This is a genomic window from Pseudoalteromonas sp. OFAV1 (assembly GCF_021532595.1).
GTDB lineage: Bacteria > Pseudomonadota > Gammaproteobacteria > Enterobacterales > Alteromonadaceae > Pseudoalteromonas > Pseudoalteromonas lipolytica_C.
Map to the genome: position 1 here is coordinate 1 of NZ_JAKGBG010000013.1, position 57671 is coordinate 57671.

Genomic DNA, 57671 nt, shown 5'->3' on the forward strand with positions numbered 1-57671 from the left:
TTCGCAATGGGACAATTTAATGTGCTTATACCAAATCCTCGTGATTTAGATGCCTTAGTAAAGCAAATAGAACCATTTGAAATTAATTACTTTTCAGGCATTAACACCTTATTTATTGGCTTGTGTATGCATCCTGGTTTTAAAGCCCTGAATTTTTCAAACCTAAAAATGACAGTCTCAGGGGGCGCAGCTCTAACACACGCAGCTGCTGATGCATGGATGAGCACCACAGGTTGCACAATCACAGAAGGCTATGGCTTATCAGAAACCTCGCCAGTTGCGACGTTAAACGACTTTAAAAAAGAAGAGATTGGCAGTATTGGCCGCCCATTATCAAACACCACAGTTGAGATTTGGGATGAAAATGATGAACCTGTTGCTGACGGTGAGTCTGGCGAGATAGTTGTTAAAGGCCCACAGGTGATGATGGGTTACTGGCAACGCCAAGATGAAACCGATAAATGCATGAAACGCGGCTTTTTCAAAACCGGAGATGTAGGCCTAAAACTGCCAAGCGGTAACTACAAAATTGTAGATCGTTTAAAAGACATGATTATTGTCTCTGGCTTTAATGTTTACCCTAACGAAGTTGAAAATGTACTTTGTCAGCACCCTGCTATCTGCGAAGCGGCCGTTATTGGTGCAAAAGATGAAAAAACCGGTGAGCGTGTCTGTGCCTACATTACTTTAAAAGAGCAGATTGATGAGCAACAGGTGAGTGACTATTGCCGCGAAAACTTAAGTGCTTATAAAGTACCTAAATCAATCATTTTTATGGAACAATTGCCTAAATCGACGGTTGGCAAAATTCTACGTCGAGAATTACGCCAATAATAAAGCGATCGTTTTAGCCGCCTAACTGGTATAAAATAACTACGAGTTATTTTATACCAGTTAGGCGGCTTTAAGGTCATTATGGAAAAGTTTATTAATCACATTCAACTTGGTTACTTAGGTTTACTACCGTTTTTAGGCTGCGTAGGCTGGCCACTTATTGCAGGAAGTAATGCCGTCAACTTAGACTTTTTCACTTTTTATAGCATCGCTATTTTAGCCTTTATGGCTGGTAACTTATGGCATGCAGGCCAGCAAACGCATGCTGATGCTATAAAAGCGATTATTCCTATCTTACCTATTGGGTTTTTAAGTTTTCTGCCAACACCATGGGCTTTAGGTTGGTTAGCAGCAAGTTTTTGGCTTGTATTATTATTCGAGAAAACTTCACCGCAGTGGCAAAATTACCATGTTGATTACCAGAAAATGCGATTTGTTTTAACCTCAGTCGTTTTTGTTTGTCACATCTTTGTAATTGGCATCAGCATCTATCCTGAGTAGCCCTTTAGCCCGGTTTGCGGTAACATCCGCGGCTCAGTTTCTTAAGGACTTGCTATGATAGATCAATTGCGCGCCAAACTAGACCTACTCGGCGAAAATTACGTTGAAAAAGGCGCTCACTTTAAAATTAAAGTGATTCCCTTTTTTTGTGCTATCCACATTAAAAAAGATCACAAAAACCAAGGTACTTTAAAGATATATTCTAATCAGTTGATTGAGATATTTTTAGCCACCATGTTTTTGCTTTTCGGTTTAATGCTCTTTGACACCGACGCAGGGTTTACGCACGGTCCTATCCATATCGTTATTGCCGTTTTGATTAGCTTTAACTTGATCTTTAAACAAATTGCCATTGAAGGGCTAAAAACTCGTTTAGCGCTTTGCCCAAAAACTGCAGTTGAAACAGCGCCAGAACAAGGCAAATAACGACATGTTTTTAGACCCAAGTTGGCGCATTTTGACGGTAGGCGATGGTGATTTGTCATTTTCGCACGCCATAGCTCGTCATATAAAACCAACCAAGCTTGTTGCTTCGACTTATGATGATGCAAACACTATTGAGCAAAAATATGCCGACAATGCACTAAGCGCATTGCAACAACTAAATGTAACTACACTCACTGAATTTGATGTAACAAAGCCAGACTCGTGGCTGCGCTTAGTCGATGCACGTTTCGATGTAGTTATTTTTCAATTTCCACTTATACCCGCATTTAAAGGTGAGGCAGCATTTAAAGCAAATACCCAACAAGGTGGTATGAATGTTTTAAACCGTGCCTTGTTGCATCGCTATCTAGACTACGCAAGCCAATTTGCATTAGATAAAAACGGCCCGATGCTGTGTTACATCACCTCTAAAGATGTAAAACCGTATCGCGAATGGAATATTGAAGGCAGCTTAAATCAGGGGCTAAACTGCCATTATTTAGGCCAAATGCCATTCGATATTAATTTATTCCCAGGCTATAAAATTCGCAATGTTGACCGTGATAAACATGTAAAAGACACCAGTGGCATTACCTATGTATTTAGCGAAAAAACTGACAACAACATTACTAATAAGCTGACTTTACCCGCTTATTTAGGTGATAAACACTGTGCATTATGTCGCGTTGGCCCTTATATGGCCCAAGAAGACGAAGACAAACATTTGTTAAGCAAAAAGCACAAACAGATGGAAAAATTTGAACAGGGTTGGCAAGCATGGCTTGCACAAAACAACGAGGAGTAACCATGAACTTTGTGATTGTAGGTACCAATTTTATAAGCGACACGCTTTTGAGCGCAGCCAAACAAATTGAACAATTCTCCTTGTATGGCGTTTGCTCTCGAGAGCAGCAAACAGGCGAGTCTTTCCTTGCAAAGCACGACATGACAGACGCTAAAGTGTTTACCAATATTGAACAAGTATGCCAAGACCCTCTGGTCGATGCCGTCTACATTGCGGCACCAAATAGCTTACACAAAGACTATGCTGTTATGTGTTTAAAAGCGGGGAAACACGTTTTAGGTGAAAAGCCTTCGGCAGCAAACAGCGTAGAGCTTGAGCTGATTATCGAAGCAGCTAAAGAAAATCAACGCTTATATATGGAAGCGATGATGACCACGCATTTACCAAACTTTGCGCGCTTAAAAAATGCCCTTACTAAAATTGGCGTACCTCGCAAATATATTGGTCAATATAGTCAGTACTCATCACGTTACGATAAGTATAAAAATGGTGAGCGCCCAAATACCTTTTTACCGGAATTTGCTAACGGCGCATTAGTCGATTTAGGTATTTATCCGCTGTATATTTTACTCGCTTTATGGGGTGCGCCTCAGAGTGTAAAAGCCAGTGGTGTGTTACTTGAAACCGGTGTTGATGGCGCCGGCGATGTATTATTAAATTATGCCGATAAACAAGCAGTAATAAGCTACTCTAAAATCTCACAAGGCGATAATTTTACTGAAATTCAAGGTGAAAAAGGCCGTATTCGTATCGAAGCTGTCTCTTTATTAAAGCGTATGCAATATATTGGTAACGATGGCACGGTCGAAGAACTCTCTGAGCCATTTGATGAACACTTTATGCGCCATGAAGTAAGCCATTTTATTCAAGCGGCCAATGCAGGACAAATTGAGTCATCAGTTAATACCCATACACTTTCAAAGCAAGTCATGGCAGTGCTTGATGAAGCGCGAAGTCAGCTTGGTGTTGTCTATCCTGCAGATAAAAGCTAATAGCGTTTAAGGGCAACTATTCTAGTTGCCCTAACAAACTCAAAATTCCATTCTTAGTAATATCTCTTGCTTGCATAGCAACACTAACACTCGCTTGCTGAACAATATCTAGAGATACTTTTTCTGCCATTACTTTTGCAAAATCAGTATCTTCAATTCGCTGATTTGCTGAGCTTAGCATCGACGATTGATTAGATTGATTGCGCATAGTTGACTCAATAGCGTTCATTTTTGCACCGATTTCAGCTCTAAATCCCCCGATTCGCGACAATGCAGTGTCAATTCTGGCAATTGCATTTTGAGCCAAGTCTTCGCTGCTTATAGTAATGCCGTCAATCGTTAAAGAGCCAGCACTGGCATCGATATCTTCAAATATAATATAACCATCTTCACCGACCGCTTGGTCTGTTGATGTTACCATCATTGGACCATCACTTGATTCAGCAGATGATGAATTTAAACTCCCCAAAGAATCCCAACTGGCAGTAATTCGAAACATCCCCGAGCCAATCACAGTAAGAAGCAGCGGCTCGGTTACATTATCAATGAATATTTCTTCATTTGAACTTCCTGAGCTTGGGTTACCATTCCCCGAGTAGGTAAAGTTCATTCCGTTAATTGTTTGACTATTTACAGCTGGGAAATTAAAACCTCCCCCCGTAAATAAATTGCCATTGCTATATGTTTCTGTTCCTTGGTAACCATTTGCTGGAGTAAATAGATTTGCTTCAATTCTAGATTGCACAGACGATAAATCTTGCCCCACTAAATGCTCGCCAGTTTGGGTAAATAGATTTAAATCATCATTCGCACCATTATCATTTATTTGAATTCTAACGTTCGTTGAACCTGCAGGTATTAGGCCTAAAGAAACATCCCCTGATCTCATTCCTTGCTGAACATTATTAGAAAACACCTCATTCAATACAGGTACATTATCTAAATTCGTCTCTTGCTCAGGCTTAGACATTAATGGTTTTTTACCAAAAATTTCTGTATTGGCTACAACGCTGTTTATATGATCTCGTAACTGTGAAAACTCTTCATTTAACGCTTCCCTATCGATATCTGTATTTGAGCCATTTGCGGCTTGAAGGGCTAAAGTTCGCATGCGTTGAAGCGAGTCTGTTAGCTCGGATAAGCCAGCATCTGCCACTTGCCCATAGCTGATCCCATCTTGTAAATTTCTAAGCGTTTGCTGCTTTACTGCTATTTGCGTTGTTAATCTATGGCTTATTTGTAGGCCTGCAGCGTCATCTTTAGCAGAGTTTATACGCTTTCCAGAAGCTAACTTCTCATAGGTTGAGGTGATAGATTGCGTATTTTGCAGTAAATTTGGCGTTCGTAGTCGTGGCGAATTGATCGTCAACATTTTGTCTTCCTTGGCAAAAAGGCTAGACACAGCAAAACTCATACCATTTTATTAATAATTAAGACTTTTAACTTTCCTTAAATTAACCTTTTTAATAAATAATCATTTATAACAATATTTTTTGCGGTTGAAGGTTATTGCACTATGTTTAAATCATGCATTATTTAATTTGTGAGAATTAGCCTTGTCTATACGATTTTTATTAAGAGCGGTTTTTGCGGCTACCATTACCCTTGCAACCGGCCTACTCCTCATAATTTTATTTCTACAATCAGGACAAGAAGAAAGTATGGAGTCGGCGCAACAGCGTTATGAGCTAAGCCACCTTGCTAAGTTTTCATCTTCAAATTCGATTCACCTTACAGAACTTGCTCGTCAACATGTTGTAACCTTAGACCCTCGCTATAAAGTGGAATACCAAAATCTTGTTGATCAAATTCAAGGAAAAGCTGCTTGGCTTAATGGCGAAAAGAAAAGTTATGTACAGCGCTTAAGAGCTTTTAATGTGGCTGCTGATGATTTAGCTCTCTTGCAAAAATCCAACGACTTATCACTCAAACTAGTCGAAACAGAAGAACAAGCATTTAGCCTAGTCAGTGATTTGCTTGGTCGTGATACAAATAACTTAACCGTAAGCGAACATAAAAGATGGGTGCAAGCTATCGAGCTTTTAACCAACGCGGCTTACATGGCAGAAGTTGAGAAAATTCAGCAACCCGTGAAAGCATTTTTAAGTTCAATTGAGAAAAAAAGTGCCGCAGAAGTAAAAAGTAATCATGACCGTGTGGTCACCTTAAGTTTAACTAGCACCGTTTTAGTGCTGACCATTATAGCTACCTTGATAGTGTGTTACTGGCAATTAGAGAAAAAAGTGATTAAAGCAACCCATGCCTTAATTGATGAAGCTAAGCGTATATCTGAAGGTGATTTATCTTGTTATATTGACCATAAAGCTGATGACGAAATAGGTCAGCTTGCGAGCACCTTTAACGTTATGGTTGATAAGCTTTCCCAGCTTCTTAAAGAAATTCATGATCATTCAGAGCAGGCCCAAGTAGCAGCAAAAAGCCTCGATGAAATTTCACGACAGGCCAAAACGTTGAATGATATTCAAAGCCAAGCAATTGAAGTGATTTCAAGCTCTGTCTATGAAAACTCAACGGCCGTTAAAGAAGTTTCACAAAACTGTGCAGAAGCAGCAAACAGTGCGACCTCTGCCAATCAAAAAACCAAAGAGGGTTTGCAAGTTGTACAACAAGGAGTGAGCTCTGTTGAGTCAGTGGCCGATACCTTAACCAAATCACTAACAGACCTTAACCAACTGGAAGTCTCAGTGAATGAAGTAACTGCTATTTTAAGTGTTATAAGTAACATTGCTGAACAAACTAATTTACTGGCACTTAATGCCGCAATCGAAGCTGCAAGAGCCGGTGAACAAGGGCGAGGGTTTGCAGTTGTTGCTGATGAAGTAAGAACTTTGGCTAGTCGTACGCAAAGCTCCACTCTTGAGATCCAAGATAAAATTAACTCGTTACAAACGGCAACCAATGCTGTGACGCAAAGGATCCGCGCAAGTGATACGCAAATAAAAGAGGCGGTGGTAAATTCAGAAAAAGTGGGCCATATGCTTGATGAAATTAGCGTGCAAGCAAAAGCTATTTCGGATGCTAATATGACCATTGCTTCTGCATCTGAGCAGCAATCTCAAGTGACCGAAGAAATAGCCCAACGCTTAAACGAAGTACAAGACACCAGCCGAAAATCACAGCAACAAACGCAAAGCATATCGGATTCATCGAGTAAACTGGCTAGCTTGGCAAATAATTTAAACAAGCAGATAAATCGTTTTAAATTGAGCTAATTAAAAGATAAATTATGCTGGCTTTAATTAACTTAAAGGCAGCATAATCCAATCTAATTTAGACTACATTTTCCGCAACTTGACGTGTTCCGTTGCGCACACAACAGCTTTATCGATAATCCATGTCCATTTAACGAAAAACGTTTCTTATAAACTAAAACATCAGTAAAATCGCCGCAAACTTAAGCTCTTAATAATTCATAAGGACAGTGATGCAACGCACCATCCCACCGTTTTTTGTTGCTGTTATTTGCGTACTTCTTGCAATGGTTACCATTCAATCGGGAGCCTCTGTTGCAAAGCAATTATTTCCTATAATAGGCCCTGAGGGAACCACTGCCCTACGCTTGGGTTTTTCAGCTGCCATTTTGTGCCTTGTGTTTAAACCTTGGCGCGCGCTTCCGCCAATGGGTCAACGCATGCCGATTATCATCTATGGTCTGAGCTTAGGTGGTATGAACATTCTATTTTATTACGCAATTGAGCGTATCCCTTTAGGAATAGGTGTTGCGCTGGAGTTTACCGGTCCCCTTGCAGTTGCTTTACTTTCGTCACGTAAAAAGCGCGATTTATTCTGGGTAGCCTGTGCTATTGCAGGCATTATTTTATTATTACCTGATATGAAAGGCGAAGACAGCCTCGACCCCGTCGGTGTGATTCTAGCCCTTGCGGCTGGTGCCTGTTGGGCGTTTTATATTTTGTTCGGCAAAAAAACAGGTAACCAAGGCTCTGGCGGGATGACGGTTGCTATGGGGATGAGCGTTGCCGCGATTGTACTTGTACCTTATGGCGCAGCTTCACAAGGCACAGCACTCTTGAGCTGGGAAGTTCTGCCGCTTGGTATTTTAGTCGCCATCATGTCAAGTGCGCTGCCATACACTTTAGAGATGGTTGCGCTGCGTAATATGCCAGCACAAGGCTTTAGCATCATGATGAGCCTAGAACCTGCCATTGCTGCACTTGCTGGATTTATTATTTTAGCTGAGTTGCTTAGTGTATGGCAGTGGTTAGCGATTTTATTGGTTATCACGGCTTCTGTTGGCAGCTCAATGTCTCACTCATCGGAGGAGGATCAGAAAAGTCAGAAATGTGATTGATTGACTCTAAAAGAGTCAATTTTTAATAGTAAAGGATTAATTTCAAGACTTAAAAACAGCTTTTCTCGGCATTCGTAAAGTTACTGTTCTCACTATAATGCTCATTATTAATACAAGGCTCACCTTTTTGCTTTGTATCCTAATGTACTAACTAGTGGAATATACGTATGTCTAAGAAAAATAACTTGTTATTATCGACCCTTGCTGTTGCTGGTGTTATGACAGCAAGCAATGCAACTGCAAATAGCTGTCAGGGCGAGTTGTTTGCGATGAATTCAGGCCGAGGCGAACTTGGCATTATGTTTAGCCTAGACGAACAAAATAAAACAGCTAAAGCCGATTCAATCGCTAAATTTAGCTCATCGGCTATTGCTTATGATGAAACAACAAACCGAACTTATTATGTTTCATCACCTATTCCACTAGAGTACAAAGTTGATACCTCTCACCTTAATATTAGTGAAGAGCAATCATCACAATTGCCAATCCAAGGCGAAAAGTTTAAATATAGTCGTTTAGCGTATTTAGACCATGCTACAGGTGAGCATGTTTCTGTTGGCAGAACGAGTTCTGTTATTGGTTTAACCTATGATCCTCAAACTGACTCATTAATTGCAGTTAGTTATTCTAAGCTACTAAAAATTGATAAAAATACAGGTAGTACAACTGAGCTTGCAGACTTTAGTGATGTTGAAGGCTTAAGCCGAGCTGATTTAGTTATCAAAAATGGCGAACTTTTCCTGATCACTGCGACATCGGTTTACAGTGTTGATCAAAGCAATTATCAATACACAAAGCTTGCTGAACACAACTTAGTAAATGTTGGTGGTGCAACACTGAGTCAAAAAGGTGACATTATCATCAGTCGCTCAGTTATCAATGACCATGGTGACAAAAACGAATCTAAACTTTATAAATTAAGCCCATACACGGGTAAATCATGTTTTGTTGCAAGTTTGCCTGTACGTATCAATGATTTAACGACTAATACGCAAAATACGACGGAATGTTACACCCAAGCGCCTTGTTTAATCGAGAACGAAGGTATCGCTTATTATTCAGAAAAAGTGATGGACCAACTGGGTGCCAAATGGAAGTCATTCGACTTTGCTGACCAATATTTTACAGCACCGGCTATCTTCACATCGGCGCCTACTAATAATGATCCTAATGGTGGAGCGCTAAGATTAACCAATGTAAGCGACAATAGCTATGCTGTCTCATTTCAAAAATGGCAATACATCAAAGATGCGCATAAAGATGTTGAGTCGTTTGACTTTCTAGCAATGGATGAAGGCCGTTACACTATGAATGATGGCACTATTGTTGAGGTTGGCAGCTTTATGTTAAGTGGCACGAGAGAATATAAAGCTGTTGAGTTCAAAGACTCATTTGCAAAACAGCCATATTTGTTTTTACAAGTACAGACTTTCAATGGAAGCCATACCGTTTATACGCGCGCTGCTAACCTAACGAGCACTGGATTTGATGCAGCATTTTACGAGCAAGAAAGCTTGAATGAAGGACACTTTGCTGAGCGTGTTTCGTACCTTGCTATTTTACCTGGCTCTGGTACATCTGGAACGCTAGAGACTATTGCAGGCTACAAAGAATACAGTCTTCACGAAGCTAATATCGATCATAGTGGTGGCCAGATTGGTAATCACTTCTATATGCTTCAAGAAGAGCAATCTCTTGATTCAGAAGTCCTTCACTCTAGAGAGCGTGTGGTTGTAATGGATATTGAAGAGGTAAGTCTTGCCCAAACTGTAACGCTAATAGGTCATGATACGTATTCTCTGCGAAGAAAGTAAAATACCCCGAATTTAAGGCGCCAACTGGCGCCTTTTTTGTGTTTACTTCATTTGAATTTCATTAATTGGCATTAAAGCTTAATTATTTTTAAAAATAACACCTTTCACTACTAGCTTTAAAATTAGCTTATTTATAGCTTTATAGGCGTCCCAGCTAAAGCAATCGAGGTTCAATTGCAGAGAGCAACTAAGCAACAAATTTTTTCCTAATATTACTCAGGTTTAATTACCTAAAAACCTTTCTCTTAATTAGCCGAATTAATATAAGCACCTCAAAAGCATTTCAAAAAACTAATTTTTAAACTTATTTGTATTAACATATCACCATTTGAGATAAATGGTGATGATAGTTATTATCATTTGTGATAACTTACCCGCAAATAGTTTCCTTATCAAACACAAAAACCCTAAAAACCAGCTAAATAACACGCGGAGATAAAAATGAAATTCACTCAGTTGCCTGTTGCAACCGCTATTCTTTATGCACTTTACCCTCAAATCAGTTTTGCGGAGCAAACAGCTGACGTAGAAGCTAATCTCGAAAAAATCGAAATTGTTGGCATACGTCAAAACCGTATTAGTGAAGGCGCAACAGGTTTAGCATTAGAAATTGATGAAACGCCGCAATCTATCAGTGTGATCTCTGCTGAGCAGCTAAAAAATTATTCCGCTTTTAACATTAATGATGCTTTACGCTTAGCCCCGGGTATCAATGTTGAAGAATGGGAAACGAACCGTACCAACTATACATCGCGTGGTTTTGAAATTAAGAATACACAAATCGATGGAGTTGGCTTACCGAATGACTGGGGTATCGTTACCGGCGCAATGGAAGCATATGGCTACGAAAAAATTGAAGTTGTTCGTGGTGCTAATGGCTTACTTACTGGTGTAGGTAATGCATCGGGTACCCTTAACTATGTACGCAAACGCCCTAAAAACGAAAACGGCGGCGAAATCGGTGTCTCTATTGGCTCATGGGATTTTAAACGTTTACAAGCTGACTACTCACTATTATTAACCGAATCAGGTAGTTGGGCTGCTCGTTTTGTGGCTGCCGCAGAAGATAAAGAGTCATACCTAGATGGCCTTGAGAACAATCGCGAGTTTTTCTCTGCGGTGGTAGATGGTCAGCTTACTGATAACTCAACGGTTACTATCGGTTACTCATATCAAGACGCAGATACCGATGGCAATACTTGGGGCGGCCTTGTTTATAACTACACAGATGGTACGCAAGCTAAATGGGATGTCAGCGACACAACCACCCAAGAGTGGACAATGTGGGACACCATTAACACCTCTGCATTTGTTGAATACAACTATGTTTTTGCAAACGCATGGCAGCTTCAAGCGAGCTACAACTTCCGTGGTTTTGAAGAGCAAGACAAACTATTTTATGCCAGTGGAAGCATTGATAAAGACACCAATCTTGGCCTAAGTGGTTGGCCGGGTCGCTACGACAGCGAAGTAGATGCTGACTTATTTGAAGTAAAAGCATTTGGTGCCTTTGAATTGTTTGGCAAAGAGCACCAAGCAAGCTTTGGGGTAAGCCATGCTAAAAGTGATGATGTGATGTATCAACACCCGTTTGATTTTGCAAATACACCGGCTTATGGACCAACCCCTGCATTTCCATATGATTTAGATGCGATCCCAGAACCTGATTGGTTAACACCGGTTCTTTATTCAGATATTGAACAAAAGCTAACCCGTTACTTTGGCTCGGCTCAGTTAAATATTACTGATAAATTATTTACCGTGGTTGGTTTTAACGCTATTGAATTTGAACGCTCAGGTATGAATGCCGGTGCATCAATCGATAATGACGAAAGCGAAACAAGCCCATATATCGGTTTTACCTATAAGTTAAACGACGATTTAAACTTATATGCTAGTTACTCAGATATTTATCAGCCTCAAGAGCAAGCTGATTACAACGGCCAATACTTAGCACCTACCAAAGGCACTAACTTTGAAACTGGTGTTAAAGCTTCTTGGTTTGATGATGCCCTAATGACAACATTTGCTTATTTTACTGCTGAGCAAGATAATTTTGCGCAATACGCGGGCCTCACTGAAGATGGTATTTATTACTATGAAGGCGTGTCTATTGAGTCAGAAGGCTATGAATTTGAAGTCACTGGTAAAATCACCGACGCTATGAATATCGTCGCATCTTATACACATATTGATGTTACAGATGAAAATGGTGATGACACCAATAAATGGGCACCTCGAGATGTTGTTGGTGTAACGGTGGATTATGCACTAACAGATGCTGTGGTTGTGGGTTTAAATGGCCGTTGGCAATCTAAAATCGAAAGCACTGATTACAATGTTAAGCAAGGTAGTTACGCCCTACTAAACGCCTTCGCACGTTGGAATATTAATGACCAAGTTGCAGTACAGGCAAACGTTAATAATATTACTGATGAGCAGTACATCAATAGCTTACAAACCGTGGGTTATTATGGCGCGCCAACAAACGGTAGCCTAACTCTGACCTATAAGTTCTAAACCTTGCTTAGAAAAAAGTGTCGCCCGTTTGGGCGACACACATCTATTAATTAGGGCAATTACCTAATTCATAATACCCAGCACTAGTTTGCGCTAAGGTACTAGTATAAAAGGTGTTATAAAGACCAAGGTTATCACCTGAGCCCACCGCATAGGCGTAAGAGCCATTCGTAGTTGCGCGGTTTGCTTGCACATGTGCATAGTTGCTTGAAGTGGATTCGCTGCATTGGTAATCACCATTCGGTGTTGAATCACACGCATCACCCACACCATCTGCATCACTATCTAGTTGATCACTATTGGCCACCAACGGGCAGTTATCTAGGCTATCACTGACACCATCGCTGTCGGAGTCACTCGTTTCACCATCAGGAGTGCTGTCACACACATTACCAACCCCGTCATTATCGTTATCGGCTTGATCAGCATTCGCTACATTCGGGCAATTATCTGCACCGTCGAGCACACCGTCGTTGTCTGCGTCATTAGTCGGTTCAGTGGTGGTTTTGCATGCTTGTAATGGCCCTGCACAACTTGAATCACCATCAGCAATCCACTGACATTGATTTGTGCCCGCTGAATACTCGCGCATAGTAAATGCTGCAGTTCCAAACGCTAAATAACAGGCAGAATAGCCTTCGCCCCAGCTAATGTGGCCTTCGTTGATATGAAGATTGTAATCGCCTGTTACACCAGCATCGATGACAAAACTAATGCTATCTGTTGATGTAAGCGCAGTATCATCAGTTGCGGTGATCACTGCGGTATTATTGCCACCAGCCAAATTGCATTGCTCAGCAAAGTACGCAAGCCCATTCACTGTAGCCGTCACATCACCATTGCTAAAGCTTACCACTACAGTGCTTAAATTTTGATTATCATCAATCACCGTGCCCGTTACAGTAGCGCACTGCCCGTTTACACTAGCCGCAGTGTCACTCAGTAGCGGTGCTGTAGCCGCAGGCTCTGGTCCAACGCGTACCGTTAGATTAGCTTCATCACCTTGTTTCGCTTCGTTATCTGTGGCACTGACACGCACTTCATAGAGTCCATCGCTGAGTGCACTTGTCACCCCGCTAAAAGTATTATTCGCATCGACTTGCACGTTCAGTGACTCAATTAAGCTTGCCGCGCCACCGGCTAGGCTATACACGTTAATATCAACATTCGTTACACTGCCTTCTGGGTCGATTGCACTGCCTGTAATGGTGAGCTGGTTATTACTGTCTGTGGCAGTTAAATTACTAATTTCAGGGCCTGCATTACGATCAACTCGTTTATTGTTAGCCGCAAAGTACTCACCGAGATAGGTTGCAAAATTAATACTGTTTGCCGCCACATAATCACCAGACGCACCTTGCCCGCCCGACCATGAGTGATCCAAATTATTAAACCACAGCATAGCAACTCGATTGTCTTGCCAAAGTGACAGCTCAGCGGTACGCGTTGCATCATCACTTATTGTCGTCGTGCCTGAAAGTTGATTAACCCCATAAAGGGCAGCAAAGCCATCTGCGTTTTGCTGGTTGTAACAGGTATTGACTGTGGTATCGGCAGTACCGTGACCAATCACCGCTATTTGTGTAGCAAAATGATCTTTATAACTGCCAGCATAGCTTTCACAGCGGGATACAAAGGTGTTTTCAGACACTGTTTCACAGGTCGAAATTGCCCCACTTGAACTTGTGCCGATGGTCGGCCCTGCGCTTGGTGCAACTCCGGCAAATACATCAGGCGCCACACAAGCCGTTTGTGCAGCCATTGCGGCTCCAGATGATAAGCCTGCAATATACACTTGTTTAGGGTCAATATTACGCGCTGCATCAGAACTTAATGCATTGGCTAAATTAATTAAATTCTTATAATCACCAGAGCTTCTATTGATTGCTCCTTGCCAATATGACCAGCAGCTATAACCTGCCTTATTCATAGCATCAGGAACGGCTATTACCATGCCATGGGCTTCGGCTGCATCTTCAAGATTCGCAGTTAAGTAGTTATTAATGGGTTGTACGCAGCCATGCAATACCAGCATCAAAGAATGACCATTACCTATGCTTGATTGCGTATCAGGAGTGTAAATATGAACATTATTAAAACCGCCAATGCTGACATTTTGCTGCCAACTCCCTGCAAAACTTGGCTGTGAGAAAATAGCAGCACAGAGCACTGCGAGCGGAGTAAACGACGCTGATTTTCGTTTACATAATTGTGTTACTTTTTGCATATATCGCCTTTATAGTTGTTATCATTGTTGTCTGTCAGTTGATGACTAACCCAATGTAGTAGAACTATTTAAAAAGCGAACTATAACTATAGTGTTATACGACCATTAAAAAACAACCCAAAAGTAGCGTCACTCGATTTATTGTTATTTTTGAAATTAAAGCCAATTATATTAACAAAGCCAACATAACTCGTTGGCTTTGCTTTTGCTAATGAAGAGCTTAAAAATTAACCCCTACAGATAGCCAATAACGACGACCATCTTCAACATAGCCGTATTCAGCTTCGGTAATTTCTTTATCAAACAAGTTATAAACTCCAAACCCTAACTTAATGCTGCGGCTTAAATCGTAGTTACCGCCAATATCAGCCAAGGTGTAATCTGGCGCAATTAAGCTGTCTTGCGACGGGCCTGTTGTAGGCTGGCTTTCTTCGCCGCGGTAATGAACACGCAACCAGGTGCCTAGCTTATCAACCGGGCGCCAATTAACTGATGTTTGTAAAATATGCTTCGGTAATTGGTTAAGTGGGCTGCCTTTGTATTCACCGGTTTTTTGCTCAGAGTCGGTGTAGGTGTAGTTGGCACTGACATCAAGCTCACTGGTTATGTCGTAAGATACTGATAACTCAAAACCTTGTGTAACGGCTTCATCCACATTGACATAGGTTGTTGGCATCGAACCAAACTGATTTGGTCCATCCGTACACTGGGTGAGTGGGCACGAAATACGGGTAATTTTATCTTCAAATTCGTTGTAAAATACGGTGCTTGAAAGTGATAAATCACGGCTGGCATCATAGTAGATACCCATTTCGTAGTTTACTGATTTTTCAGGGCTTAAATCTGGGTTACCGTAAATATTACCACCTCGGCTCACTTGCCCCCAGGCCGCGGTAGATTGACGAATATTCGGCGCTCTAAAGCCTGTAGAGATACCACCTTTCACCGTCAACGACTTAGTTGCTGTATACACACCATATAAACGCGGGCTGAAATGGCCTGAAAAATTACCATCATGGTCATAACGAAGACCGGTAGTGAGTTTAAACTGCTTGGTTGCAGCCCATTCATCTTCTGCAAATACTGACCATTGCTCGTTCTCAACATGCGTTAAGTCACTAATGCGGTTACTGGTGTAATCGTCCAGCTCTTCTTTTAAATATGACGCACCAAATGCTGCATTATGACTGGTAAACGGTAAAGTCCAACTTGTTTGCGCATCCGTATTTTCGACGTACATTTCACGAGAGGTATTATCGAATTTATCGTACTTTAAGTAACTGCGTGATGAGCCAAAATCATAAAAACCGTTATGGCTTAGTGAATACGTTTCTTGGTCGTACTCTGTGGTTGATGACTTTGGGCAGCCATTTCGGCCACAGCTTTCACCTTCAGCTAAAGGAGCAACTGTTTTGCCTAATGTTTCGTCAAGTTTTTGTTTTGCAGAGCCTACTTCCAGCATGATTTCGTGGTTATCAGAAGGCGTTAAGATAAACTTCGCTTTGATATTGCTTTGCTCTTTGCCACGAAAACCGGCTTCGAAATCGTCTTCATCACGCTTTGAGAACTGACCCGATAACTGCATACCTAATAACTCAGGAATTAAGCCACCCGCAGTAAAGAAACTACCTTGATTAATATCACCCGATTCACTTGATTCTTGAATGGTGCTATCTAAACGTAGTTCGCCGTACCACTTTTCTGGTGTTTTACGGGTTATAATATTGATAACCCCACCAATGGCATCTGAGCCATATAACGACGACATAGGGCCACGAATAACTTCAATTCGATCAATCGCTGAAATAGGCGGAGTCCATGCCCCTTCTACACCTGGGCCATCACTATTTGGTCGTGTTTCACGTGAGGTTTGACGCTGACCATCAATTAAAATCAAAGTATATTGACTTGCCATACCGCGAAGGCTGATATCTTTTCTGTCGCCACCACCTGTAACAACCACACCGGGTACGTCAGTCATCGCATCGGTTAGATCACGATAAAAACGCTTTTCAAGTTGTTCACGATCAATAACGCTGATACTGGCTGGCGCCTCTTTTAGCATTTGCTCGTAACCGGAAGCCGATACAACGATGACCTCCATGTCTTGTTTTTTGTCATCAGCGTATGCAAAATGGGAAAGACCTGCTAACACAGCAGCGGTGAGTGGTAAAACAGAAGAAACAACCCTCGTCATAATAATACTCCGTGACTTTTTGTTTATAAATGATAATAATTAGCGTTTGCATACTAATGAGAAGTCCCGATTTTCACAATTTACGATTTCTTAAAACTGAATTAAGAAGGCCTGAACCATGAATTCCAAGCTGATCAAAACATTGCGTGTATTTTCTCGCACTGTTGAAACGGGCAATATGAGCAGTGCAGCGGCAGAGTTATCGATGACCACATCGGCTGTCAGTCAACACATTAAGCAATTAGAACAAGAAATCGGATTGAGCCTATTTAACCGCAGCCCTCGCGAACTCACTTTGACCGAAGCTGGCCACCTGTATTATCAAAGCTGTTTAAAAATGCTAGCACTGGCAGATCAAGCCAGTACGCAGTTACAAAATCTACAAAATAAGCCAAGTGGTGAGCTCAAATTAGTTGCGCCTGTAGGTTTTGGTGGTGGATTGCTAAGCGAACCACTAGATCGCTTAATTAACGAGTTTGATGATTTACGTATTCAGTTAATTTTAACTGATGAGCCAATTGATATGATCAAATGCGGCGCTGACCTAGCGATTGCGATTGGCCCATTAACTGACTCAAACCTCGTTGCTCGTAAATTAGCAACTTGGCCGTTAAAGCTATGTGCTCATAAGGACCATGCAATTAGCAAACTCGATAAAGCCAATTGGGAAGACCTTGGCAACTTTGCCCGTATCGCCCACAGCAACGCCGACAGTAATGCGTTTAACCCGTCAACGCTGGCAAGTAAGCCGTTACCGAAAGCAAAGATCACCGTAAATAATATGCAAAGCTTAATTAAATTAGTGTGTGATGGTGTTGGCTATGGCGTATTACCAGAGCCAGAAGTAAGGCATTTATTAAAATCGAAAGAGCTGGTTGAAATTGCACCCGAATGGGCAATGCCAAATTACACTGTGTATGCAGTGACTCCAGCGAGAGACAGCTTAGCGGCAAAAACAAAAACCGCCATTGATACATTAAGACTGTGCTTTAACCATGTGTCTAAGCAAGTTGAATTAGTTGATTAACTCTCATCAAGGATAATACCCATTTGCCGTATTCGGATGGGTATTATCCAAATTAGTATTAGCCTAGCGCCAGCCAAACGCCCACACACATCATTAACGCGCCAGCAATACGGTTTAACCACTTCACATTATCGCCTTTATCTAAAAACAGCCTTAAGCTCTTTCCGCCTGTTGCGTAAATCAACATACAGATAAATTCGCTCAGTATAATAATGCTCACTAATACCGCAAGCTGAGGGGCAACCGCTAAATCAACATTAATAAACGGAGGGAGTAAAGAAATCATAAATGCCCACCCTTTTGGGTTTGCAATGGCAGTGATATAACCCTGCGAAAATAATTGCCCACGACCAATTTGTTGCTGTGTATCATCATTAGGTTTAAAGCTGGTTTTAGCGCGCCACATATTAACACCTAAGTATATTAAGTACGCACCACCTAGGTATTTTAAAAAGGCAAATAAGTCAGGGTAATTAAGCATAATACTGGCAACCCCAATCACCGCAGCAATGGCTACCGTGGCAACGCCTAACACCTCACCGACCATCATCCACAACGTACGTCTAACGCCCACACTCATCCCTAACGTCATGGCAAGCGTCATACACATACCTGGTGTAATAGACACAAAGAAAAAGGTCGGAATAAAAACCGCGAGTACTGCTAAATCGAGCATAAATGCAATCACATGTTTATTGCTTAAAAAGAGAAAGCGATTAAATCACATTCACTTAAATAAGCAAACAAACACGCGATTGCTAACAGGCTTATAAAAACATACCACCTGATGCTTCAATGCGCTGCCCGGTCACCCAACGGTTTTCATCACCGAGTAGCTGCGCAATCATAGGACCAATGTCATCAGCTTGGCCAACGCGCCCCATGGCTGTAAATGAACTGACTAATTGCGCAACCTGCTCATTATCACGGACAGCACCACCACCAAAATCAGTGGCAATTGCACCGGGTGCGACGACATTCACGGCAATATTGCGACCAGCAAGTTCTTTTGCCATGTATTTGGTTAATACCTCAACGGCCCCTTTCATGGTGGCGTAGGCCGCTTTTCCTGGTAATGCAAAGCGTGTCAGCCCTGAAGATAAGTTAATAATACGCCCGCCATCATTGATCATCTCATGCAGTGTTTGCGTTAAGAAAAACACCCCTTTTACATGTACATTCATTAAATTATCAAACATAGCTTCACTGGTATCAGCAAATGCACTGTCACTACCATGGCCTGCATTATTAATTAAATAATCAAATCGAGACGTTTGCCATTGTGTTGCTAAGGTACTTTCAAGTGTTTGTTTAAATTCAGCAAAACCTAAAATATCGCTCACATCAAGTTGAATGGCGACGGCTTTTGCCCCCAGTGCAGCTACTTCCTCTACAACTTGCTGCGCTTCATCTTTATGGCTTCTGTAAGTAAATACGCAATCAATGTTCTTACGTGCCAAACTTAAAACTGTATTTTTACCTAAACCGCGATTACCACCGGTGATCACTGCAATTTTGTTGCTCATCATGCTTACCCTTTTGCTTTGAAGTAATTGTGAGCAACCAGTATATTTACACTGCAAAACCAGATAAACCATGTAAAATTGAATTAACTGTTCGTAAATAACAAACAATCATGAATGAACTGAGTGCCATGAAAACCTTTGTTCAGGTTGCAGAGCTAAAAAGCTTTTCGGCTGCAGCACTTGCGTTGAGCATGCCTAAATCATCCGTCTCGCAGTTGGTCAAACAACTCGAAGATACGTTAGGTGCTCGGCTTCTAAACCGCACAACAAGGCGAGTTACGCTGACCAACGAAGGCACGGTTTTTTATCAGCGCTGCAAAGATATGCTTGCTGATATAGACGAACTACAAACCCTATTTCATAAAAAAGACGAAGCGTTATCAGGGCGTCTTAGAGTAGATATGCCACAGCCAATTAGCCGGCGTTTAGTGCTGCCGAATCTAGACAGCTTTTTATCTGCACACCCGCAATTAGAGATTGAACTGAGTAGTTCAGACAGACGAGTTAACCTAATTGAAGAAGGCTTTGATTGCGTAGTGCGAGTCGGTCAATTAGAAGACTCATCGCTGATTGCGAAAAGAATTGGCCACTGCCCGATGATTAACTGTGTAAGCCCAGGTTATATTAAAAACTATGGCAACATCACAAAACTTAGCGATTTAGCCGAGCACTACATTGTTCGCTATAGCCAAACACTCGGTCAACTTGACCCCGGCTTCGAATACCAAGATACACAAGGCGATTGGCAAACCCTCACCATGAAATCGCAGCTTACAGTTAACAATACGGATGCTTATAAAGCAGCGTGTTTAGCAGGGCTTGGCCTTATTCAAGTGCCTCGTCATGGGGTTCTCGACGAGCTCAGCCGTGGTGAACTTATCCAAGTTTTACCTGACTATAATTTGCCGCCCATGCCTATGAACATCGTCTACCCAAATCGACGTCACTTACCAAGACGTACCCGAGTGTTTATTGATTGGTTAAGCGAGCAATTAAAACCGATTATCAAACAAAAATGATAAGCGTTCATCAGCTTTAGATGGCGTTAACTCAATGATTTCAGATTTAACTACATTTTCGATTACAAAAGGATCTTCAGCGATAATTTCTTCGATCTCCTGTTTTGAAACATCGACTGCAATAATGCCGCCGCCTGCGTTAGGCTGCAAGCTTCCAGATAATACAAAAATACCTTTATCAAAGCCTGTCTGAAGCCACTTTTTATGGCCTTCCATGAAATCTTTAGCTTGAGATTTATTATCAGAAAACGTTAGTTGAATTATAAACATTTCATTATTCCTTTAATGTATTAGTGAACTCACTTTCAAATTGCTGTAGTAATTTTAAACAAACGCTGAAAATTAAAAAATAAAATTAGAAGCTTAAACCACGTTCGTGTAAAAATGGCGGTTTATTATTGACTCAATTCAACCAATCCAATGAGTGTTTTTTACTCTTCATTCTGCTTTTGTGTTATAAGAAACAATGCACTGAAACCTATAGAAAATTCCAATATAAAATATAAAATTAATAGCCAGTGGGGCAACCCGTCTAACATGAAGCTTAATAACCTACCCATTGCTAAACCAAGCATAAATATAGATAACGCGATTAATGCAATACGACGATACGATGCTCTTACAACCCCTAAAAGCCAGAACGCCAAATTAAATATGTACAAAAACATGACAGCTCTAAAAATATGATTGCCATTAACATTGTTTATATCTAGCTCAAACAGGTAATTTAGACTTAGCTCAGGATTTACTCCATAAGAAAGAGCTATAGGAATTAAGCCAAAAGACGCAATAAGAAGTAAGGCACAACTTTTATCTATTTTCATCTTTACCATTGGTCAAATCTCTTAGTATAAAAATTTAGTTCCGGCCGATACTCACCCCACAACCAGCATCAAAAACCATATACATGACTGATAACTAGAACATCATTTATCCTAGAGTTGGTAAACTGCTTGTTTCACCATTCAGTCTAAATCTACTACCACTTGACGGACTTAGTAAGAATATTTTAATTAATATTGGTTAAATCAGAAAAATCTTACATTCTCATGCTTATGATCATTTGCCAGTTTTTAAATATAAATCGATAAAAGAATATGCAAGTAGCCAATACAAAAATCCCCGCTTAAAGGGCGGGGATTTTTAATATAAGTAACTAAATAATTACTGAGTGTCACCTTCAACGGCAACTGGCTCTTCGGGTTTTTCGTCACTTAATAAGTATTTATCTAACCACTGTTCTTGCTCCCAAAGCACATGTAGCAGGCTCTTACGAGCGCGATAGCCATGCGCCTCATAAGGTAACATCACTAAACGAGCCTCTTTTCCTAGGCCTTTTAATGCAGCGTACATACGCTCGCTTTGCATTGGGAAGGTACCCGAATTTGGATCTTCTTGACCGTGGATCATCAGCATAGGCTCATTGATTTTCTCAGCATGGAAAAACGGTGACATCGCCGCGTACACATCTTGTGCTTGCCAAAAATCACGCTCTTCACCTTGGAAACCAAATGGCGTTAGGGTACGGTTGTAAGCACCACTGCGTGCAATACCTGTTTTGAATAAATCGCTATGCGCTAATAAATTCGCCACCATAAAGGCACCATACGAGTGACCGGCAATGGCTATTTTGTCTTTATCTGCCACACCTTTTTCTACAAGTACATCTACCGCAGCTTTAGCACTTGCCACCAGCTGCTTACGGAATAAGTCGTTTGGCTCTTTACCGTCAACTCCCACAATTGGCATTTTCGGGTCGTCAAATACGGCAATACCTTTTGCAAGATAAGGCATTGGACCCCAATAACCGATATAGGTAAATTCATACGGCGATTCGCGCATTTGTGACGCAACAGCTTTATCTTTATATTCAAGTGGATAAGCCCACATTAGAACTGGTAACGGGCCTTGAGTTGCATCATAACCCGGCGGCAAATAAAGCGTACCACTTAGCTCAACGCCATCGTCACGTTTGTATCGAATTAACTCTTTAGTCACTCCTTTAAATTCTGGGTAAGGGTGCTCAAAGGTCGTAAGTTGAGTGAGGGTTTTATCGTCTAAGTCGCGAATAAAGAAGTTAGGCTGCTCAGTTTTAGATTCACGAATGGTAATTAAACGTTCGCCTTCGTCATCAAGCATTGCACGCACACGCTCATAGTATGGCGCTTCTGACTGCCAAACGCGTGTTGTGGTATTGGTTTTTACATCATAACGGTCTAAAAACGGAATATTGCCTTGTTCAGATGCACCGTTACCGCGTAAGAAAAGGTAACGACCGCCAACCACTTTTAATACATCAGCACCTAAGTCATTCTTTTCATAAATTGGATAGCCGGGATCTTTGTAGGCATCGTTATAGCTACGCTCAGAAAATAGCACGCGGTTTTTATCTGCATTACGCGGTTGAATAACAAAAACTCGTTTTTGTCGGTCGCTAAAGCGCCACTCAGATAACAAGGCTACATTGCCATTGCCATTGCCCCAAGCAATTGAGTCAAAACGGCGTTCAACTTTGGCAAATAACTTAGCATCGCGTTTAAAAGGGGCTTTTAAACTATAAAGATGATCGTGATAAGGCACGTCGTTTTTCATATCACCGCCGTCTTGGGCCTCAGCCCAAATAACCTCAGCCCCTTGATCTGCTCGCCATTGAAAATCACGGCGACCAGTACGCACACTGTCATAACCTTGTGGAATGTTATCTGCTAAAGGCTGTTTTGCGAGCTCAGCTAAAGTATAACCACGCATGCCCCAAATTTGCCATGTAGCAGCAAAACGACTGAAAGGTACTTGATATGAAAAAGGCTCATCAATCATACCAACCAAAATGTTGGTTGAATCAGGCGAGACCGAAAACGCTTTAATTAACCCAGGTTGACCAATCGGTTGGCCCTGACCACTGAGCGGAATATAAGTTAATTGGCTTTGTGCGTAAAACTTAAATAGGGCTTCATCAAATGGGCTGGTTAATAAGTTTTGATAAGTTCTCGCTGGTGCTTTCTCACCACTACTTTGTTGAATAACAGGCATCACTTGCGTGCTATCGTTTGTTAAGCGAGCTTTACCAATATTAACCGCTGCATTAGCAACAATGGCGCTGCTATCTGGTAGCCAAGTATAAGGTGTGCTGGTTAAAACCGAATTAAGCGAGGTGTCACTTAACTGACGGGCTTGTTTAGTACTAACATTATAAACCCATAAATTAGCACTCGATGCTTGCTCAACCACAAACGCTAAGTACTGACTGTCACTTGACCAACTTGGTGAGCGTAAAATGCCATTTGGCAAACCCGATACAACAATTTCAGAGCCGGTTTCAACATGCTTAAGCACTAAAGATGTAAACTTATTACGCACTCGTGAGCGCGAAAAATTAGCAGGGTTAAGCTTAATACCCGCAAGTTTTAACTCTTCTTTAGCCAAGTCTTGTAGTGTATCAATGCGTTTTCTATCAAATAACGCCAGCCACTGACCATCATTTGATAAATAACTACTCGGCGCAAGCTTAGCGTCAACCACAGCAGCTAGCGCTGGCGATGGAGTTTGATAACCTTGATTAGCAAAACTGGGTGTGCAAACAGCTGCGCCAATGACTAGCGCAAAAAGCAATTTAAATGCTTTCATGTTCGTTCCTTTTTCGTTTTTATTTTCGATTATGTAAACAAGTAGAACATGTTTGCAGCATTTCATAAAGAGTTTCGGCTCTTTTGGCAGCCAATCAGTGACTTAAACACCTACTTTAAGCTAAAATAGACACACGCTATTCACCACTTTTGCTAATAAAAATGAAAAAATCGACAGGCAAAGTCACAATTTGGGATGTTGCTGAACAAGCGCAAGTTTCAAAATCAACCGTGTCTTTGGTCCTTACCAACAGTGATAAGGTCAGTAAAAAAAGTAAAGAAAAAGTACTGGCTGCCATTGATAAGCTTGGTTATGTGTATAACCGTGATGCAGCAGCGCTTCGCAGTAAACGATCTAACCTAGTCGCGTTGGTTATAAATGATTTAACCAACCCCTACTCAGCTCAACTTGCTGTTGGCCTCGAAAAACACATTTTTGAGCTTGGTATGTTGCCGATGCTGGTAAATATTGCAGAGTGCGTAGAAAGACAAACCCAAGTGGTGAAAACCTTAAAAGAATATAATGTAGCAGCATTTATTATGTGTCCGGCTCCGGGCACACAGCAGCAGTGGCAAGATGATCTCATAAATAGTGGTTTTCCGGTTATTAATATCATGCGCGAAATTCCATTTTCATCAGCGCCGTGTATTTTGCCTGATAACAAGAAAGGCACACACATTTCAACCAGCCATATTTTATCGCAAGGCATTGAAGATATAGCCTTTTTAGGTGGCACCGCAGAAATATCTGATTACCATGAACGTTTAAGTGGTTTTTTGTCTGCGCTTGAGCAATTTAATATCACCGATGAAAAACCCGTTATTCAAGCGCCGACAAATCGCCAAGGTGGCCGAGAAGCCTTTAATACCCTTATAGAGCAAGCACCAAATACCAAAGCCATTGTCTGTTTTAATGATGTAATTGCTTATGGCGCGATTGAAGCAATGCGTCAACACGGCCTCGAGCCGGGTAAAGACATCAAAGTTATTGGCTTTGATGACTTAGAAGATTCGCGCTTAATGCTGCCTTCTCTTTCAACCATCGCCATTAATGCCGATGAAATCGGTAAACGCACCTGTCAGGTGTTAAAAGAACTCTTAGATAAATCAACACCCCCAGTTCGCACCTTGGTGGATGTTAACTTAAAAATACGAGACTCAAGTCAATGAAAAAAGTGTTAGTGATCGGCTATGTTTGGCCTGAGCCTAATTCGTCTGCAGCCGGCACCCACATGATGTCACTCCTGCGCGCCTTTCGTGCAGAAAATTGGCAAGTTGAATTTGCAAGCCCAGCGCAAAAAACCGAACATATGGTAGATCTCAGTGAAGATGGCATCACCACGCAGGTCATTGCATTAAACTGCTCAAGCTTTGATGAGTACGTGCAAGGGTATAATCCTGATATTGTGATGTTTGATCGCTTTATGATGGAAGAGCAGTTTGGCTGGCGAGTCGATAAATACTGCCCTAACGCACTTAAAATTCTTGATACCGAAGATTTACAGTGCCTCAGAAATGCACGCCACGAAGCTCACAAAGCAGGCCGAGAATTCAGCCATAGCGATTTACACAGTGATATTGCAAAGCGAGAAATCGCCGCTATTTTACGCTCAGACATCAGCTTAATTATCTCGCACTACGAGATGCAGCTACTCAATGACGTTTTCAAAGTTGATAGCGCCCTACTTCACCACTTACCATTTTTGGTTGATTTGCAGCATATTCCTACCAGCACCAAAGCATTTGCAGAGCGTAAACACTTTATGACCATAGGTAATTTTCGTCATGCGCCAAACTGGGATGCTGTTTTGTACTTACAACAAATTTGGCCGCTGATCCGCAAACAATTGCCCGATGCCGAACTTCACATTTATGGCTCTTACCCGCCACCAAAGGCGACAGCGCTGAACAATCCAAAAACCGGTTTCTTAATAAAAGGCTGGGCTGATGATGCCTACAAAGTCATGGAAGATGCACGCGTGTGTTTGTCTCCACTGCGTTTTGGTGCAGGTATTAAAGGCAAGTTACTCGAAGCAATGATCATGCAAACACCAAGCGTAACAACTCCGATTGGCAGTGAAGGCATGCATCAAAACGAGCCGTGGTCAGGTGCAATATGTGAAGATGCACAGCAATTTGCTGATGCAGCAGTGGCACTTTATCAAGATGAAGCGTTATTTACTCAGGCACAGCAAAATGGCCAGCTGTTATTGCAAAAATATTATGATAAATCAAAACTTCAGTCGCAGTTAATCGCTAAAATCACCGCCATTAGTGAGTCATTAGCACAGCATAGACAGCAAAATTTTACCGGCCAAATGCTCAAACATCACACCATGCGATCTACCCAATATATGGCGCAATGGATTGAAGCTAAAAATAAGTGATTTTGCTGTAAATAACACTAGACATAGCGGCTTTTGTCGCTAAAATCGCGCTGGTCAATTTAAGCGATATTGTCTTACGACTAGACTATATCTTATTGAATTTTGGTCTATCCTTAACTGAACAATTTAACCTTTGGTTCAAAACGCCTTTGAAAACCGCAACGTTTACTGAAAAACGAAAATTTATCGTGAAGCTTGGCAAAATGCTTCATAAATACGGTACACCTGCTTACCGACTAGAAGCGCACTTAATGGAAGTTGCGACTTACCTCGGCTTAAAATCATCTTTTGTTATGTCGCCAACATCAGTGACCTTTGTTATTTGGACAGATGGTCACGAAGAAGAGTATACCCATGTTGCGCGTGTTGATCCGGGCGATCACGACTTAGGCTCGCTGGCAGATACCGATGATTTAGTAAACAAAATGCTCAACGGCGAGCTAACGCTACAAGAGGTCGATAAACAACTCGACATCATTTACAACCTGCCAAACCCGTATAATAAATTTATGACTGGCGTTGCTTTTGCAACCTCTGGCGGTGCATTTGCCATGTTAATGGGTACCGGTTGGAATGATGTGTTTTGGTCAGCACTGATCACCTTAGTGGTGTACTTATTTGTGCTTTGGTCAACACGCTCAAAACGCGTTGCGCATATGCTCGAGCCTTTAGTGGCCATTGTTTCTGCAATTATCGCGTGTGCGGTCAGTGTTTACCTAGACGCCGAAATAAACATACGATTGGTGGTGCTATCAGCCATCATTGTGTTTATACCCGGCTTAGCATTAGCTTTGGGGTTAGCAGAGTTAGCAGCTCGGCACTTGGTGTCTGGTACAGCACGGGTGATGGACTCATTCATGCTGCTGTTTAAGCTGTATTTTGGTGCTTTTATTGGTATTGGAATTGGTTTCGCTATGTTTGGTCAAGCAGACTACGTGCAACCAGATCCTTTACCAAAATGGACAGCATGGCTTGCTATATTCATGCTATGTAGCAGCCTAATCGTGATTTTTAGAACCAAACTAAAGCATGCGGGTTGGTCTATTGCGTCTGGCTTTATCGCCTATGGCACAAGCATTGGATCTGCCATGTATCTAGACTACACACTTGGCACATTTGTTGGCGCTTTATCTGTAGGGGTTTTTAGTAACTTGTTTAACCGTGTTGCTAATGCACCAGCCTCCATTGTTGCTATGCAAGGTTTAATCGTATTAGTACCGGGGAGTAAAACCTATATTGGTTTGAACTCATTAATTGAAGGTCAAGATTTCGTCTATGCAGAGCATATTGGCCAACAAACCTTCTTGATATTTATGTCATTAGTGGCGGGGCTTATTTTTGCTAACGTCGCGCTTCCACCAAAGAAAAGTCTATAATCTACTAAGCCCGAGTTTATCGGGCTTTTTTACACCCTCGTTTTAATAAGCCGACTTTGCTTATCAGTAACAAACTGATATAACTCATAAGTGCATGTGGTAAAAATAAAAAGGATTTATTCAGTGATTAGATTGGCTTGGCTGCTATGCAGCTTGTTCGCATTTAGTGTGTTTGCAGAATCCCAGTGTATTAACTGTCATCAAAGCCAAGTTGAAGACTGGCAAACATCCCATCATTTTCATGCTATGGAAAAAGCCACTCCCGCTACGGTGCTTGGTAATTTCAACGAACAAACCCTCGACTATCAAGGCCAGCAAGCGCGCTTTTATCAACAAGACCAACAACTCTTTATAAGCATGCCAAACCTTGATGGCAAGCTAACTGACTACCCGGTTTTATACACATTTGGCTATGAGCCATTGCAGCAATACATGTTTGATATGGGCCAAGGCCACATACAGCTATTTCCGTTTGCGTGGGACTCACGCAGTAAAACAGACGGCGGTCAGCGCTGGTTTGTACTGCATCCTGAGCAGAAAAAACACGACCTATTTCATTGGGCGCAAAAAGGCCAAAACTGGAATCATATGTGTGCCGATTGCCACTCAACTGATTTCAAAAAGCAATTTGACCTTAAAACGAATAGCTTTAACTCAAGTTATTCAAGCATTAACGTGAGCTGTAAAGCGTGTCATGGCGATAGCCAAGCTCATTTAAAATGGGCTGATGGCGATAGCAGTATTGCCGATAAGGGCTTTACCCATAACATTAAAAAGCAAACCCCACTGTTTACTCAACAAGCTGATGGCAGTATGCAAAGCGTACAGCCACTGGTTAAAAGCGAGCAAGTGCAAGTGTGTGCAACCTGTCATGCTCGCCGTTCACAGCTTGATGACCGTAAAGACACACATAGCTTTTTGCAAAACTTTCAAGGCTCGTTACTCACTCCTGAGCTTTATCACGTTGATGGTCAAGTGTGGGATGAAGACTATGTTTGGGGCTCGTTTTTACAAAGTAAAATGTTCAATGCAGGGGTTACCTGTACTAACTGCCATAACCCTCATTCGGGTAAATTAAAACTGCCTGGGAATCAAACTTGTACGCAATGTCATAGCCAAGAGGTGTTCGATACACCTAAGCATCACGGCCATAAAGTGGCAAGTACAGGTAGCCAATGTGTCGATTGTCATATGCCCACCACGACCTATATGCAAGTAGATGCAAGGCGCGACCACAGCTTTCGAGTTCCTCGCCCTGATTTAACATTAAAAACCAATGCTCCTAATGCCTGTAATAGCTGCCATGAAGATAAAACGCCGCAATGGGCGGTCGCCAAAATAAAAGACTGGCACCCAAATTCAAAATATCTTGGTACTGCGCATTTTTCTGAGGCGTTTTATGCCGCCGATAACCGCCTACCTAATGCATCGACCATGCTGACTAAAATTGTGCAAGATAAGGGCTTTCCTGAGATTATTCGCGCATCAGCGCTCAGCCGCTTAGCCGCAAGCCCCGATAACAATGCTATCGTTGCGATTGCTCGCTCAGTAAAAGACAACGAGCCATTGAAACGCCAAGCAGCCATTGAAGCGGCAATGCCTTTTGATATCAACCAACGCTGGCGCCTATTAAATCCTCTTTTAGATGATGAACATTTACCAATCAGAGCCGAAGCAGCAAGAGCACTTGCAGGCATGTTAACTCAGCCGTTCCCAGCAGGCCTCAATGAGCAAGACACTAAGCGCTTAAATTCAGCGCTCGATGAGTACAAAGATATTCAACAATACCAAGCAGAGCGCGGCTATTCCCATACCAATTTAGGTAATCTGGCGCTTACACTACAAAAGCCAGCGCAAGCCAAAACACATTACCTACAAGCAATCAGTGTTGAGCCTATTTTTGCTCCTGCTTATGTCAATTTAGCTGATTTATACCGAAACCAAGGCGATGAAAAAGCAGCGCAAGCCATCTTGAAACAAGGATTAGACGTTAATGCAGAAAGCGGCGATATTCATTATGCTCTGGCAATGAGCCTTATTCGCACAAAACAAAAAGACACCGCCCTTACACATTTACAAAAAGCTGCACAGTATGCACAAGAAAATGCAAACTATCAGTTTACCTACGCATTACTGTTACAAGATTTAGGTAATATGCCAGCAGCTATATCTGCGCTTGAACGCGCCTTTAATCTGACTCCGAATAACCCGGATATTAGCTACAGTCTGGCACAGTGGTATGTGGCAGAAGAAAACTACAATCAAGCGTTGTTTTATGCCAGAAACTTAGCGAGGTTAGTGCCCGGTAACCAGCAAGTTCAGCAGTTTGTGAAACAGCTCGAAATGATGAAGAGTATTAATTAATAAGCATTAGAAAAGGGCCAAGTAGGCCCTTTTCTATTGAACTTAAGGAGAACTATTAATGTCCATAGTTCAGTGATTTTGCTTTTTCGATTGCTTCATTCACGTTAAGTGACGCCGCTTCCTGACGCGGTGGAAACTCAACAAAAGTTTGTACATGTTCATTTAACTTAGCAATGATCGGCTGTAGCAACCAACTCTTACGCATAATTTGGTGAAAGCCAGTGATACCGTCGTAGTGCTCTAATGGATCTTTACGTAAGTTAAATAGCTTAGGCATACTGTGCGTTACCATATCATCGTAATATAACCCTGTTGGTTTGGTTGCAAAATGCATTTTCCACGGGCCAAAACGAACAGCTGTTAGCTGTGATTCATAGTAGTAAAAGAAGAAGTTCCGCGCTGATTTATCCGCCTTACCAGTCCAGTACGCTAAGTTATTCTCACCATCAATATAAACTTTATCTGACTTTTTAAGCTTTTCACGTAAGTTGTTCTCGCCAAGTGCTGCGGCAATCGTTGGGAAAACATCTTCATGCGATGAAATACCATTTAGCTTTAAGCCTTTTGGTATTTTGTTTGGCCAACGAACTAAGAAAGGCACACGCACGCCCCCTTCCCATGTTGTCATTTTTTCGCCGCGGAACGATGTTGTTCCAGCATCTGGCCAACTTGATTGTTCAGGGCCATTATCGCTGGTGTAAATAACAATGGTGTTATCGGCAATTTTTAGCTCATCCAGTTTATCCAGTAGCTTGCCAACATGACCATCGTGTTCCATCAAACCACTACCAAAAATATCTTCTTCAGAGCTAATGCCCGTCGCTAAATTACGACTTTCAGGTTTTAAGTGAGTGTATACATGCATTCGGCTTGTAGCGTGCCAAATAAAGAATGGCTTTTTCGCTTTAACTGCACGCTCCATAAAGTTAAGTGAACGCTCTAACACTTCTTCGTCAAAGGTTTCCATACGTTTGCGAGTAAGTGGACCCGTATCAATGATTTTGCCATTGGCGTAAGATTCGATAACACCACGTGGGCCAAATTTTTTCACAAACTTAGGATCTTTTGGGTAATCCGCTTGCTCTGGCTCTTCAGATACATTTAAGTGATACAAATTACCGTAAAATTCATCAAAGCCATGCTTTGTTGGTAAGTGCTCATCTAAATCACCTAAGTGATTTTTACCAAATTGCGCAGTCATATAACCGCGATCTTTTAAAAATTCAGCTAAGGTAGGATCGGCTTCTTTAATACCAAGTGGGTTACCCGGTTGGCCTACCGTTGTTAAGCCTGTTCGAATTGGTAATTGCCCCATTAAAAACGCAGCACGACCCGCTGTACAACTAGGTTGTGCATAGTGGTCTGTGAACAATGCACCTTCGTTAGCAATGCGATCAATATTAGGGGTTGGGTAGGTCATACCGTGCGAGTATGCACTGAGTGAGATTGGCGCAACGTCATCAACCATAATGGCTAATACGTTTGGTTTATCTGCTGCTAGGCTTACCGTTGAAACTAAGCCACAAATAGCCGCCGCTATTAGTTTTTTCATAAATTATCCCTTTTTATTAATAGTACTATTTACTCCTAAAGAGCTCAGTTTAGTATAAGATGAAAACAAAATACGTCTAGTTTCTAATCTAGTAAAAAACGATTTAAATCAATTATTCATAAAATCAAAACTTTTTTATTAAAGTATACTCTCTACTGTTTTTACTAGGTTAGCCATTATCATAATTAAACCCAAATCCACTTTATTATATTGCAGCGGGTAGATTCTAAACCGCTATATTCATTTAAAATACTCCAAATTATTTAGCGGCTTGATGATTGAATTCAATAAATAAATAGACTATAAGTACCTTAAGAATTAGTAAGCAACTTTTTATTACTTGTGTAAGGAAAACACATGCCTTTTCTACGAATTTCGTTCTTATTTTCACTTGCGTTTCAACTATCAAACTTGTCAGCTAATGAAAAAGAAGTGCAAGATATGTCGGACCCACTTGCGGTATATACCCAAATAGGCGCAGGCTCAACTAACAAGGGGATTAACCTTAAAGTAGGACAAGCCTATGACACCGGTATAACAACAACTGCTGGCATGAATGTTATCGAAGTGAAAGGGATTTACGGTGATGCGCTAGGCTGGGAGAGTGATAACAAAACCACTGATTCCATTGATTCTTTTCGCTTTCGTAACTTTTCGGTTGATTTAACTTCGATGAGCGCTAAACAACTTGATGCTTCCTACAACCTAAATGCGAATTTGGTTGCAGATGAAAGTATGGATGTTTCGCATAGCTATATAAAAGCATTAAAACCAGTGGGCAAGTTTAGCTTTTACCCGCTTGCCGGAGTCGGAGCATCGATTGGAGAAATGCTCTTGAAGATGACGGTAGTCGAGACAGTGGTTACTCCATAATGGGAGCCTATGGCTTAATTGGCATGTACGCAAAAGTGACTATAACTGACAAAATATGGCTTAATTACAATCCTTTTTGGCTAACCACCATTGGTGGAAGTGATAATTATAAAGACCATTACTATGGCCTAAACCAAAGCCATATTTTAACTCATGAGTTTGCTGCAAGTTATCAGATTAACCCGCGTATGAATCTACGCTATTTCGCTAACTGGAATAGAAACGTTGACTTTATGGATGGCGATCATCGTCTAGAATTTAACTATCAACTTTAACAAGACAGCAATTGATATTTAAGGTAAGGGATTAAGTGAAAAAAGTAGTAGTAATAAGTGTATTGTCAGCAAGCTTATTAAGTGATTATTGCCTTGCCTCTAGCTATGATGAATACGCAATTAAACCAGCAGAGCAACAATTAAGTAATCAGCAACAAAAAATTGATGAGCCCATTTCGTTTTTGCCCATCCCCACGTTTATTACAGAGCCAGCAGTAGGGCCTGGTCTTGGTGTGGTTGGTTTATTTTTTCACGATAATGAAAAGAAAGCTAAAAAAAAGAAAGAGGGCTCTACCCTACCTCAAAGCATCAGTTTAGTTGGCCTAATGGGCACTAAAAATGGCACAAAAGGGGGTGCCGTTGGCCACATAACGTTTTGGGACGAAGACAGAATTCGCTACCAAGGGATTGTTGGCTGGGCGAGTATTAATCTCGATTTTTATACCTTTGATGAAATAAAACTACTCACACCACTTTCGCTAAATATTGAAGGCCCTGCAGTATTTCAAAATCTTAAATTACGTTATGACAACAGTAACTTTTTTTATGGTTTTAAGCAGATTTATCGCCAAGTGGATATTAGTCTAGCAGAAAATCCAATTGAAGATTACTTGCTCGAGAATGGCATTATCAAAGAACACCTTTCTCTAGATGTAAATACGTCAGGTATTGGCCCCTTGTTAGAGTACGATAGCCGAGATAACCCACTTAACCCTGAGCGTGGCTTTAACTATAAAGCCGAGTACTTATATTTCGATGAGGCAATTGGCAGTAAAGTTGATTACAGCAGCTTAAAATTAACCGCTCTTAATTACTGGCGTTATACCGATAAGTTTAACTTTGCATTACGTATGCAATATGACTCTGTTAATAATCGAGGTGAAAAACGCTTACCAGTTTATATTCCGCCAAGTATTAGCCTGCGCGGTGTGTCTGCTACCCGTTATCAAGGTTTGGATGTTTTTGTTACTGAAGCAGAAGCAAGCTATAAAATCACCCATAAAATAAAGCTTAATGTGTTTACTGGCATGGGCTGGGCTGCTGATAATTTTTCTGACTTATCAAAGGCAGAAACCATTGATACAGTCGGTGCGGGCTTTCGTTATCTCATCGATGAGCATTATGGTATTACCATAGGGTTAGATGTAGCACATGGCCCAGAACAGAATGCTATTTACATTCAAGCCGGTTCGACTTGGTAATAAAAAAACAATACTTTTATTGTTATTTTAGCAATCTTGTTGGGCTAAATATTGAATTAATCTATTACACTGCTATTATCAATAGCTTAATAAACATTCAGGGATTGAACGGATGCATAACAAAGTATCAACTAACCATTATCCATTCAAAGATTTTAAGCCACATGGTCTAGTCGAGTTTTACCAACGAGAACACACGCTTTTAACGACTGCTACAGGGCCGTTCAACGAAGAAATAATTGAAGCTCACTCTTTCATGCAACAAGATTATATCAACAAACTCACCACGGCTTATGGTCAATGGTATGAATTGGTTGAATTTGAAAACTCATGCATGGCAACACCTGGGGCTCTTGAAAAACTAATGGTGTATTTTGTTGAGCTTCGTCGCAAAGGCATTGCGCCGGCTAAAACAGCCTTAGTCATAAAAGAGGGGCTTGAAGGTGGTAGCTTGCTCACCGATACCTACTGTAATTTATATAAACGAGCAGGTATGGTGATGAATGTATTTAAGTCAAAAACAGCGGCTCTAAATTGGTTAGCAGAAGAGCCTGTTGCTGAATTAGCTTAAAAAGTGGAGCTCTTCTTCGCGCAAAGTTAGCACTTCAACGCCCTCAGCCGTTACCGCTAAAGTGTGCTCCCATTGTGCCGAGAGCTTTTTATCCCTTGTTACCACTGTCCAGCCATCAGGCTTAGTTTTCACTTTAGCAGCCCCCTGATTGATCATTGGCTCTATCGTGAAGGTCATACCCTCTTTTAACACCAGCCCAGTGTTTTTCTTACCGTAATGCAATACTTGTGGCTCTTCGTGCATTTGCTGGCCGATACCATGACCACAATATTCTTTAACCACGCTGTAACCATGTTGATGAGCAAAATTTGCAATCGCATTACCAATATCCCCCAGCCGCACACCGGGTTTTACCATTTTAATCGCATGCCATAGCGCTTGCTGAGTTGTGTCAACCAAACGTTTCGCTAACGGCGACACCTCTCCAATTAAATACATTTTGCTAGAGTCAGCTAAATAGCCATTTTTCTCAAGAGTGATATCAATATTAACAATATCACCCGCTTTCAAAATGCCTTTTTCGTTAGGGAAACCATGACATACCACCTCGTTGACAGAGGCATTTAGTACATAAGGGTAGTCGTACTGTCCTTTACTAGATGGCCTTGCTTGTAACTGATCAACTATGTAACGCTCGACGAGATCGTTTATTTGCATTGTAGTCACTCCTTCTTTTACCAAAGGATCAAGGTAAGCAAATACATCGGCAAGTAATCGGCCAGATTCTCGCATCAAAGCAATTTCGTCTGCATTTTTAATCACAACCTTACTCATCACGCACATCCTTAGCCTTCACATCAGCTAGGCGAAGTTGCTCTTTGATAATATCGCTGTAGGTCATAGTTGGATTTAGCTCAGCAAGCATGCCGATTTTAATCCAATACTCAGATTGTGAGTTGATTGAACGCACCATCGCTGTGCTTGCTTTACGGATTTCTTCGTGTAGCTCATCGCTAATTTTAACAATACCCATTATATGACCTATATATAAAACGTATACAGATCGTAATCGTATAATATAAAAAAGCAAGTTAATATTATTTAATTACAACTCAGCTATCATTTTAACAAGCGCTTGTGTTGTCCATTCAAGTTCGTTGAATTTAATATCAGGTTGATAGTAAAAGCCTTTTTCGCGAGGCCTATTTACATATACTTTAATAGGCAGAATGACTTTAGCAAAACCTGAAGGTAGGGTTTCGAGCCTCACCTCCATGTAGGTAGAATCTGTACTACTTGGTGCGCCAACTAATTGTGTGTTTGCAAACAGCTTAAAACTATCCAGCGCATCTAAACAAGCACTGGCACATTGCCCTGGCACAATCACATAAACAGGTGTAGTAAACTGACTGACGTTTTTTGGCATTGCTTGTTGCTCTGCAGAGACTATCTCGACATAAAATTGTTCACCCTTTTCATAAGCCGCCTGCATACCATCACGGGTTGTCTTTAACCATTGATACCAAGGGCTAGCCTTATCATAACCTGCTACAAGCTCACCTACATAATCGGTATTTCCTTTAGAGGCACGCCACCACACTTGCGTATTCTTATGTAACTCATAACGGCCATATTTAAACTGCTGACTGCCCCAAAGTGCTGAGGCTATTTGCTCACTCCACATCGATGAGCCACCTTGATTATGGCGAAGATCAAGCACCACAGCTTTAGCTTGCATTAACTTACTATGCTGCTGTTCAATAGCGCTCAACATCGCTTGATAATCCGCTTGCTGCTGCTCATTAGGTGCATACGTTGGCATACTGATCCAAGCAATATTCTCTAAAGGCCAATTAAGTTCAATTGGCAACTTATCGCCATTGTAGGCATTTTTAAGTTTTTCAGTGACATCATCAGGCCTAACAGTCCAGTTTAATTTTAGGCTATAGGTAGAACCGTCGGCTTTTTCAAATGTACAGCTTTCAAGCGGCGACAAAAACGGGTTGCCATCATCAATTGTTAGTCGCCAGCCATGGTTCCACCAACTACCAGGCTGCTGAACTTCGCCGTAATAGCGAAAAACACGCTCAACCAGCAAAGTATTAATTGCTGTATTGTCACAACTCACTAGTTTATCGCCCTTGGCAATTGCATCTAACTCACTGTAATACACTTTTAACGCATCACCGCGCCATACTGTTGAAAACCCCGGCCAGCTTTTTTGTGGCTTAAGTTCTCTGGGCAAGGTATCGATAGCTCCTGCATGACCATCTTGTAGAACAGTTCTAAAACGTGAAATAGCCGCAGCAAAAGCTTGTGAACTATGCGCTTTTACTGCCAGCTTTAAGCCTTCTTGCTTTGCTTTTTCGAGCTGTTTAGCAAAGCCTGGATTACGTACATCATACATACCAGGGTGATTAATAACCGATAACTGATAGGCCGCTTCAACATCTTTTACAGCAAGTTCAGACCAATTAATCTCAGAGTTAGTTACTGAATGGCTATCTTCGCCATTACATAAGCCCACACCAAGTGGGCTGAGGTTAAGAGCTGTAAAAATAAGTGATGAGTAAAGCGTCAAGGGTTTCATAAAAATCCATTTTAAATAATTATTATGTTTAAAAAACATCCCATTTAAACACTAAGGCATTGTTGTGACAATAAAAAGTACAACACATGCCAATAGATTAAAAAAATTCATCTATCAAGTTTATTTTAATCGTTTGTCGGTTTAGATGGATTACTCTAAAGTTAACTCATCAGCAAACGATGCTGCGATTAATGAGGAAACCAATCATGTTTAAACCACTTTTAAAACGACTTGCTCTTAGCTCTTTACTAACATGTTCAGCTTTTGCAATCGCTGATCAAAGTGACTACAAACTGATGGTAATTAGCGACTCAGATTCATCGCAAGCTATTATTCAAGGCCAATATGAAGCAGTGTTAAATAACACAGCTAAATCGTCTGACGTAAACAGCCAATACGAACTTGCATTTAATCGTTGCGCAGCAAGTGTGAAGTCTAAAAACTTCAGCCACGCAGAATCACTTTGTACTGAAGCTATCAAGCTTCTTAATCAAAGCGAAGTACGCGGCTACAAACGCCGAGAGCTTACTTCATTCGCTTTAAGTAACCGTGGTATCGCACGCATCATGTCAAAAAACGACACTGCTGCACTGTCTGATTTTTATGAAGCGGTAAAAATGTCGGGTAATGATTTAGTTAATCACAACCTAAACCGCGCTAAGCAAAACTTAGCTTTATAACCGAATTGTTGTCACAAAAAGTCTAGTTTGTGTGTTCTCTGGGCTTTTTTATACACCGAGTCATTGCACACGCGGTGACTCATCCAAATTGTTGTCAAAAGCTTAGCTTGTGTGTTCTCTAAGCTTTTTTATTCCGAGTCATTGCACACGCGGTGACTCATCCAAATTGTTGTCAAAAGCTTAGTTTGTGTGTTCTCTAAGCTTTTTTATTCCGAGTCATTGCACACGCGGTGACTCAACAAAATTGTTGTCAAAAGCTTAGTTTGTGTGTTCTCTAAGCTTTTTTATTCCGAGTCACTGCACACGCGGTGACTCAACCAAATTGTTGTCAAAAGCTTAGTTTGTGTGTTCTCTAAGCTTTTTTATTCCGAGTCATTGCACACGCGGTGACTCAACCAAATTGTTGTCAAAAGCTTAGTTTGTGTGTTCTCTAAGCTTTTTTATTCCGAGTTACTGCACATGCGGTGACTCAACCAAATTGTTGTCGAAAAGCCTGGCTTGTGTGTTCGCCGGGCTTTTTTATGCCTGTTATAAAATAAAAACGCCACTAGATGTGGCGTTTGGGTAGTTTCGACAACAATAAGAAATTGCTTTTAAAAGAAGCCCAGTGGGTTTTCGCTGTAACTTACTAATAAGTTTTTGGTTTGTTGGTAATGATCAAGGGCTAGTTTATGTGTTTCTCGACCAATGCCTGACTTTTTATAACCACCAAACGCAGCATGCGCTGGATACATATGATAGCAGTTGGTCCAAACACGGCCCGCTTCAATCTTACGACCAAAGTGATAAGCACGGTTCATGTTTCGACTCCACACACCCGCACCTAAGCCGAACTCTGAGCTATTAGCAAGCGCTAACGCTTCGTCTTCATCTTTAAAAGTCGACATTGAAATAACAGGGCCAAAAATCTCTTCTTGGAACACACGCATGTCATTGGTGCCTTTTAACAGTGTTGGTTGAATGTAGTAACCGCCGTTAAACTCATCTGACAGTTGCTCGACTTCACCACCAGCAAGGACTTCTGCCCCTTCCTTTTTACCGATTTCGATGTAGCTTAGGATCTTATCAAACTGAGCTTGTGATGCTTGAGCACCTACCATGGTTTCAGTATCAAGTGGGTTACCCCGTTTAATTTGTAAAGTGCGGGCAAGTACACGCTCAATAAATTGCTCGTAAATATCTTCTTGAATAAATAAACGCGACGGACACGTACAAACTTCGCCTTGGTTAAAATACGCAAGTACAGCTCCTTCAACAGCCTTACTCAAAAACTCATCGTCTTTTTCCATTACATCATTAAAGAAAATATTTGGCGATTTACCACCTAACTCAACCGTCGAAGGAATAATATTATCAGCTGCACATTTTAAGATATGCGACCCTACGGGTGTTGAACCTGTAAAGGCAATCTTCGCAATTCGAGTACTGGTTGCCAAAGCCTCGCCTGCTTCTTTACCATAGCCATTCACCACATTTAATACACCTGCTGGTAATAAATCACCGATTACTTCAAGCAGTACTAAAATTGATGCAGGCGTTTGTTCAGCTGGTTTTAAAATAACACAGTTACCCGCAGCAAGAGCTGGAGCAAGCTTCCACGCAGCCATTAACAGTGGAAAATTCCAAGGAATAATTTGCCCTACTACACCTAATGGCTCATGAAAATGATAGGCAACCGTGGTTTCGTCTATCTCACCGATTGAACCTTCTTGCGCGCGCACACAACCTGCGAAATAGCGAAAATGATCAGCCGCGAGTGGCACATCTGCTGCAAGTGTTTCACGAATTGCTTTACCGTTATCCCAAGTTTCTGCAACCGCGAGCATTTCTAGATTTTGTTCAATGCGATCGGCAATTTTTAATAAGATATTGCTTCGCTCAGTGACTGACGTTGTTCCCCATGCTGCTTTTGCATCGTGTGCTTTATCAAGTGCCAGTTCGATATCTTCTTTTGATGAGCGAGGTACTTTACAAAACACTTTACCGTTTACTGGGCTAATGTTTTCAAAGTATTCACCCTTTACAGGGGCAACCCACTGGCCGCCAATATAATTCTCGTACTGCGCTTTAAAGTTAACTTTTGCGCCTTCACTACCTGGGTTTGCATAAATCATAATGTGTTCTCTCTTCAAATTGTTGTGTTTCATTTAGCATTGACTAAATTATGCGGTAGGTTATTGTTTAATGAACCGCTAGCATTTGAAGTTAGCTCAGTTACTGAAAACACACTTGATTCCTAGTCCAGACTTTTTGACTATTTGTCCAGAATTTAGGGCAACAGCGAGGCAACAATGAACACATCAGTTAGCAACAGAAGTTTAGATAAAAAACGACAACGTATTGATGTGCTTATTGAAAATAAAGTTAGTTTTGCTGGCGAACATGCTGAGTTAAGTATTTACGACACCTATCTAGATGCGCAAAAAGTGGCCTTACATTCCACTGAGCTACTATTTTGTGGCATGATCAGCGGCAAAAAAATCATGCATGTTTCCGACAGTGATTATCATGAAGAATTTTTGCCAAACCAGTCATTTGTGCTTGCTCCAGAGCAAGGGGTGTTAATCGATTTCCCTAATGCGTCTCTTAATCAACCAACAACCTGTTTAGCGATTGAAATCAGTACCGATAAGATAAGCCAAGTAGTTGATGCTCTTAATTTTAACCAACAAATTACGCAGGATGACTTTTTCCAATATCAAGCAAAGCTAGTTCATGCCCAGCATAACCAGCAAACTCAACAACTACTTGAACGGATGATCACCCTGTTTAGTGAAAATGAGCAACACCGGGATTACTTAATTGATTTATCACTCAATGAACTGATAACCCGCCTGTTACAGCAGCAAAGCCGAGATTTAATGATAGCAAGCTGTAAACAAGGTAAGCTTGCAACCCCGCTAAGCCATGTAATTAGTTATATTGAACAGCACCTTGCTGAGAATATTGATATTGATGTGTTATGTAAGATAGCGTGTATGAGCCGCAGTAAGTTTTATCAGCAATTTAAGCTAGCGTTTGGTGTTACGCCAGCTCTTTGGCAACAGCAATTACGCTTACAAAAAGCGTATAAACTACTTCAAAAAGGTGAAGCGATTAGCCAAGTTTGTTATCAATTAGGCTTTAATAACCCAAGCCATTTTAGTCGTGTGTTTAAACAAGCCTTTGGCGCAACCCCCAAAAGTATCGCTAATCATTAATTTTAGGGTTTCGATGAGAATAAACCCGATAGGTAAATGCCAACAATATACAAATGGCGCTTGGCACATAAAGCGCTGCAAAGCTTAATTTAGCAAATAACCATGCCCCAGCTAAGCCACCAAAGATAAAGCCTAAAATGATTAGGCCAAACAGTTTAGCCTTACGTTGATCAAGCGCCTCGCCGCGGAAAACTCGACCAAACATAATACCTAAATCGGTAAAGATACCAGTTACATGGGTAGTGCGAACAATTGCGCCGCTGTAAGTTGTTGCCAATGCATTTTGTAACCCACATGCCGCAGAAGCTAAAAAGTGCCCGTAGCCAGAGCCATTACACAGTAACCAAAGTGCACCGAGTAAAAACCCTGCCTCAATAAATAGTGCGGTGTCGTAATGACGCCCTAACTTAAGTGCTGAACTGTGCAGTAAAAACCCAGCAATACCAGACCCTACTAAAAATGACAGTAATACGCCTAATAAATGTAAAGCATCAAGGCTATTGCCATGCATAAGATCTGCGCCAAGCAAGGTTGCTGTTCCCGATAAATGCGATACCGCTTGATGCTCAAAGCTAAGTAAACCAACCGCATTCACACATCCGGCAACCAATGCCAAAATAAATGCGCCTACTTCAACCCACTTCGGTAACTTAGAAATCACTCGCTCTTTACCTTTTTTATGACCTGTTCTCTCATTCTTTTATGGTACGCCTATTTTTATGACTAAAAACACTTTTTTTCGACTCTTTATATGGTAATTTACAGGTAAGTAAATCGATTAAGTGACGATAATGCCCAAGCCAAAAAATTGGACGCTAAAAAGTATTGCCCAAGAGTTAGGCGTTTCAAATGCCACCGTATCAAATGCGTTTAACCGCCCTGATCAACTATCAAAATCTCGCCGCGAGGAGATTTTGGCTGCCTGTAAAAAACTCGGCTACTTTGGCCCTAACAAAGCGGCGCAATCGCTGCGCAGAGGGACCTTTAATATTGTTTCCTTGGTGTTGCCAGACAGTGTTGAATACATGGTATCAGATCCGGTTGCAAGCAGCTTTATGCGGGGCGTATCGGCGGTACTCGAAAAAAATGGCATTAACCTTTTATTATTTTCTGGTAATAGCAATAACCTAAATAGCGTAGTCGATTTTGTAGATGGCTTTATCTGTTATGGCCGACCTCGTAATAAGCAACTTGTTGAACAATTGAAACAAGTACCAAAACATGTGGTGACGGTTGATTTTAATATCGGTCGCGATGCCTCGGTAAACGTTAATAACCAACAAGCCAGTTTTGATATTGCTAAACACGCACTCCAAAAAAATGATGATCGGGTGGCAATTTTAGGGCTGCGCTTACTTGATAACGACGTACTATGCCGAGTTTACGAGCACCACGAGTTTGAAGCTGGTCAGTCCATCGCTCATCAGCGACTACGCGGTTATCACCAAGCAATCAGTGATGCTGGCATCACCCTTGGTGATGATAGAACATGGAATATTCCAGAAAGTAGTGAGCGTTTTGCTAGTATTGCCGCCAAAGAAGCGCTTAGCAGTACACCAAGACCAAACGTTTTGCTGTGTATGAGTGATTTAATCGCCCTTGCTGCAATGCGTGAAGCATTAAAAATGGGCTTATCTATTCCAGAAGATGTCAGAATTGTTGGTTTTGATGGCATCGATGAAGGACAACGATTTGTGCCAAAGCTTACGACTGTTCACCAAAACAGCGAAGAAAAAGGCCGCTTAGCAGCGACCTTATTTTTATCGAAAGAGCAGCAAACAGCCGAAATCGACTATCAACTGCAATTGGGGCAAAGTAGTTAAGCTAAAAAGTCAGCCAAATCAACTATGCTTTGTTCGCTGTCGCGGTGATCGACAATGAACACTTCACGGCTAGTAAAGTCGACTTTTAACTCAATTGAGCTGGTATCATCATGCCAGCTTAAACGACACACACTGCCTTCACCGTTCACTGTGAATTCACCGTTAAAAGCTGGGTGCTCATTTCGTAATTGAATAAGTTTAATCAATCCTTTAACCACAGGTTTTGCTAGAGCAGCTTCAATATCTTGTGCATTTAGATAAGGACGATTGATATCACGGCCAACATTTGTACGTGCCAGTAATTCCATATCGTTTTCACAAGCAAACAGACCGCCATAATAAACTTGTGGAATACCTGGCGCGAAGAATTGAATCGCACGCGCTAATAGATAATCAAAGTCATCTGCACCCAAGGCATTAAAATACGTACAATTTACTTGATATAAATCAACGTTACTGGCTGCAGCCCCTGTTGCAAGGCGACTTTGCCCATCACTTTTTTCATGAATGGTTTCAACCAAGTTATCAATTTGCTCGGCGTTTAGTAAGCCTGGTTTATCACCCATTGGACCTGCGTCAATAATGCCAATGCCATCATGAGTATCAAGCACTGTTAAACAGTTACGCGGTGAAATTGTTAGCCAATTCACCAATGCTTGCGCATCATTGCTAAATAAACTGTGCAAAATAAGCGGTGGAAGTGCAAAGTCATATACCATATTTACACGTTTTGCGACTGCTACCTGAGTTTGATAATGGCTATGAATTTCGGCAATAGTCTCCATACCAGCATCATTTGCCTGTGCTGAAAGCTTATTTAAATACTCAAACGTTTCGTCCAGCATAAAACAGTTAGTGCCAGCTTCTTTGATAGCATAACCAGCGGCGTCTAAACGAATGATGTTGACATTATTATCAGCAAATTTGCCAAGTACAGTGTTTAAGTACTCAATGCCTGCTGTTGATTTCACATTAATATCAATTTGGTTATCGGTAAATGTGGTCCAAAAATCATAGGTTTGGCCATCTCCACATTTAATTGGTGTAAAGCAACTACCTGGACGCGGACGATAAATCGCTTTTTGCTCAGCCTCCGACATGCCATTTGGGAATACATCGTCTTTGGTTAGAAATAAATCCCAAAATTCAGATTGTTTGCCTTTTGCTAGCACGTCTTTAAATTGAAACGACTGTGCTGAAACATGGTTAACAATCAAGTCAGCCATCAAATCATAGTTTGCACCAAGCACTTTGATGTCTTCCCAGCTACCAAGACGCGAGTCTACTTCACTATGATCAATAGGATCAAAGCCAGCATCACTGCCATCAATCGGATTATAAAATGGCAACAAATGTACACCTGCAAACACATTGTTAAGTGGGCCATTTAATAAATTACTTAATTCATCAATACCTTGACCGGTAATACGGTCTGCGTAGGTGATTAATTGCACTTTATTGTTGATCATAATTGTTAATACCAAGTTGAAACTTAATCGATTAAGATATATCTTTAACCACGACAGCAAATTATTCAAGCAGTTTTTACAACTTTTATACACTAAGATACATAGTAAAGGTGTAAGCCTTCACATGAGGATACAACAATGAATAGAACACACGATCCTTTGCAAATGATTAGATGGTTGACATACATGATGTTTTTTATGTTTGCCATGACCTCTGATGCGGTTGGTATGATCATTCCTGAGTTAATAAAAGAATTTGACCTCAGCATGACACAAGCTAGTGCATTCCATTATGCCCCAATGGCACTGATTGCTTTTAGTGGCCTATTTTTAGGATTTCTTGCCGACAGTTTTGGCCGTAAACAAACGATAATGTTGGGCCTGGGTTTATTTACGATTAGTTGTTTTTTATTCGCGATAAGCAGCAGCTTTAGCATATTTGTAGTGCTACTTAGCTGTATTGGCCTTGCTATTGGTTTATTCAAAACAGGTGCTTTAGCATTGTTAGGTGATATCTCTAAAAACAATTTAGAGCACACAAAAACGATGAATTTAGTCGAAGGCTTTTTTGGTATCGGTGCTATCGTAGGCCCTGCTTTAGTGAGCTTTTTAATTACGCAAAAAGTTAGCTGGACTTACCTATATGTTATTGCAGGGGTTTTATGCTTAATTTTAACCATTATAGCTTGGCGTGCAGATTACCCTAAACCTAAAAAGCAAGAAGAACACGCAAAACCCGCCTCCCTTGCCACTACTATGAGCATGATGAAAAACCCTTACGCACTTGGCTTTTCTTTAGCGATTGCCCTTTATGTAGCAACCGAAGTGGCTATTTATGTGTGGATGCCTACTCTACTTGGCGATTACACTGGCCCATGGCAATTACTGGCAACCTACGCATTGACCTTATTTTTTATTTTACGCGCTGCGGGACGTTTCTTAGCGGTATGGCTGTTAAATCACTTAACCTGGCAAGCGGCGATGCTGTATTTAAGCTTAGGGATCGCACTATGTTATTTAGGCTTAATATTTGGTGGTGTTGATTGGGCAATATTCTTATTACCCTTATCAGGTCTGTTTATGTCAATGATTTACCCAACTTTAAACTCGAAAGGTATTTCTTGCTTTGCCGTTCAGCAGCACGGTGCGGTAGCTGGGGTCATCCTGTTTTTCACTGCATTATCTGCAGCTGCAGCCCCACTACTTATGGGTATGATCAGTGATTTCTTTGGCCACATTCGTTATGGGTTTTATCTCGCAACAGGTTTCGCATGTTTACTGTTTTTAGCCATGCTATATAACTACTTACGCAACCCTGCTGAGCAAGCTTTAGCGCAGCACAGTGCATTAAGCCACTAAATAAAAATCGTTAAAAATCAATTATCGAACATAAATCGTGCAAGTTTTTCGCTAAAAAGACTTGCACTGTGTAAAATTATTGTTATCTTTACTTAATCGATTAAGATAACAATTTAGACAACAAACCATCTGGGATTGACACGAGGCACATTATGACAACACACAAACATGCCCTTTACACATTAAGCGCGCTTGCGCTAGCAGTAAGCCAAAACTTACACGCAGAAGAGCAAGCACAACCAGCAGAGGCTAAAAAAAGCGGCCTTGAAACAATCGTTGTAACAGGTGTACCGCGCCGTACAACGATTATGGCATCAAGTTCATCGGTTAGCAGTGTTACATTAGCAGAAATTGAAGTATCAACACCACGCTCTACAGCAGAAGCATTCAGAACAATCCCGGGTGTTCGTTCAGAATCAACAGGTGGTGAAGGTAACGCGAATATCGCAGTACGTGGTTTACCTGTTGCATCGGGTGGTGCTAAGTTCTTGCAACTACAAGAAGATGGCTTACCTGTTATGCAGTTTGGCGATATTGCCTTCGGTAATGCAGATATCTTCATGCGTTTAGATTCAACAGTACAAAGTGTTGAATCAATCCGTGGTGGCTCAGCTTCGACAGCAGCAAGTGACGCACCAGGCGGTATCATCAACTTTATTTCAAAAACTGGTGAGAACGAGTCAGGTAGCGTATCAACCACGGTTGGCCTTGATTATGACTCTATTCGTACTGACTTTGAGTATGGTACGTATCTAAACGACAGTGTGCGCTACCACATTGGTGGCTTTGTTCGCCAAGGTGAAGGCCCACGTGAAACCGGTTATACATCAAATAAAGGTGGCCAGATTAAGGCAAACCTGACTAAAGAATTTGATGCCGGTTATGTTCGTGTTTACTTTAAACACCTTGATGATAAAAGCGTAGGTTACCTACCTATGCCAATGTACTCAGATGGCGATTCAATCCCAGGCTTTGATTCGCAATCAGATACGCCGCATTCAGCACTTTTCACACAAACTCTGCGTTTAAATGGCGATAACCAAATTAGTACTGGCGATATGACCGACGGTATGAATCCGGTTGTTACCTCAGTCGGTTTTGAAGCGGCATTTGATTTAGAAAACGACTGGCGTATCGAAAACCGCTTCAGAACATCATCAGTGAGCGGTAACTTTATTTCTCTTATTCCAGCTGAAGTTGCATCTGCAAGCTCTATTGCCTCTAGCATTGCTGGTGATGGTGCATCACTTGTTTATGCAAATGGTGGCTCAGCAGGCGAAGCTTACGGCGATGACGATTTAGCAATGCGTATTCACACATTCGATGTAACGCTAAATGACATGGGTTCAATTGTTAATGATCTTAAGTTAACTAAGTCGTTCTCTGATGACACTAGTGTTACTTTTGGTTACTTTGCATCAAGCCAATCAATTGATATGTCTTGGCTTTGGAACTCTTACGTTATGGAGCTAAAAGGCGACAACGCAGCATTACTTGATGTTACCGCTGCTAATGGCGATAGCTACTCTGATAATGGCTTGTACGCTTATGGTACTCCATATTGGGGTAACTGCTGTCAACGTAACTACGACACAGAATACGAAACACGTGCACCTTACATTAACTTAGCAACTAAGTTTGGTGATTTAAGCATTGATGCAAGTGCTCGCTATGATTCAGGCGAAGCACGTGGCAACTACGCAGGTGCAGTTACATCTACGATTGATATGAACGGCGACGGTACCATCTCAATTCCAGAGCAAAATGTTGTTGGTATTGATAACGCAAATCCAAGCATTGTTAACTACGACTGGCACTACAGCTCATACTCAATTGGTGCGAACTACCAAATTGACCCAAGTTTCGCGACATTTGCCCGCTTAAGTAAAGGTGGCCGCGCAAATGCAGACCGCTTACTATTCGGTAAAGTAGAAGCTGATGGTTCAGTTGCCGAAGCCGATGCAATTGATGAAGTAAATCAATATGAATTCGGTGTGAAAAAACGTTTTGATTCACTATCAGTATTTGCAACAGCATTCTACGCAGAAACTGAAGAGCAAAACTTTGAAGCAACATCACAAAAATTCTTTGACCGTGAATATGAAGCAAAAGGTATTGAGGTTGAATCAACCTACTACGTTGGTGATTGGGACTTCCGTGGTAACTTTACTTGGACAGATGCAGAGATTGCTAAAGATGCGTTATCGCCAGAGTTAGTTGGTAATACACCACGTCGTCAAGCTGACCTAATCTACTCATTAATGGCAACTTACAACTTTGACAAAGGTGCTGCAGGCCTGAGCTTTATTGGTACAACGGATGCTTACGCACAAGACAGTAACGACCTTAAATTTGATGGCTATACACAAGTGAATGGCTTTGTAAGTTACAACCTATCTGAAAACTTAAGCCTATCGCTTAACGTGAACAACCTGTTCGACACCGTAGGTATCACAGAAGCAGAAGAAGGCTCTGTACCAGATAACGACATTATTCGCGCCCGTACTATTAACGGCCGTACAACGTCGCTTACTTTAAAATATTCTTTTTATTAATACCTCTCCTCCCTCTTTAGCCCAGTATTTACTGGGCTTTTTGCGTTTTATGTGTTCTTAGTAACAGCAACAAAAGGGCTTTGTATAAGACTAGGTTGTTGCTCTTTTCTTTTCACATAACTAAACAGTATTAAGCAGCCTAAAGCTAAGCTTGCAGCAAGCATTGAACCTAGGCTTGCAAATCTAAAGCTGTGAAACTGTGCAATAACTCCTGTTGCCCCTGCCCCACACATAACCCCTAATTTAATCGCGTTCGTGTAAAACGCCGAGGTAAACCCTATACGCTCTGGCAGCTGATCTTGTAATACGGTTAAACCAATGCCCGCAAAAATACCGTAAAACAGGCCATTTAAAACTTGCAGCGCGATTAAATGCCATACCTGCGTGGCAAAAAACACCCCTAAATAAAATACAATGGCGCAACAAAATGCGACTACAAGCATCGAAACCTTACTGTATCTTTTAGCAAGCTTTGCCCCATACAGCATGATAGGAATTTCTAACAGTGCCACAACACCCATAAATAGCCCAGGCGTATGCTCAGCAAATCCTAGTTCAGTAATGCTATAGAGCGGCAGTGCCGATGAATACATAATATTGCCCGTTGAGCCAAGCATAATAGCTAAGCCCAGCAACCAAAATGATAAACTCGCAGCGGCTGCTGGCTCTGAGCTATGTTGTGACTTTTTAGCGCTATAGTCAGGAATGAACTTGAATGCAAAGATAAGCGCAACCAATGCACACGCTGCAGCAAAGTAAAACGAGCGGCTAAACTCGCCTCCCGAGGCTAACAAATAGCCAAGCGGCGGGCCGCCTACCCAAGCAAAAGAAATAGCGGCACGTAAACGCGAATTAAAACTGGTGATGTCGATGTTCTGTTGACGCCCTGCCCATTGCCTTGCCACGGTCATCATTTGCGGAATTGCTGCATTTCCCATAGCTAGAAATAACACGCCCGCAAGTAACACTTGCCAAAATGCAGTGGCATTAGCAAAGGTCACTAACGCACACACCATACCTGATACAGCTACCATAAATAACTTACGTGCACTAGTTCCTTTATCAGCCATACCACCCAGCCACTGACTAATAATTAACCCCGTAATAGTTACTGCTACCATATAAACACCCAAATAAACGGGTGGTGTCTGTAGCCCTTCTATGATGAATAAACTCATCAAAGGGTTAACGAATGCCCCCATTAATCCCGTTAGCATGCTTAGAAGAATAAAAATTACACCATGCTGTTTAAGCAATGCTTTCACCAACAACCCCACATCAAAACGACAATTTAATAAACAAATTAAAGGGCGCAGATTATACACAGCTTGGCTGTAATTTTCATTTTGTAATACAAATAATAGAGAAGGAGTTTCGCATAATGAAGCTATGCTTTTAAGAAAAGACAATTAACTGTTAAGAACAAACAATTACTTGCCAGTAGGGTTATCCCTTAAGCTGTACTATGACTGTAACAACTTAAGGGATACAGCTTGAACTCGCAATATACTTACAGCTGCGAGAATTGCTTGAAGTGATAAACCAATACCTTTAAAGCGTGCTATTTAGTAATTTATAAAAGCGAGATGTCACCCCGTTTGTCCAGCCAAACCCTTGTTGCACAGCATATTCACCACCACCGGCTCGACTAACTAACTCACAAACGTTATATTTTTCTAATAAGCACTTATCTTCAGTAAAACGCATTTCAATCATGCTCAACCAATTTTTCATAATTGCCTGCGCTTCACTAACATAACCATAATCAGAGAGCCCTTTTACAGCAAACCACTGTAGAGGAGCCCAGCCATTAGGGCTATCCCATTGTTGTGAAGTGCTACATAAAGTTGTTACTAATCCACCCGGTTTTAAAAACTCTGACATCAGCTTTTGCTTTACCTGTTCGGCTTGCCTAGCAGACGCTGCGCCAACAAACAACGGCACCGCTGTTGCCAATGAATCAACCTCACTTTGCTGATTTAAACGAATATTAAAATCTCGATATACCCCAGCCTCACTATGCCAACAATATTGGTCAATTGCTTGCAAACGAAGAGCGGCTAATTCTTCTATGGAATGACATTTTTGATCCTTACCCAGCAGTCGATAAAAGTCTCCAAGTGTTCTTTCAAGGTTATAAAGCAAACAGTTTAGGTCAACTGGGACGATATTGGTGGTTTCAATCGTTTTTAAATCATGATGATCTACAAGCCAGCGACTACTGAAGTCCCATCCTGACTCGCATGCCGCTCGTATATGTTGAAAATAACTTAACTTTTGTACCTCATCGAGACCTTCAGCATCGTGTAAATCTTCTTTTAATGATTCAGGTCGAGGAGTTGTAGAACTATCCCAATAACGGTTTAAAATTGCGCCATCAGGCATTCTTACAACTCGCTTTATTAAAGGTGTTTGCGTTGATAATTCGCTACAATCTTGCATCCAAAATTGATACTCAGACTCTAAAGCTTCAATAGCACTTGCAAGCCAAGTTAAATCATCCTGATGCTGATACTTAGCTTTCCAAAGCATAGTAAGCATGAGTGCTAATACAGGTGGTTGTGAACGACTACTGTAATAGATTCGATTACCATTTGGTATGCAACCATTGCGATTTTGCAGGTCAATAAAGTTATTTACCATTGCTTCTATTGTTGCAAGATCACCAATATCCTCAAGGCCTAATGCGGTAAAATAACTGTCCCAATAATATATTTCCTGAAATCGTCCACCAGGCACAATATAGTCATAAAACAGCGGTAACAATGAGCTTGATAAGTCTGTATCTGCACTGCGGTGTAAGTGAGGCCATAAATCAGCAATATATTGTTGTACAGAAGAAGTATCTATCTTAGCTGTTGGGATTGTTTGGTCGGCAAACATAAAATGAGTCATTACGAACTCACGAAGCTCCTCGCCTCTCAAAGGTCCAACGAGCAAATATAATTCACAAGCACTTTGCCAAGACAAATTAGGAATGGCATCAGCAAACATCTTAGAATCGGCAAACACCTCTTCTAACTGCACATCTTTAAATAATTGACTATCAAGAAAGCTCATAAATACCCTTTATTGTTCAGCTGAAGAAGTTGTATGAGAAAGAGGTTTTAACGTGTGTTTCTTGAACACTGAAACACTCACCAATAACAATGCAATAGGTACCAAAGTTAAATAAAAGGCATGTTGGCCACTAAATTTATCAAATACCAACCCTGTAATAATTGAGCCAGTAGTCCCTCCAAGAGCAGAAAAAACAACTATCAGTCCTGTCATTGCTGCGTGCTGATACTTAGCCAATGAACTCAACATAACTGAGTTAAGTACCGGATAAATCGGTGCCATAAAAAAGCCAATCAGGGGTAACATGAATGCAGCAAGTGGTACATCAAATATTGTTTTTACTTGGCTACCATCAACGTTGTGCGTCATAGGTAATACAAGTAAAACCAGCACAGCCATAGATATTAAGCAACTGATTAATATACTAAACCAATTTAGATAGCGCAGTAATTGACCAGCAACCAAGCGACCTAGCGCAAGCGCCGCAGCAAATATACTTGCTAGCTGAATACTTACATCAACGGGGAGCATTAAAACTTGATTATTAAAAGTAGGTAACCAAGTACCTACTCCCTGTTCGATTAATACATAAAGAAAGGCACTGATAATAAAAATTAACACCAACGGTTTATACGCAAGCCTTAGCATGTCAATAAACGCGTGAATTTGTGAGTAATGCGAGCCCTTTAATTCAGGTGATTTAATTGGTGCTGTAAAAACAGCTAAAAAGGCTACGGCAACAATCAAGGCAAGCAAATAATATACATTTAACCAGTGAGTGCTCTGCACATCATTTGGATCGATAAATAAAGCAAAGATCCAATAGCCTGCTAACACACCTAGCATAAACACCCCTTCAATGGTGTTTAGCAACGCTGAGTGCTTATTAGCACTGTCTGTTACCTGGCCAATCACTGAATAAACAGAAATTTTCATCACTGCAAAGCTACAACCAATTGCTGCAAACAGTGCCTTTAGTACCCAGAACTGTGCAATTGTTGGTACAACTAAACACATAACAGCGACAAAAACTAAGGCAGCCAACATCGCGATTTTATAACCAACCCTAGGAATAAACGACGCAACTAAGAATGAAACAATTGCTATGCTTAAGTCTTTAAAACCCTCTAAAACAGATGCGTCTGTTTTAGTCACACCTAAACTATTTATTGCTTGCAAAATAACAGTACCGACACTGTTTAGCATAATAGCAAATACAAAATAGCTGCACGCCAATGCGACTGTTATTCTGATCGGATTCATTCACTCAAACCTAAGATTATTTTTATTTAGTCTAGTTTAGCAATCAAGTAAATGCAAACGTTTGCAAACGCATTTAAACAAATATTTAACAACAGCTCAAATCAACGCTGACTGGATTGTCTACAAATTAATTCAATATCAACAACTTGGGAGGTGGTTGTTTGCCCCGAAAACTGCGCTATTAATTTTTCCACAAGAATAACTGAGGCACGCTGCGTATTCTGTTTAATGCTTGATAAGGAAGGATGGCTGATATCTGCCATTGCGATATCGTCAAAACCGACTAAAGCGACATCATTTGGAATACTAATATAACGCTCTTTTAACGCTTTCATAGCGCCAAGTGCCACCATATCGCTACATGCCATAATACCGTCAAAATATAGGCCTTTTTCAACCAAGAGTTTATTTATACTTTTGTAAGAAGCGCCGCTTGTAATATCAATAGAAACCACATGAGGTGTGGCTTTCGCACTCGCTATCGCATCTAAATAACCTCGGTGGCGCTCACCTATTTCGGCATGCCCAGGATCACCTAAGAACAAAATATTCTTGGCTCCTTTATTCAATAAATGCTCAGTAGCAAGCCTACCACCTAAATAATTATCGCTCCCTACAATAGGGTAATTGCTGGGCGATTTAGGATCTCCCCAAACCACTAGGGGCACACCAGCATCTGCTGCAGCTTCGATATTTGCTTGATTCTTACCCTGCCCAACTACTATAAGACCGTCAGCACGACGACTATTTATGAAGTAGTTGGCCCAATCGTCGCTCGCCATAAATGAGTTTGAAAGCAGCAATTCTAAGCCAAATTTATTCAATGCAAGATTAATTTCGCCAACAACTTTAAGTAGAAAAGGGTCATTTATAGACTGCTCGGTGTCCCCATCTAGGTTAATTATCACGGCAACAACATTGGTTTTTTGTGTTCGTAAACGACTTGCAGCAGTGTTTAAACTAAAATTATGCTGTTTGGCTAAGCGTTGAAGCTTTACCCTTGTTTCCTTTTTAATCAATGGGTTATCATTCAGGGCGCGAGACACAGTTGATGTCGAAACCCCTGCTAATTTAGCCAGATCAGCGAGCTTCAATTTTTTTTCATTCATAATGCTAAAACACTGGGTGCTGTCCTTAGAATATGTGCCAGCAATATAACATCATTTTAACTAAACCGCTGCGTTTCAGCAGATAATATTTTTTCAGTAGCACGCATTTCATACTCTAATCCTGTGTTCAAATTTACAACAAAAAGTTATAAAAACCATTTGCAAACGTTTGCATTGATCTTTATGGTTTAAAAAAGCAAGGTATTAACAATTGCAAAAATCGTTTCAATAACTTGCTTTACACACAAAAGGAAATGGGAACACACAATGATGACAACAACATATACTCGCAGTGCATTAGCCTCTGCAATCCTGCTAGCAATCAGTGGCCAAACTGCAATGGCCGAAGAACAGCCACAAAAATCAGCAAATGAAAAAGTAGAACGAATTGTCGTATCGGGCACACCTGCCGGTATCGGTGTTCGTAAAATCGACGCTGGTTACGCCGTGACAAACATTGATGCCGATCAAATTGTTAAACTATCGCCAAAAAGTACAGCTGACTTGTTTAAAGCCGTACCAGGTGTGTGGGTAGAAAGTTCAGGTGGTGAATCTGGCGCAAACGTGTTTGTGCGTGGTTTTCCCGGTGGTGGCGATGCGCCATTTTTAACATTGAGTCTTGAAGGCTCACCAATTTACCCTGCACCTACTTTATCATTTTTAGAAAACTCGTCGTTATTCCGTTTAGATGAAACCATTGAAACAATGGAAGCACTGCGTGGTGGTCCAAACCCTGTTGTATCAAACGGCCAGCCTGGTTTAACAACGAATTTCCGTTTAAAGCGTGGTGGTGAATACACTGAAGGTGTTTTCAAATACACGACCTCAGATTATGACTTGCAGCGACTTGATGCTGTGGTAAGTGGTGAGGTTTCTGATGATCTATACTTTATGGTGGGTGGTTATGTTAAAAGCTCACCAGGTATTCGTGATGCTGGTTTCACATCAGAAAAAGGCAGCCAGTTCACAATTAATATCACAAAAGAGTTAGAAAACGGCACCATTAATTTATACACCCGTCAAACAGATGACCACGGTGCTTGGTACTTACCAACACCACTGAATGTTGACGGTATTGATGCTGAGTACACGCAACTAGGTACTTTAAATCGCCAAGCAACTATTTACACAGGCCCAAATAATGACGAACGACAAATCGACTTAGGTGAAGGCCGTGGTTGGAAAGGTCATGTTTCTGGCGGTAGTATCAAACTTGAATTTGATAACGGCTGGAGCTTTACAGATCGCTTTAACTTCACCAAGGGTGATGCTAACACATACGGCTTAGTACCGGCAGGCTCAGCGACAACTGTTGGTGCAGTAGCTGAAAACGGTGTAACAGCAACAGGTGCAGTAACTGGCACAGAATACGGCGCAGACACGGCGGTGCAACAACTTGGCCGTTGGGTAGTATTAAAAGAGATCAGCGCATTCACCAATGATTTAGCATTTGCTAAAAAGCTTGATAACTTATCACTGGCATTTGGTTACTATACAGCAAGCACATCAGCAAATGACTGGTGGAGCTTAGGTAACACAGCATATCACGTACTTGAAGCTGGCGGCGAACTACTGACTGGTATTGAGTGTAATGAAAGCTATGATGGTTGTGGCTTTAACTACGATATCAATTCAACAGGTGATGCACGCACCAATGCGTTTTACACAACAGCTCAATATAAATTCAACGATGACTTTACGCTTGATGCAGGTATTCGTTTTGAAAACCACGAAGTGGAATACTCAGTTGATGAAGGTCTTGACGGTGTGATCACTAAGTCTGTTCAATATGACGAAAGCAAAACATCGTGGACAACAGGTATTAACTATTCAATTACCGATGACATGGGCGTATTTGCTCGCGTAAACCGCGGTTATAAAATGCCTTACTTCGACGACTTCCGCGATAACTTTAGTGCATATGAAGGTGGCGAAAAGCTAATTAAAGAGGTAACACAAGCCGAGTTTGGTTATAAATTATTAACAGACAGCACCGACTTTTACGCAACATTCTTCACTAACGAAGTAAAAGGTGACACCTTTGTGCGTCGCCCGGGTGTACCGGCTGAAATCTTAACCAACGAAGCATACGGTATTGAGCTTGATTATAACTACAACCATGAATCTGGTTTCTCAGTTAACTTAAACTCAACACTTCAAGAAACTGAAATCACAGAAAGCCCAGGCAATGAAGGTAACGAAAGCCAACGTCAGCCAAAATGGCAAGTACGTGTAACACCAAGCTATGACTTTGAAGTAAGCGACATGTATGCAACCTTATACGGCACAATCTCAGCGGTTGATGATCGTTGGGGTGACAACGAAAACACTGTTGTTTTAGAAGGTTACGAAAAAGTAGACATAGGTTTAATTGTTGAACCTATGGAAGGTATTAAAGTGCAATTAGCGGTTGATAACTTAACTGACGAACAAGGCATAACAGAAGGTGACCCTCGTAATGCTGATGCACCGAATGGTCGTTACATTATGCCGCGTACTACACGCTTAAGTATTAGCTACGAGTTTTAAAAATAACTCCCTAATCCCTTGATTGTAAAATCAATACCCAAGCCACTGAGTTGTTAAAACCTGTGGCTTTTTTCATTTATTAGTAACTCTAGCAAATGCTCTGCAATAGCTCGATGCGATTCAAGGGTTAAATGTATACCTTCTTGCTGGCAAGGCGGAGCTATTGCTGTGATATCCAGGAACAGAGTTTGCTGTTTCACACACAGTTCAGAAAAAGCCTTAACTAGCTCATTAGACTTTGCAGCCGCTCCCGCATAAATAGATTGATATGCGCCAACTTCATAAACCCTAGCAGCGCTTAGTATTATAATTTTGGGTAAGTCTCGATGTAGATAATATTTCTTTATGTCCGAGATGATAGCTTCTAGTGCCTTGGCAATATCAGCAACCGACAGCGCAAAACGGCGCTTTAAATCATTAGTGCCAAGCTGAATAATAATCACATCTAAATGGTAAGCCGCTAGGTAAGGTTCTAAGTATTTAATGCCCAGTTTATCGCCACTAAAAGGCGGGTCGTTCACCAGTGTACGATTAGGCTGACCAGCTTCTATAACTTGGTAGCCGGCACCTAATTTAATACCAAGTAAACTAGGCCAGCGCTCATCGGCAGCAAAGCGCTTACCATCGACGGGGGAAATACCATAAGTGTTTGAGTCACCAAAACATAAGATATTCATTAGAATGGATTAAGTGTATAACCTTGTTGCTGCAACTGTGCATGCGCGGTCATTGCCGACAGCGCCATTTGCACACCCGGTATAAGCTGCTGTTGTTTAACCTTCATGTGCGTTGCAGACTGCCCACACACATACACAACGGTATTATGTGCCAACAATTGTGAGATCAATTGCTGATTTTTATTGTCACTATCAAAGCGCTGTTTATAAAAACTGTTTTCCAGTACATCAACACTTGCGCCACCATGCACAACTAAAGCAAGTTGAATGTTCTCAGGCTTCACACCATGGGCTATATGCATATTAATGAACCTTGCTAATGAGTTCATTTTATTATTCTGCGCCCCTTTTTCTGCCGCATCAGCTACATCAAATGCCACTTTGAAAACCGTTTGATCAGAGATTGGTGCATGGTTTGGCACATCATAATAAAAACCAAAACCTTTGATAGCAGGCTCAGCTTGCTCTGCATAACTAAACGAAGATAATAAGGCTAAAGATAAACCTAACAGTGTTGATTGCATGAAAGTTCCTGTTGTTTTTTACTTTAGCCTACCTTGTTTAGACGCGTTTAACTAGCATCAATATGTTGATGCGCTTTAAAGGTCATTCCTAAGTAATTGAAGGTGTTTTTAAACATCTCGATAAACGCGTTAGGTGCGTGTGCAGAACCTGCATTTGACAGCAATGAAAACTGCTTTTCACGCAGTGTTCTCAGTTTTGGCCTTAGCGTTTCATCATCCATATAATCAGTGATCCGGTCTAAAAATGCTTTAAACTGCGGTGTGGTGTTATACCAATATACTGGTGATGCAAGCACCCAGTGTTGATAATTTAACAGCGCTTCGAATACCGCATAAAAATCATCATTTTTATATTGCTTGTCATAGCAATAAGGCGAAATAACATAGTCATCTAGGCATACCACATCGCCACCATATTGCGTTTTATAATCATTAACTTGCAAACTCGTATT

The 57671-nt window shown here is 41.2% G+C and carries 47 protein-coding genes (1 of these 47 running past the window's edge); 25 read left to right on the forward strand and 22 right to left on the reverse strand.

Annotation, left to right across the window (positions count from 1 at the left end; genetic code table 11):
* The 5 genes from L1267_RS09390 to L1267_RS09410 all read left to right on the forward strand — a co-directional run.
* Positions 1-834 (forward strand): AMP-binding protein (locus tag L1267_RS09390; protein WP_235382661.1); only part of this gene is annotated, 834 nt, incomplete at its 5' end.
* 81 nt (positions 835-915) lie between these two features.
* On the forward strand, positions 916-1335 hold the full coding sequence (locus tag L1267_RS09395; RefSeq protein WP_235382662.1) for a DUF3429 domain-containing protein: 420 nt from the start codon (positions 916-918) through the stop codon (positions 1333-1335).
* A gap of 54 nt (positions 1336-1389) precedes the next feature.
* Entirely contained in the window at positions 1390-1761 is a 372-nt protein-coding gene (locus tag L1267_RS09400) for a hypothetical protein (protein WP_135926903.1), read from the forward strand.
* A 4-nt stretch (positions 1762-1765) separates the two neighbouring features.
* Positions 1766-2566: a class I SAM-dependent methyltransferase gene (locus L1267_RS09405; protein ID WP_235382663.1), complete on the forward strand. Its 801-nt coding sequence runs from the start codon at positions 1766-1768 to the stop codon at positions 2564-2566.
* Positions 2567-2568: 2 nt separating this feature from the next.
* The gene (locus L1267_RS09410) at positions 2569-3558 is read left to right on the forward strand and encodes a Gfo/Idh/MocA family protein (RefSeq protein WP_235382664.1); all 990 of its coding nucleotides are present in this window, start codon (positions 2569-2571) and stop codon (positions 3556-3558) included.
* Positions 3559-3574: 16 nt separating this feature from the next.
* Here L1267_RS09410 and L1267_RS09415 read toward each other — a convergent pair whose 3' ends face one another.
* Positions 3575-4930, reverse strand: a complete 1356-nt coding sequence (locus L1267_RS09415; protein WP_171040421.1) for a flagellin N-terminal helical domain-containing protein — start codon at positions 4928-4930, stop codon at positions 3575-3577.
* A 289-nt stretch (positions 4931-5219) separates the two neighbouring features.
* On the opposite strand from L1267_RS09415, the gene L1267_RS09420 reads away from it, so the two are divergent.
* The 4 genes from L1267_RS09420 (at position 5220) to L1267_RS09435 (ending at position 12222) form a co-directional block, all read left to right on the forward strand.
* Entirely contained in the window at positions 5220-6791 is a 1572-nt protein-coding gene (locus L1267_RS09420; RefSeq protein ID WP_235382665.1) for a methyl-accepting chemotaxis protein, read from the forward strand.
* Positions 6792-7003: 212 nt separating this feature from the next.
* Complete coding sequence (locus L1267_RS09425; RefSeq protein ID WP_235382666.1) at positions 7004-7888, forward strand: EamA family transporter; 885 nt, start codon at positions 7004-7006, stop codon at positions 7886-7888.
* Positions 7889-8055: 167 nt separating this feature from the next.
* Entirely contained in the window at positions 8056-9702 is a 1647-nt protein-coding gene (locus L1267_RS09430) for a hypothetical protein (RefSeq protein ID WP_135926896.1), read from the forward strand.
* Positions 9703-10143: 441 nt separating this feature from the next.
* Positions 10144-12222 (forward strand): TonB-dependent siderophore receptor, encoded by a 2079-nt coding sequence (locus tag L1267_RS09435; RefSeq protein WP_235382667.1) that lies wholly within the window; start codon positions 10144-10146, stop codon positions 12220-12222.
* 46 nt (positions 12223-12268) lie between these two features.
* Here L1267_RS09435 and L1267_RS09440 read toward each other — a convergent pair whose 3' ends face one another.
* Both L1267_RS09440 and L1267_RS09445 read right to left on the reverse strand, forming a co-directional pair.
* On the reverse strand, positions 12269-14449 hold the full coding sequence (locus L1267_RS09440) for an extracellular catalytic domain type 1 short-chain-length polyhydroxyalkanoate depolymerase (protein WP_235382668.1): 2181 nt from the start codon (positions 14447-14449) through the stop codon (positions 12269-12271).
* 220 nt (positions 14450-14669) lie between these two features.
* On the reverse strand, positions 14670-16646 hold the full coding sequence (locus tag L1267_RS09445; RefSeq protein ID WP_235382669.1) for a ligand-gated channel protein: 1977 nt from the start codon (positions 16644-16646) through the stop codon (positions 14670-14672).
* 118 nt (positions 16647-16764) lie between these two features.
* Between L1267_RS09445 and L1267_RS09450 the strand changes: the two genes are divergently transcribed.
* The gene (locus L1267_RS09450) at positions 16765-17673 is read left to right on the forward strand and encodes a LysR family transcriptional regulator (RefSeq protein ID WP_235382670.1); all 909 of its coding nucleotides are present in this window, start codon (positions 16765-16767) and stop codon (positions 17671-17673) included.
* A gap of 58 nt (positions 17674-17731) precedes the next feature.
* On the opposite strand, the gene L1267_RS09455 is transcribed toward L1267_RS09450, so the two are convergent.
* Together L1267_RS09455 and L1267_RS09460 are read right to left on the reverse strand one after the other, a co-directional pair.
* Positions 17732-18349, reverse strand: a complete 618-nt coding sequence (locus tag L1267_RS09455; RefSeq protein WP_235382671.1) for a LysE family translocator — start codon at positions 18347-18349, stop codon at positions 17732-17734.
* 91 nt (positions 18350-18440) lie between these two features.
* Positions 18441-19202 (reverse strand): SDR family NAD(P)-dependent oxidoreductase, encoded by a 762-nt coding sequence (locus L1267_RS09460; RefSeq protein ID WP_235382672.1) that lies wholly within the window; start codon positions 19200-19202, stop codon positions 18441-18443.
* Positions 19203-19309: 107 nt separating this feature from the next.
* On the opposite strand from L1267_RS09460, the gene L1267_RS09465 reads away from it, so the two are divergent.
* Positions 19310-20218, forward strand: coding sequence for a LysR family transcriptional regulator (locus L1267_RS09465; protein WP_235382673.1), 909 nt, complete (start codon positions 19310-19312; stop codon positions 20216-20218).
* Here L1267_RS09465 and L1267_RS09470 read toward each other — a convergent pair.
* The 3 genes from L1267_RS09470 to L1267_RS09480 all read right to left on the reverse strand — a co-directional run bounded on the left by L1267_RS09470 (position 20192) and on the right by L1267_RS09480 (position 23842).
* Positions 20192-20488: a YciI family protein gene (locus tag L1267_RS09470; RefSeq protein ID WP_135926891.1), complete on the reverse strand. Its 297-nt coding sequence runs from the start codon at positions 20486-20488 to the stop codon at positions 20192-20194. The two genes, L1267_RS09465 and L1267_RS09470, sit on opposite strands and share 27 nt — an antisense overlap.
* Before the next feature lie 161 nt (positions 20489-20649).
* Entirely contained in the window at positions 20650-21042 is a 393-nt protein-coding gene (locus L1267_RS09475; RefSeq protein ID WP_135926890.1) for a DUF4345 domain-containing protein, read from the reverse strand.
* A 340-nt stretch (positions 21043-21382) separates the two neighbouring features.
* Positions 21383-23842 carry a S9 family peptidase gene (locus L1267_RS09480; RefSeq protein ID WP_235382674.1) on the reverse strand — a complete coding sequence of 820 codons (2460 nt, stop codon included), beginning with the start codon at positions 23840-23842 and terminating at the stop codon, positions 21383-21385.
* Between the two features lie 161 nt (positions 23843-24003).
* Between L1267_RS09480 and L1267_RS09485 the strand changes: the two genes are divergently transcribed.
* From L1267_RS09485 to L1267_RS09500, 4 genes are all read left to right on the forward strand, one after another.
* Positions 24004-25011 (forward strand): LacI family DNA-binding transcriptional regulator, encoded by a 1008-nt coding sequence (locus L1267_RS09485; RefSeq protein ID WP_235382675.1) that lies wholly within the window; start codon positions 24004-24006, stop codon positions 25009-25011.
* Positions 25008-26228 carry a glycosyltransferase gene (locus tag L1267_RS09490; protein ID WP_199527817.1) on the forward strand — a complete coding sequence of 407 codons (1221 nt, stop codon included), beginning with the start codon at positions 25008-25010 and terminating at the stop codon, positions 26226-26228. Before L1267_RS09485 ends, L1267_RS09490 begins: the two co-directional genes overlap by 4 nt.
* Positions 26229-26377: 149 nt before the next feature.
* Entirely contained in the window at positions 26378-27604 is a 1227-nt protein-coding gene (locus L1267_RS09495) for a threonine/serine ThrE exporter family protein (RefSeq protein ID WP_235382676.1), read from the forward strand.
* A 123-nt stretch (positions 27605-27727) separates the two neighbouring features.
* Positions 27728-29968 (forward strand): tetratricopeptide repeat protein, encoded by a 2241-nt coding sequence (locus L1267_RS09500; protein ID WP_235382677.1) that lies wholly within the window; start codon positions 27728-27730, stop codon positions 29966-29968.
* A 55-nt stretch (positions 29969-30023) separates the two neighbouring features.
* Here L1267_RS09500 and L1267_RS09505 read toward each other — a convergent pair whose 3' ends face one another.
* Positions 30024-31520 (reverse strand): arylsulfatase, encoded by a 1497-nt coding sequence (locus L1267_RS09505; protein ID WP_235382678.1) that lies wholly within the window; start codon positions 31518-31520, stop codon positions 30024-30026.
* A 357-nt stretch (positions 31521-31877) separates the two neighbouring features.
* Between L1267_RS09505 and L1267_RS09510 the strand changes: the two genes are divergently transcribed.
* The 4 genes from L1267_RS09510 to L1267_RS09525 all read left to right on the forward strand — a co-directional run bounded on the left by L1267_RS09510 (position 31878) and on the right by L1267_RS09525 (position 34441).
* Positions 31878-32393, forward strand: a complete 516-nt coding sequence (locus tag L1267_RS09510) for a hypothetical protein (protein WP_235382679.1) — start codon at positions 31878-31880, stop codon at positions 32391-32393.
* On the forward strand, positions 32393-32668 hold the full coding sequence (locus tag L1267_RS09515) for a hypothetical protein (RefSeq protein WP_235382680.1): 276 nt from the start codon (positions 32393-32395) through the stop codon (positions 32666-32668). Before L1267_RS09510 ends, L1267_RS09515 begins: the two co-directional genes overlap by 1 nt.
* A 35-nt stretch (positions 32669-32703) precedes the next feature.
* On the forward strand, positions 32704-33870 hold the full coding sequence (locus tag L1267_RS09520) for a BamA/TamA family outer membrane protein (protein ID WP_235382681.1): 1167 nt from the start codon (positions 32704-32706) through the stop codon (positions 33868-33870).
* A gap of 112 nt (positions 33871-33982) precedes the next feature.
* Positions 33983-34441: a hypothetical protein gene (locus L1267_RS09525; protein ID WP_135926882.1), complete on the forward strand. Its 459-nt coding sequence runs from the start codon at positions 33983-33985 to the stop codon at positions 34439-34441.
* Here the strand turns inward: L1267_RS09525 and map are convergent.
* The 3 genes from map to L1267_RS09540 all read right to left on the reverse strand — a co-directional run bounded on the left by map (position 34433) and on the right by L1267_RS09540 (position 36971).
* Entirely contained in the window at positions 34433-35215 is a 783-nt protein-coding gene (gene map, locus L1267_RS09530; RefSeq protein WP_235382682.1) for a type I methionyl aminopeptidase, read from the reverse strand. The genes L1267_RS09525 and map overlap by 9 nt on opposite strands.
* Entirely contained in the window at positions 35208-35414 is a 207-nt protein-coding gene (locus L1267_RS09535) for a ParD-like family protein (protein WP_135926880.1), read from the reverse strand. The genes map and L1267_RS09535 overlap by 8 nt, the downstream gene beginning before the upstream one ends.
* A gap of 72 nt (positions 35415-35486) precedes the next feature.
* Complete coding sequence (locus tag L1267_RS09540) at positions 35487-36971, reverse strand: S41 family peptidase (RefSeq protein WP_235382683.1); 1485 nt, start codon at positions 36969-36971, stop codon at positions 35487-35489.
* A gap of 206 nt (positions 36972-37177) precedes the next feature.
* On the opposite strand from L1267_RS09540, the gene L1267_RS09545 reads away from it, so the two are divergent.
* Positions 37178-37651 (forward strand): hypothetical protein, encoded by a 474-nt coding sequence (locus tag L1267_RS09545; protein ID WP_235382684.1) that lies wholly within the window; start codon positions 37178-37180, stop codon positions 37649-37651.
* A 593-nt stretch (positions 37652-38244) separates the two neighbouring features.
* On the opposite strand, the gene exaC is transcribed toward L1267_RS09545, so the two are convergent.
* Positions 38245-39765, reverse strand: coding sequence for an acetaldehyde dehydrogenase ExaC (gene exaC / locus L1267_RS09550; protein ID WP_138557127.1), 1521 nt, complete (start codon positions 39763-39765; stop codon positions 38245-38247).
* A 177-nt stretch (positions 39766-39942) separates the two neighbouring features.
* On the opposite strand from exaC, the gene L1267_RS09555 reads away from it, so the two are divergent.
* On the forward strand, positions 39943-40851 hold the full coding sequence (locus L1267_RS09555) for an AraC family transcriptional regulator (RefSeq protein ID WP_235382685.1): 909 nt from the start codon (positions 39943-39945) through the stop codon (positions 40849-40851).
* On the opposite strand, the gene L1267_RS09560 is transcribed toward L1267_RS09555, so the two are convergent.
* Positions 40841-41512, reverse strand: coding sequence for a YoaK family protein (locus L1267_RS09560; protein WP_138557126.1), 672 nt, complete (start codon positions 41510-41512; stop codon positions 40841-40843). The two genes, L1267_RS09555 and L1267_RS09560, sit on opposite strands and share 11 nt — an antisense overlap.
* A 130-nt stretch (positions 41513-41642) precedes the next feature.
* On the opposite strand from L1267_RS09560, the gene L1267_RS09565 reads away from it, so the two are divergent.
* Positions 41643-42674, forward strand: a complete 1032-nt coding sequence (locus tag L1267_RS09565) for a LacI family DNA-binding transcriptional regulator (protein WP_235382686.1) — start codon at positions 41643-41645, stop codon at positions 42672-42674.
* Here L1267_RS09565 and gtfA read toward each other — a convergent pair.
* Positions 42671-44143 carry a sucrose phosphorylase gene (gene gtfA, locus L1267_RS09570; protein ID WP_235382687.1) on the reverse strand — a complete coding sequence of 491 codons (1473 nt, stop codon included), beginning with the start codon at positions 44141-44143 and terminating at the stop codon, positions 42671-42673. The two genes, L1267_RS09565 and gtfA, sit on opposite strands and share 4 nt — an antisense overlap.
* A 138-nt stretch (positions 44144-44281) precedes the next feature.
* On the opposite strand from gtfA, the gene L1267_RS09575 reads away from it, so the two are divergent.
* Positions 44282-45502 (forward strand): MFS transporter, encoded by a 1221-nt coding sequence (locus L1267_RS09575; RefSeq protein WP_235382688.1) that lies wholly within the window; start codon positions 44282-44284, stop codon positions 45500-45502.
* Positions 45503-45654: 152 nt separating this feature from the next.
* On the forward strand, positions 45655-48057 hold the full coding sequence (locus L1267_RS09580) for a TonB-dependent siderophore receptor (protein ID WP_138557124.1): 2403 nt from the start codon (positions 45655-45657) through the stop codon (positions 48055-48057).
* A gap of 47 nt (positions 48058-48104) precedes the next feature.
* Here the strand turns inward: L1267_RS09580 and L1267_RS09585 are convergent, their stop codons facing one another.
* From L1267_RS09585 to L1267_RS09600, 4 genes are all read right to left on the reverse strand, one after another.
* Positions 48105-49322, reverse strand: coding sequence for a sugar efflux transporter (locus L1267_RS09585; protein WP_235382689.1), 1218 nt, complete (start codon positions 49320-49322; stop codon positions 48105-48107).
* Positions 49323-49608: 286 nt separating this feature from the next.
* Complete coding sequence (locus tag L1267_RS09590; RefSeq protein WP_235382690.1) at positions 49609-51117, reverse strand: trehalase family glycosidase; 1509 nt, start codon at positions 51115-51117, stop codon at positions 49609-49611.
* Positions 51118-51126: 9 nt separating this feature from the next.
* The gene (locus L1267_RS09595) at positions 51127-52380 is read right to left on the reverse strand and encodes an MFS transporter (protein ID WP_235382691.1); all 1254 of its coding nucleotides are present in this window, start codon (positions 52378-52380) and stop codon (positions 51127-51129) included.
* Between the two features lie 101 nt (positions 52381-52481).
* Positions 52482-53489, reverse strand: coding sequence for a LacI family DNA-binding transcriptional regulator (locus L1267_RS09600; protein ID WP_135926868.1), 1008 nt, complete (start codon positions 53487-53489; stop codon positions 52482-52484).
* 270 nt (positions 53490-53759) lie between these two features.
* On the opposite strand from L1267_RS09600, the gene L1267_RS09605 reads away from it, so the two are divergent.
* On the forward strand, positions 53760-56018 hold the full coding sequence (locus L1267_RS09605; protein ID WP_235382722.1) for a TonB-dependent receptor: 2259 nt from the start codon (positions 53760-53762) through the stop codon (positions 56016-56018).
* A 53-nt stretch (positions 56019-56071) separates the two neighbouring features.
* On the opposite strand, the gene L1267_RS09610 is transcribed toward L1267_RS09605, so the two are convergent.
* The 3 genes in view from L1267_RS09610 to L1267_RS09620 are tightly spaced (at most 47 nt apart) and all read right to left on the reverse strand, a layout consistent with a single transcriptional unit that may run on beyond the window.
* Positions 56072-56695: a GDSL-type esterase/lipase family protein gene (locus L1267_RS09610; RefSeq protein ID WP_235382692.1), complete on the reverse strand. Its 624-nt coding sequence runs from the start codon at positions 56693-56695 to the stop codon at positions 56072-56074.
* Complete coding sequence (locus L1267_RS09615) at positions 56695-57219, reverse strand: DsrE family protein (RefSeq protein ID WP_235382693.1); 525 nt, start codon at positions 57217-57219, stop codon at positions 56695-56697. Before L1267_RS09615 ends, L1267_RS09610 begins: the two co-directional genes overlap by 1 nt.
* A 47-nt stretch (positions 57220-57266) precedes the next feature.
* Positions 57267-57671, reverse strand: the 3' portion of a protein-coding gene (locus tag L1267_RS09620; RefSeq protein ID WP_135926865.1) for a flavodoxin family protein. Its footprint extends 60 nt past the window's final position; the window shows 405 of its 465 coding nt (coding positions 61-465); its start codon lies off the right edge, out of view — the gene reads right to left on this strand; its stop codon occupies positions 57267-57269.

Coding starts and splice junctions, on each gene's coding strand:
- L1267_RS09605 (WP_235382722.1), top strand. CDS start 53,760: ATGACAACAACATATACTCGCAGTGCATTAGCCTCTGCAATCCTGCTA.
- L1267_RS09460 (WP_235382672.1), bottom strand. CDS start 19,202: ATGATGAGCAACAAAATTGCAGTGATCACCGGTGGTAATCGCGGTTTA.
- L1267_RS09525 (WP_135926882.1), top strand. CDS start 33,983: ATGCATAACAAAGTATCAACTAACCATTATCCATTCAAAGATTTTAAG.
- L1267_RS09400 (WP_135926903.1), top strand. CDS start 1,390: ATGATAGATCAATTGCGCGCCAAACTAGACCTACTCGGCGAAAATTAC.
- L1267_RS09540 (WP_235382683.1), bottom strand. CDS start 36,971: ATGAAACCCTTGACGCTTTACTCATCACTTATTTTTACAGCTCTTAAC.
- L1267_RS09535 (WP_135926880.1), bottom strand. CDS start 35,414: ATGGGTATTGTTAAAATTAGCGATGAGCTACACGAAGAAATCCGTAAA.
- L1267_RS09475 (WP_135926890.1), bottom strand. CDS start 21,042: ATGAAAATAGATAAAAGTTGTGCCTTACTTCTTATTGCGTCTTTTGGC.
- map (WP_235382682.1), bottom strand. CDS start 35,215: ATGAGTAAGGTTGTGATTAAAAATGCAGACGAAATTGCTTTGATGCGA.
- L1267_RS09505 (WP_235382678.1), bottom strand. CDS start 31,520: ATGAAAAAACTAATAGCGGCGGCTATTTGTGGCTTAGTTTCAACGGTA.
- L1267_RS09405 (WP_235382663.1), top strand. CDS start 1,766: ATGTTTTTAGACCCAAGTTGGCGCATTTTGACGGTAGGCGATGGTGAT.
- L1267_RS09440 (WP_235382668.1), bottom strand. CDS start 14,449: ATGCAAAAAGTAACACAATTATGTAAACGAAAATCAGCGTCGTTTACT.
- L1267_RS09510 (WP_235382679.1), top strand. CDS start 31,878: ATGCCTTTTCTACGAATTTCGTTCTTATTTTCACTTGCGTTTCAACTA.
- L1267_RS09590 (WP_235382690.1), bottom strand. CDS start 51,117: ATGAGCTTTCTTGATAGTCAATTATTTAAAGATGTGCAGTTAGAAGAG.
- L1267_RS09480 (WP_235382674.1), bottom strand. CDS start 23,842: ATGAAAGCATTTAAATTGCTTTTTGCGCTAGTCATTGGCGCAGCTGTT.
- L1267_RS09455 (WP_235382671.1), bottom strand. CDS start 18,349: ATGCTCGATTTAGCAGTACTCGCGGTTTTTATTCCGACCTTTTTCTTT.
- L1267_RS09470 (WP_135926891.1), bottom strand. CDS start 20,488: ATGTTTATAATTCAACTAACGTTTTCTGATAATAAATCTCAAGCTAAA.
- L1267_RS09600 (WP_135926868.1), bottom strand. CDS start 53,489: ATGAATGAAAAAAAATTGAAGCTCGCTGATCTGGCTAAATTAGCAGGG.
- L1267_RS09610 (WP_235382692.1), bottom strand. CDS start 56,695: ATGAATATCTTATGTTTTGGTGACTCAAACACTTATGGTATTTCCCCC.
- L1267_RS09515 (WP_235382680.1), top strand. CDS start 32,393: ATGGGAGCCTATGGCTTAATTGGCATGTACGCAAAAGTGACTATAACT.
- exaC (WP_138557127.1), bottom strand. CDS start 39,765: ATGATTTATGCAAACCCAGGTAGTGAAGGCGCAAAAGTTAACTTTAAA.
- L1267_RS09565 (WP_235382686.1), top strand. CDS start 41,643: ATGCCCAAGCCAAAAAATTGGACGCTAAAAAGTATTGCCCAAGAGTTA.
- L1267_RS09595 (WP_235382691.1), bottom strand. CDS start 52,380: ATGAATCCGATCAGAATAACAGTCGCATTGGCGTGCAGCTATTTTGTA.
- L1267_RS09615 (WP_235382693.1), bottom strand. CDS start 57,219: ATGCAATCAACACTGTTAGGTTTATCTTTAGCCTTATTATCTTCGTTT.
- L1267_RS09420 (WP_235382665.1), top strand. CDS start 5,220: ATGGAGTCGGCGCAACAGCGTTATGAGCTAAGCCACCTTGCTAAGTTT.
- L1267_RS09410 (WP_235382664.1), top strand. CDS start 2,569: ATGAACTTTGTGATTGTAGGTACCAATTTTATAAGCGACACGCTTTTG.
- L1267_RS09465 (WP_235382673.1), top strand. CDS start 19,310: ATGAATGAACTGAGTGCCATGAAAACCTTTGTTCAGGTTGCAGAGCTA.
- gtfA (WP_235382687.1), bottom strand. CDS start 44,143: ATGATCAACAATAAAGTGCAATTAATCACCTACGCAGACCGTATTACC.
- L1267_RS09575 (WP_235382688.1), top strand. CDS start 44,282: ATGAATAGAACACACGATCCTTTGCAAATGATTAGATGGTTGACATAC.
- L1267_RS09430 (WP_135926896.1), top strand. CDS start 8,056: ATGTCTAAGAAAAATAACTTGTTATTATCGACCCTTGCTGTTGCTGGT.
- L1267_RS09425 (WP_235382666.1), top strand. CDS start 7,004: ATGCAACGCACCATCCCACCGTTTTTTGTTGCTGTTATTTGCGTACTT.
- L1267_RS09415 (WP_171040421.1), bottom strand. CDS start 4,930: ATGTTGACGATCAATTCGCCACGACTACGAACGCCAAATTTACTGCAA.
- L1267_RS09485 (WP_235382675.1), top strand. CDS start 24,004: ATGAAAAAATCGACAGGCAAAGTCACAATTTGGGATGTTGCTGAACAA.
- L1267_RS09450 (WP_235382670.1), top strand. CDS start 16,765: ATGAATTCCAAGCTGATCAAAACATTGCGTGTATTTTCTCGCACTGTT.
- L1267_RS09435 (WP_235382667.1), top strand. CDS start 10,144: ATGAAATTCACTCAGTTGCCTGTTGCAACCGCTATTCTTTATGCACTT.
- L1267_RS09445 (WP_235382669.1), bottom strand. CDS start 16,646: ATGACGAGGGTTGTTTCTTCTGTTTTACCACTCACCGCTGCTGTGTTA.
- L1267_RS09490 (WP_199527817.1), top strand. CDS start 25,008: ATGAAAAAAGTGTTAGTGATCGGCTATGTTTGGCCTGAGCCTAATTCG.
- L1267_RS09555 (WP_235382685.1), top strand. CDS start 39,943: ATGAACACATCAGTTAGCAACAGAAGTTTAGATAAAAAACGACAACGT.
- L1267_RS09395 (WP_235382662.1), top strand. CDS start 916: ATGGAAAAGTTTATTAATCACATTCAACTTGGTTACTTAGGTTTACTA.
- L1267_RS09545 (WP_235382684.1), top strand. CDS start 37,178: ATGTTTAAACCACTTTTAAAACGACTTGCTCTTAGCTCTTTACTAACA.
- L1267_RS09580 (WP_138557124.1), top strand. CDS start 45,655: ATGACAACACACAAACATGCCCTTTACACATTAAGCGCGCTTGCGCTA.